Annotated in this window: 46 protein-coding genes; 32 read left to right on the top strand and 14 right to left on the bottom strand. The window is 72.1% G+C overall.

All coding sequences use genetic code 11. The annotated features are described in order from the left end of the window. Positions 1 to 42: 42 nt before the first annotated feature. Positions 43 to 1,515 (bottom strand): NAD-dependent succinate-semialdehyde dehydrogenase, encoded by a 1,473-nt coding sequence (locus tag ACFQE5_RS11155; protein WP_379584789.1) that lies wholly within the window; start codon positions 1,513 to 1,515, stop codon positions 43 to 45. A 98-nt stretch (positions 1,516 to 1,613) separates the two neighbouring features. Between ACFQE5_RS11155 and ACFQE5_RS11150 the strand changes: the two genes are divergently transcribed. The 6 genes from ACFQE5_RS11150 (at position 1,614) to ACFQE5_RS11125 (ending at position 9,813) form a co-directional block, all read left to right on the top strand. Then, on the top strand, positions 1,614 to 2,792 hold the full coding sequence (locus ACFQE5_RS11150) for an acyl-CoA dehydrogenase family protein (protein WP_379584788.1): 1,179 nt from the start codon (positions 1,614 to 1,616) through the stop codon (positions 2,790 to 2,792). Further along, positions 2,789 to 3,859 carry an acyl-CoA dehydrogenase family protein gene (locus ACFQE5_RS11145; RefSeq protein ID WP_379584787.1) on the top strand — a complete coding sequence of 357 codons (1,071 nt, stop codon included), beginning with the start codon at positions 2,789 to 2,791 and terminating at the stop codon, positions 3,857 to 3,859. Before ACFQE5_RS11150 ends, ACFQE5_RS11145 begins: the two co-directional genes overlap by 4 nt. A 70-nt stretch (positions 3,860 to 3,929) precedes the next feature. Then, the gene (locus ACFQE5_RS11140) at positions 3,930 to 5,081 is read left to right on the top strand and encodes a type III PLP-dependent enzyme (RefSeq protein ID WP_379584786.1); all 1,152 of its coding nucleotides are present in this window, start codon (positions 3,930 to 3,932) and stop codon (positions 5,079 to 5,081) included. Positions 5,082 to 5,153: 72 nt separating this feature from the next. Next, the gene (gene speD, locus ACFQE5_RS11135) at positions 5,154 to 6,401 is read left to right on the top strand and encodes an adenosylmethionine decarboxylase (protein WP_379585060.1); all 1,248 of its coding nucleotides are present in this window, start codon (positions 5,154 to 5,156) and stop codon (positions 6,399 to 6,401) included. A 67-nt stretch (positions 6,402 to 6,468) separates the two neighbouring features. After that, positions 6,469 to 8,862 (top strand): phosphotransferase, encoded by a 2,394-nt coding sequence (locus ACFQE5_RS11130; protein ID WP_379584785.1) that lies wholly within the window; start codon positions 6,469 to 6,471, stop codon positions 8,860 to 8,862. Between the two features lie 93 nt (positions 8,863 to 8,955). Next, positions 8,956 to 9,813 carry a DMT family transporter gene (locus tag ACFQE5_RS11125; RefSeq protein ID WP_379584784.1) on the top strand — a complete coding sequence of 286 codons (858 nt, stop codon included), beginning with the start codon at positions 8,956 to 8,958 and terminating at the stop codon, positions 9,811 to 9,813. Between the two features lie 27 nt (positions 9,814 to 9,840). On the opposite strand, the gene ACFQE5_RS11120 is transcribed toward ACFQE5_RS11125, so the two are convergent. The 4 genes from ACFQE5_RS11120 to ACFQE5_RS11105 all read right to left on the bottom strand — a co-directional run bounded on the left by ACFQE5_RS11120 (position 9,841) and on the right by ACFQE5_RS11105 (position 15,040). Further along, positions 9,841 to 10,935, bottom strand: a complete 1,095-nt coding sequence (locus tag ACFQE5_RS11120; protein ID WP_379584783.1) for a VIT1/CCC1 transporter family protein — start codon at positions 10,933 to 10,935, stop codon at positions 9,841 to 9,843. A gap of 4 nt (positions 10,936 to 10,939) precedes the next feature. After that, entirely contained in the window at positions 10,940 to 12,544 is a 1,605-nt protein-coding gene (locus tag ACFQE5_RS11115) for an FAD-dependent oxidoreductase (protein WP_379584782.1), read from the bottom strand. Between the two features lie 72 nt (positions 12,545 to 12,616). After that, positions 12,617 to 13,276 carry a zf-HC2 domain-containing protein gene (locus ACFQE5_RS11110; protein ID WP_379584781.1) on the bottom strand — a complete coding sequence of 220 codons (660 nt, stop codon included), beginning with the start codon at positions 13,274 to 13,276 and terminating at the stop codon, positions 12,617 to 12,619. 249 nt (positions 13,277 to 13,525) lie between these two features. Further along, positions 13,526 to 15,040, bottom strand: a complete 1,515-nt coding sequence (locus ACFQE5_RS11105) for an MFS transporter (RefSeq protein ID WP_379584780.1) — start codon at positions 15,038 to 15,040, stop codon at positions 13,526 to 13,528. A 150-nt stretch (positions 15,041 to 15,190) separates the two neighbouring features. On the opposite strand from ACFQE5_RS11105, the gene ACFQE5_RS11100 reads away from it, so the two are divergent. The 3 genes from ACFQE5_RS11100 to ACFQE5_RS11090 are packed head-to-tail and all read left to right on the top strand — an operon-like array spanning position 15,191 to position 17,135. After that, positions 15,191 to 15,817 (top strand): L,D-transpeptidase, encoded by a 627-nt coding sequence (locus ACFQE5_RS11100; protein ID WP_379584779.1) that lies wholly within the window; start codon positions 15,191 to 15,193, stop codon positions 15,815 to 15,817. 40 nt (positions 15,818 to 15,857) lie between these two features. After that, positions 15,858 to 16,199: a BlaI/MecI/CopY family transcriptional regulator gene (locus ACFQE5_RS11095; RefSeq protein ID WP_379584778.1), complete on the top strand. Its 342-nt coding sequence runs from the start codon at positions 15,858 to 15,860 to the stop codon at positions 16,197 to 16,199. A gap of 15 nt (positions 16,200 to 16,214) precedes the next feature. Beyond that, entirely contained in the window at positions 16,215 to 17,135 is a 921-nt protein-coding gene (locus ACFQE5_RS11090) for a M56 family metallopeptidase (protein WP_379584777.1), read from the top strand. 5 nt (positions 17,136 to 17,140) lie between these two features. Here the strand turns inward: ACFQE5_RS11090 and ACFQE5_RS11085 are convergent, their stop codons facing one another. Next, positions 17,141 to 18,154: a M28 family peptidase gene (locus ACFQE5_RS11085; RefSeq protein ID WP_379584776.1), complete on the bottom strand. Its 1,014-nt coding sequence runs from the start codon at positions 18,152 to 18,154 to the stop codon at positions 17,141 to 17,143. 835 nt (positions 18,155 to 18,989) lie between these two features. Here ACFQE5_RS11085 and ACFQE5_RS11080 point away from each other — a divergent pair. The 8 genes from ACFQE5_RS11080 to ACFQE5_RS11045 all read left to right on the top strand — a co-directional run bounded on the left by ACFQE5_RS11080 (position 18,990) and on the right by ACFQE5_RS11045 (position 32,749). Then, positions 18,990 to 21,581, top strand: a complete 2,592-nt coding sequence (locus ACFQE5_RS11080) for a Pls/PosA family non-ribosomal peptide synthetase (RefSeq protein ID WP_379584775.1) — start codon at positions 18,990 to 18,992, stop codon at positions 21,579 to 21,581. 11 nt (positions 21,582 to 21,592) lie between these two features. Next, positions 21,593 to 24,868, top strand: a complete 3,276-nt coding sequence (locus ACFQE5_RS11075; protein WP_379584774.1) for a non-ribosomal peptide synthetase — start codon at positions 21,593 to 21,595, stop codon at positions 24,866 to 24,868. 23 nt (positions 24,869 to 24,891) lie between these two features. Further along, a complete protein-coding gene (locus ACFQE5_RS11070) occupies positions 24,892 to 25,896 on the top strand; it encodes a TauD/TfdA family dioxygenase (RefSeq protein WP_379584773.1) in 1,005 nt (334 codons plus the stop codon). Beyond that, positions 25,893 to 26,963 (top strand): 2,3-diaminopropionate biosynthesis protein SbnB, encoded by a 1,071-nt coding sequence (gene sbnB / locus ACFQE5_RS11065; RefSeq protein ID WP_379584772.1) that lies wholly within the window; start codon positions 25,893 to 25,895, stop codon positions 26,961 to 26,963. The genes ACFQE5_RS11070 and sbnB overlap by 4 nt, the downstream gene beginning before the upstream one ends. Before the next feature lie 35 nt (positions 26,964 to 26,998). After that, positions 26,999 to 27,988 (top strand): 2,3-diaminopropionate biosynthesis protein SbnA, encoded by a 990-nt coding sequence (gene sbnA / locus ACFQE5_RS11060; protein ID WP_379584771.1) that lies wholly within the window; start codon positions 26,999 to 27,001, stop codon positions 27,986 to 27,988. A gap of 160 nt (positions 27,989 to 28,148) precedes the next feature. Further along, positions 28,149 to 29,546, top strand: coding sequence for an ATP-binding protein (locus ACFQE5_RS11055; RefSeq protein WP_379584770.1), 1,398 nt, complete (start codon positions 28,149 to 28,151; stop codon positions 29,544 to 29,546). 58 nt (positions 29,547 to 29,604) lie between these two features. Then, the gene (locus ACFQE5_RS11050; protein WP_379584769.1) at positions 29,605 to 30,756 is read left to right on the top strand and encodes an RCC1 domain-containing protein; all 1,152 of its coding nucleotides are present in this window, start codon (positions 29,605 to 29,607) and stop codon (positions 30,754 to 30,756) included. A 43-nt stretch (positions 30,757 to 30,799) separates the two neighbouring features. Further along, positions 30,800 to 32,749: a hypothetical protein gene (locus tag ACFQE5_RS11045; protein WP_379584768.1), complete on the top strand. Its 1,950-nt coding sequence runs from the start codon at positions 30,800 to 30,802 to the stop codon at positions 32,747 to 32,749. A gap of 10 nt (positions 32,750 to 32,759) precedes the next feature. On the opposite strand, the gene ACFQE5_RS11040 is transcribed toward ACFQE5_RS11045, so the two are convergent. Continuing rightward, entirely contained in the window at positions 32,760 to 33,638 is an 879-nt protein-coding gene (locus tag ACFQE5_RS11040) for a LysR family transcriptional regulator (RefSeq protein WP_379584767.1), read from the bottom strand. A gap of 63 nt (positions 33,639 to 33,701) precedes the next feature. On the opposite strand from ACFQE5_RS11040, the gene ACFQE5_RS11035 reads away from it, so the two are divergent. The 5 genes from ACFQE5_RS11035 to ACFQE5_RS11015 all read left to right on the top strand — a co-directional run bounded on the left by ACFQE5_RS11035 (position 33,702) and on the right by ACFQE5_RS11015 (position 37,866). After that, positions 33,702 to 34,685 (top strand): bile acid:sodium symporter family protein, encoded by a 984-nt coding sequence (locus ACFQE5_RS11035; protein WP_379585059.1) that lies wholly within the window; start codon positions 33,702 to 33,704, stop codon positions 34,683 to 34,685. Then, entirely contained in the window at positions 34,682 to 35,908 is a 1,227-nt protein-coding gene (locus tag ACFQE5_RS11030) for an MFS transporter (RefSeq protein WP_379584766.1), read from the top strand. The genes ACFQE5_RS11035 and ACFQE5_RS11030 overlap by 4 nt, the downstream gene beginning before the upstream one ends. 5 nt (positions 35,909 to 35,913) lie before the next feature. Then, positions 35,914 to 36,090 carry a hypothetical protein gene (locus tag ACFQE5_RS11025; protein ID WP_379584765.1) on the top strand — a complete coding sequence of 59 codons (177 nt, stop codon included), beginning with the start codon at positions 35,914 to 35,916 and terminating at the stop codon, positions 36,088 to 36,090. Between the two features lie 49 nt (positions 36,091 to 36,139). Beyond that, positions 36,140 to 37,378 carry a cysteine--1-D-myo-inosityl 2-amino-2-deoxy-alpha-D-glucopyranoside ligase gene (gene mshC / locus ACFQE5_RS11020; protein ID WP_379584764.1) on the top strand — a complete coding sequence of 413 codons (1,239 nt, stop codon included), beginning with the start codon at positions 36,140 to 36,142 and terminating at the stop codon, positions 37,376 to 37,378. Between the two features lie 122 nt (positions 37,379 to 37,500). After that, complete coding sequence (locus ACFQE5_RS11015) at positions 37,501 to 37,866, top strand: DUF2237 family protein (protein WP_379584763.1); 366 nt, start codon at positions 37,501 to 37,503, stop codon at positions 37,864 to 37,866. An 18-nt stretch (positions 37,867 to 37,884) separates the two neighbouring features. Here the strand turns inward: ACFQE5_RS11015 and ACFQE5_RS11010 are convergent, their stop codons facing one another. Together ACFQE5_RS11010 and ACFQE5_RS11005 are read right to left on the bottom strand one after the other, a co-directional pair. Beyond that, on the bottom strand, positions 37,885 to 38,919 hold the full coding sequence (locus ACFQE5_RS11010; protein WP_379584762.1) for an MFS transporter: 1,035 nt from the start codon (positions 38,917 to 38,919) through the stop codon (positions 37,885 to 37,887). Positions 38,920 to 39,041: 122 nt separating this feature from the next. Beyond that, positions 39,042 to 39,938, bottom strand: a complete 897-nt coding sequence (locus ACFQE5_RS11005; protein ID WP_379584761.1) for a PAC2 family protein — start codon at positions 39,936 to 39,938, stop codon at positions 39,042 to 39,044. Positions 39,939 to 40,026: 88 nt separating this feature from the next. Here ACFQE5_RS11005 and metH point away from each other — a divergent pair, with 88 nt between their 5' ends. From metH to hisG, 3 genes are all read left to right on the top strand, one after another. Further along, on the top strand, positions 40,027 to 43,602 hold the full coding sequence (metH, locus tag ACFQE5_RS11000; protein WP_379585058.1) for a methionine synthase: 3,576 nt from the start codon (positions 40,027 to 40,029) through the stop codon (positions 43,600 to 43,602). A 371-nt stretch (positions 43,603 to 43,973) separates the two neighbouring features. Further along, a complete protein-coding gene (locus ACFQE5_RS10995) occupies positions 43,974 to 44,237 on the top strand; it encodes a phosphoribosyl-ATP diphosphatase (protein ID WP_379584760.1) in 264 nt (87 codons plus the stop codon). A gap of 41 nt (positions 44,238 to 44,278) precedes the next feature. Beyond that, a complete protein-coding gene (gene hisG / locus ACFQE5_RS10990) occupies positions 44,279 to 45,169 on the top strand; it encodes an ATP phosphoribosyltransferase (RefSeq protein WP_379584759.1) in 891 nt (296 codons plus the stop codon). Between the two features lie 58 nt (positions 45,170 to 45,227). Here hisG and ACFQE5_RS10985 read toward each other — a convergent pair whose 3' ends face one another. Together ACFQE5_RS10985 and ACFQE5_RS10980 are read right to left on the bottom strand one after the other, a co-directional pair. Beyond that, the gene (locus tag ACFQE5_RS10985; protein WP_379584758.1) at positions 45,228 to 46,034 is read right to left on the bottom strand and encodes a thioesterase family protein; all 807 of its coding nucleotides are present in this window, start codon (positions 46,032 to 46,034) and stop codon (positions 45,228 to 45,230) included. Between the two features lie 21 nt (positions 46,035 to 46,055). Next, positions 46,056 to 46,961, bottom strand: a complete 906-nt coding sequence (locus ACFQE5_RS10980; protein WP_379584757.1) for a RecB family exonuclease — start codon at positions 46,959 to 46,961, stop codon at positions 46,056 to 46,058. Between the two features lie 116 nt (positions 46,962 to 47,077). On the opposite strand from ACFQE5_RS10980, the gene ACFQE5_RS10975 reads away from it, so the two are divergent. The 3 genes from ACFQE5_RS10975 (at position 47,078) to ACFQE5_RS10965 (ending at position 50,482) form a co-directional block, all read left to right on the top strand. Next, the gene (locus tag ACFQE5_RS10975; protein ID WP_379584756.1) at positions 47,078 to 47,932 is read left to right on the top strand and encodes a tRNA (adenine-N1)-methyltransferase; all 855 of its coding nucleotides are present in this window, start codon (positions 47,078 to 47,080) and stop codon (positions 47,930 to 47,932) included. Between the two features lie 216 nt (positions 47,933 to 48,148). After that, a complete protein-coding gene (arc, locus tag ACFQE5_RS10970; RefSeq protein WP_379585057.1) occupies positions 48,149 to 49,912 on the top strand; it encodes a proteasome ATPase in 1,764 nt (587 codons plus the stop codon). Positions 49,913 to 50,077: 165 nt separating this feature from the next. Continuing rightward, positions 50,078 to 50,482: a VOC family protein gene (locus tag ACFQE5_RS10965; RefSeq protein WP_379584755.1), complete on the top strand. Its 405-nt coding sequence runs from the start codon at positions 50,078 to 50,080 to the stop codon at positions 50,480 to 50,482. Here ACFQE5_RS10965 and ACFQE5_RS10960 read toward each other — a convergent pair. After that, complete coding sequence (locus ACFQE5_RS10960; RefSeq protein WP_379584754.1) at positions 50,413 to 50,889, bottom strand: helix-turn-helix domain-containing protein; 477 nt, start codon at positions 50,887 to 50,889, stop codon at positions 50,413 to 50,415. The genes ACFQE5_RS10965 and ACFQE5_RS10960 overlap by 70 nt on opposite strands. Positions 50,890 to 50,928: 39 nt before the next feature. Then, on the bottom strand, positions 50,929 to 51,492 hold the full coding sequence (locus ACFQE5_RS10955; RefSeq protein ID WP_379584753.1) for a YceI family protein: 564 nt from the start codon (positions 51,490 to 51,492) through the stop codon (positions 50,929 to 50,931). Positions 51,493 to 51,578: 86 nt separating this feature from the next. Between ACFQE5_RS10955 and ACFQE5_RS10950 the strand changes: the two genes are divergently transcribed. Both ACFQE5_RS10950 and lpdA read left to right on the top strand, forming a co-directional pair. After that, complete coding sequence (locus ACFQE5_RS10950) at positions 51,579 to 52,088, top strand: MarR family winged helix-turn-helix transcriptional regulator (RefSeq protein WP_379584752.1); 510 nt, start codon at positions 51,579 to 51,581, stop codon at positions 52,086 to 52,088. Positions 52,089 to 52,127: 39 nt separating this feature from the next. After that, on the top strand, positions 52,128 to 53,540 hold the full coding sequence (gene lpdA / locus ACFQE5_RS10945) for a dihydrolipoyl dehydrogenase (protein ID WP_379584751.1): 1,413 nt from the start codon (positions 52,128 to 52,130) through the stop codon (positions 53,538 to 53,540). A 12-nt stretch (positions 53,541 to 53,552) separates the two neighbouring features. Here the strand turns inward: lpdA and ACFQE5_RS10940 are convergent, their stop codons facing one another. Continuing rightward, complete coding sequence (locus tag ACFQE5_RS10940) at positions 53,553 to 53,942, bottom strand: hypothetical protein (RefSeq protein WP_379584750.1); 390 nt, start codon at positions 53,940 to 53,942, stop codon at positions 53,553 to 53,555. A 124-nt stretch (positions 53,943 to 54,066) separates the two neighbouring features. On the opposite strand from ACFQE5_RS10940, the gene dop reads away from it, so the two are divergent. Beyond that, entirely contained in the window at positions 54,067 to 55,566 is a 1,500-nt protein-coding gene (gene dop / locus ACFQE5_RS10935) for a depupylase/deamidase Dop (protein WP_379585056.1), read from the top strand. Between the two features lie 156 nt (positions 55,567 to 55,722). Next, a partial coding sequence (locus tag ACFQE5_RS10930; protein WP_379585055.1) for a ubiquitin-like protein Pup occupies positions 55,723 to 55,863 on the top strand: 141 nt, incomplete at its 3' end.

The raw sequence follows: 55,863 nt of genomic DNA, 5'->3' as shown, positions 1-55,863 counted from the left end.
CCCCGGGACCCGGCTGACCGCGCGCCCGGCGTCTGGAGCCGGTCAGCCCCGGAGGCCCACGGCCACGTACTTGAGCTCGAGGAACTCCTCGATCCCGACCGATCCGCCCTCACGCCCGAGGCCCGACTGTTTGACCCCGCCGAACGGTGCGGCGGGGTTGGACACCAGACCGGTGTTCAGTCCCACCATGCCGCTGTCCAGCCCCTCGCAGACCCGCAGCGCCCGGTTGACGTCGTCGGTGAACACGTAGTTGACCAGTCCGAACTCCGTGGCGTTGGCCGCCGCGAGCGCCTCGGCCTCGTCGTCGAACACACTGATCGGCGCAACCGGGCCGAAGATCTCCTCGGTGTTGAGCCGCGACTGCCGGGGCACGTCGGTGAGCACGGTGGGCCGGTAGAAGTGCCCCGGCCCGCCGAGCGGCTCCCCGCCGATCCGCACGCCGGCCCCATGCGCGACCGCGTCGGAGACCAGCTCGACGACCTTCGCCAGCCCCGCGGCGTCGATGAGCGGGCCGACCTGCACACCGTCCTCGGTGCCGCGCCCGACCTGCAGCGCGCCCATTCGCTCGGCGAGCTTCGTCGCGAACGCCTCGGCCACCGGGCGCTGCACCAGGAACCGGTTGGCCGCCGTGCAGGCCTCACCCATGTTGCGCATCTTGGCGAGCATCGCGCCGTCGACCGCCGCGTCGAGGTCGGCGTCGTCGAACACCAGGAACGACGCATTGCCACCGAGCTCCATCGAGGTCCGCAGCACCTTGTCCGCGGCCTGCTCGAGCAGCTTGCGGCCCACCGCGGTCGACCCGGTGAACGACAGCTTGCGGGCCCGGCCGTCGCGGATCAGCGGCTCCATCACCCCGCCCGCGTCGCTGGTGGTGATGATGTTGAGGACGCCGTCGGGCAGCCCGGCCTCGGCCAGGATGGCACCCAGCGCCAGCATCGACAGCGGGGTCTGGGTGGCCGGCTTGATCACCATCGCGCACCCGGCCGCGACCGCCGGCCCGATCTTGCGGGTGCCCATCGCCAGCGGAAAGTTCCACGGGGTGATCAACAGACACACGCCCACCGGCTGCTTCATGAGCAGGAACCGGTTCGCGCCGTTGGGCGAGACGGCGTAGCCCCCGTCGATCCGGACCGCCTCCTCGGCGAACCAGCGGAAGAACTCGGCGGCGTAGGTGATCTCGGCGCGGGACTCGGCGAGCGGCTTGCCCATCTCGCACGTCATCAGCAGCGCGAGGTCGTCGACCCGCTCGGTGATCATCTCGTAGGCCCGGCGGAGGATCTCGCCGCGCTCGCGCGGGGGCATCGCGGCGAAGCCGTCCTGGGCCGCGGCGGCGGCCGCGAGGGCGTCCATGCCGTCCTCGGGTCCGGCGTCGGCGACCTCGCAGAGCGCCTTGCCGGTCGCCGGATCCTCGACCGGCACGGTCCTGCCCGACGCCGCCGCCCGCCAGCGGCCACCGATCAGCAGGTCCTTCGGAACGTCGTCGAGGACGGCCTGCTCACGGTCGCAATCAGTCATGGTCGCGATGCTGCCACCGCAGCCGATCGCGTGCAGCCCCCGATCCGCGGGTGGGTCGCAGCCGACCGGCGGTGCGGGCGGGAGGCGAGAATGGGGCCGTGACCGACACGCTGCCGAGGCTGCCCACCCTGGTGCCCCCGCCGATCGAGCTGCCCGAACAGGCGGCCGCGCTGCGCGCGGAGGTTCGGGCGTTCCTGGCCGGGGAACGAGCGGCGGGTGCCTGGCACCCACGCGCGGACGTCTGGCTCTCCGGCTGGGACGAGCGTTTCTCCAAGGAGCTGGCCAAACGAGGCTGGCTGGGTATGACGATCCCCACCGAGTACGGAGGGCACGGCCGCACCGCGCTGGAGCGGTACGTGGTCACCGAGGAACTGCTCGCCGCCGGAGCCCCGGTGGCGGCGCATTGGGTGGCCGACCGGCAGATCGGGCCGTCGCTGCTGCGATTCGGTACCGAGCAGCAGCGGCAGCGGTTCCTGCCGGGTATCGCCCGCGGCGAGGTCTACTTCGGAATCGGCATGTCCGAGCCCGATGCGGGATCGGACCTCGCGTCGGTGCGGACCCGCGCCGACCGGGTCGACGGGGGCTGGTCGTTGACCGGCACGAAGGTGTGGACCTCCGGCGCGCATCGCGCGCATGCCTTCTTCGCGCTGGTCCGCACGTCGCCACGGGACGAGACGAACCGGCATGCCGGGCTGTCCCAGTTCATCGTCGAGCTCACCGCCCCCGGGGTGACGATCCGCCCCATCCCGCTGCTCACCGGGGCCCACCACTTCAACGAGGTGGTCTTCGACCAGGTCTTCGTGCCGGACGCGATGGTGTTGGGCGAGATCGGTGCGGGCTGGCATCAGGTGACCAGCGAGCTGGCGTTCGAGCGGTCCGGCCCGGAACGGTTCCTGTCGACGTTTCCGCTGCTCGTCGCCCTGGTGGGGGAGCTCGCGGGAACCGAGCCGGACGCGGGCCGCCGGCAGCTGCTGGGCGCGTTGGTGGCCCGGTTGTGGGCGCTGCGCCGGATGTCGCTGGCGGTGGCGGGGTCGCTGGAGTCCGGGCAGGCGCCGGAGCTGGCGGCCGCCCTGGTGAAGGACCTGGGCACCCGGTACGAGAACGAGGTGATCGACGCCGCACGGCTGCTGGTGTCGATCCCGCCGGATCCGGACGCCGAGCAGGGGTTCCCGCGGCTGCTGGCGGACGCGGTGCTGCATGCACCGGGTTTCACGCTGCGCGGCGGGACGAGCGAGGTGCTGCGGGGAATCGTGGCGCGGGGTCTGGGGCTGCGATGAGTAGCGAACCGAACGTGCGCAGCGATCATCAGCTCGAGCTGCGTGACCTCGCGGAGACGATCTTCGCGGACGCCCGGGCGGGCGCGTCCGGCGCGGCGACCGGGTTCGACGCCGAGCTGTGGCAGACCCTGGAGCAGGCGGGGTTGGCGCGGTTGACCCTGCCGCAGGCCGTGGGCGGCAGCGACGGCTCGCTGACCGACCTGGCGATCGTGCTCGAGTCGGCCGGTGCCCACGCGGCCCGGGTGCCGCTGGTCGAGACCGATCTGCTGGCCGGCTGGCTGGCGCACGCCGCCGGGCTGGAGGTTCCGGCCGGGCCGCTCGCCGCGGTCGCCGGCGATCTCACCGTCACCTCGGCCGGTGACCGAGTCACCGTGTCCGGGGCCCTGCCGCGGGTGCCGTGGGCTCGGGCCGCTGCCGCGATCGTGGTGCTGGCCGCGAACCACGTGCTGGTGCTGGCCCCCTCGGCGGTGGAGATCACCGAGGGGAGCAACGTCGCGGAGGAGCCCCGCGACACCGTGACCCTCGCCGAGGTGACGCTGGATGCGGGCACGGTCGCCACGACCCCGGCGGGGACGGCGGCCCGGTTCCGGCAGCGCGCCGCGCTCGGCCGGGCGCTGCTGCTGGCCGGGGCGGCCCGTGCGGCGCTGGCCGAGTCGGTGCGGTACGCGGGGCAGCGGGTCCAGTTCGGGCGGCCGATCGGCCGGTTCCAGGTGATCCAGCAGCAGCTCGCGCTGGCGGCCGCCGAGGTGGCCGCGGTCGGGGCGGCCACGGACGCCGCGGCCCGCACCGCGGCCACCGACGGGTTCGGGGCGGACAGCACCGCGTTCGCCGTCGCCGCGGCGAAGGTGCGGGCCGGCGAGGCGGCCGGGGTCGTCGCGCGGATCGCGCACCAGGTGCACGGGGCGATCGGGTTCACCCGCGAACATGCGCTGCGGCTGGCGACGACGCGGCTGTGGGCCTGGCGCGACGAGGATGGCAGCGAGGCGTGGTGGAGTGACGAGCTCGGGTCCCGGGCGCTCGCCGTCGGCGGGGACGGCTTGTGGCCCTTGGTGACCGGCGCGCCGTGACGCACCTCGCACCCGGCGGCCCACCGGTGCCGACGGACGGTGCCGGCAGGCGACCGCGACACTTGGCCGTATGGCCCTCGCCCCGGCTGCGGTCTCGACGGGACTCGCGGCGTTCCTCGCCGACCTCGACCGGCCGACCCCGTATCTGGTGCTCGATCCGGAGGTCATCGCGGCCCGGTACGTGACGCTCACCGCCGCGTTCCCGGGCGCGCGGGTGCTGTACGCGGTCAAGGCCTGCCCCGAACCCGAGGTGCTGCGGACGCTCGTCGCGCTCGGCGCCGGGTTCGACGTCGCGAGCCTGCCGGAGATCAGGCTGTGCCTCGACGCGGGCGCGGACCCGGCAACCCTCTGTCTGGGCAACCCGGTGCGCGCTCCGGCAACGACCGCGGCGGCGCACGCGGCCGGGATCCGCCGCTTCGTCACCGACAGCCGCGAGGATCTCGCCGATCTCGCGCGGCACGCGCCGGGTGCCTCGGTGCTGGTCCGGGTGCTGGTCTCGGACGCGGGCTCCGCCACCCGGTTCTTCGGCAAGTTCGGCGCGTTGCCGGGCGAGGCCGTGGCGCTGCTGCGCCGGGCCGGGTCCGCGGGCCTGCACGCCGCGGGGGTGACGTTCCACGCCGGGTCTCAGCAGGTCCGGCCCGCAGCCTACGTCCGTGCGGTGCGGACCGCGCTGCGGGTGGCAGCCGCGGCGGGGCTGCGCCGCCCGGTGCTCGATATCGGCGGTGGGCTGCCGGTGCCGTATCGCAGCACGGTCCGTGCGCCCGCGGAGTTCGGCCGTGCCGTGGCCGACGCGGTGGCCGAGGCGGTCGGCGCCGGCGTCGTCGAGGGGGTGGAGCTCGTGCTGGAGCCGGGGCGGGCGCTCGTCGCCGAGGCGGGGGTGTTGCGGACCCGGGTGCTGCGGGTGTCGCGTCGTCCGGGGGTGGACCACCGGCGCTGGGTCTATCTCGACGCGGGCCGCTATCAGGGTCTGGCCGAGACCGAGGGGGAGGCGATCGACTATCCGTTGCGAGTGCCGGGACGGTCCGGTCCGTGCGGTCCGGTGGTGCTGGCCGGCCCGACCTGCGACGGCGACGACGTGCTCTACCGGCGCACACCGTGTGCGCTGCCGCTGACGCTGGGTGCGGGGGACCACCTCGACCTGCTCTGCGCGGGCGCCTACACCGCCTCCTACGCCTCGGTGGGGTTCAACGGGTTCCCGCCCCTGTCGGTGCACGTCATCTGACCCTGTGAGTGCGTAACAGTGTTCTAACACTGTTACGCACTCACAGGGGTAGGGTGCCAGCACGTGTCCGGAATGCCCCCGCTCCCTGTTGGACGGCACGTGCTCGCCGAGCTGACCGGTGTCGACCCGGCCGTCCTCGACGACGTCGAGACGCTGCGCCGGGCCCTGACCGAGACGTTGGTCGCCGCCGGGGCCACGGTCCGCACGGTCGTCGCCGAGAAGTTCGCCCCGCAGGGCGCGACGCTGCTGGCGCTGCTGGCCGAGTCGCACGCCTCGGTGCACACCTGGCCCGAGCACGGCGCCGCCCACGTCGATGTGTTCACCTGCGGCGCGCACGCCGACCCCGCGCTCGCGGTTCGGCTGCTGGCCGAGGCGCTCGGCGCCACCGGTACCCGGCTCGAGGTCGTCGCCCGCGGCGGCGGGGCGCGCACGGTCACCGAACCGATCGGCCCCGGCCTCGTGCGGCGCTGGGACCTCGGGCGGGTGCGCTACCGCGCCACGACGCCCTACCAGCGGGTACTCATCGCCGACACCGCGCACGGCGTCACGCTGTTCTGTGACGACGAGCGGCAAAGCGCCGCGGCGACGCAGTTGGCCTATCACGAGGCGCTGTTCGTTCCCGCGGTCCTGCTCGCCGAGCGGTGCGCGCGGGTGCTCGTGATCGGGTCGAGCGAAGGCGTGGTGAGCGAGCTCGCGGTCGGGTCGGGCGCCCACCGCGTCGACCACGTCGACATCGATCCGGACTGTGTGCGGGCGTGCGCGCAGCACCTGCCCTACGGATACACCCCGGACGCGCTGGCGGCCGCGGAGCGGCACGAGGGCCCGGTGCACCTGCACTACGGCGATGGGCGGCAGTGGGTGGAACGCACGGGCGACCGTTACGACATCATCGTCGTGGATCTGCCCGACGAACGTCCCGGGGAGCCGGCGGCACAGCTCAACCGGCTCTATGCGGCCGATTTCCTGGGTCGCTGCAAGGACCGGCTGGCCCCCGGTGGTGTGCTGGTGTCCCAGGCGGGCAACCCGGCGCTGTGGCGATCGGAGACGCTTCGGGCGGCCTGGCGGCGCTTCCATGACGTCTTCGGTGCGAACGGCGTGGTGTATCTGGGCAGCGACGAGCACGAATGGTCGTTTCTGTTCGGCTGCGCGAGGCCGTGGCCGGACCCGGTGGCGGCGATGCGCACCAGGCTGGATGCGCTGCCGGTCCGGCCCGTCTATCTCGACGCGTTGACGCTGGAAAGCCGGACCGTGCCGCCGATTTCGATACGCGAGGACCGATTCCTCGCAATCGACCCATTTCGTCATGATCGACCTGAATAGGTCGCTGTCCCGCCGTACTTCGGACATCTCCGGCCGTTGGGCGACATGACATTGCTAGGGTCCGCTCGTGCAGGTGGGCGAGACGACTCCGGTCCCGGGACCACCGATCGCGGATTCCGGTCCGCGGAGCCGGTTCTCCTGGCTACGCGGCTGGCGGACCCCGGTGCATCGAGACGGGCTCGCTCTGGTGCTCAGTTCCGCGCTCAGTTCCGGTATCGGGCTGATCTATTGGGTCGTCGTCGCGCGGTTGTTCCCGCCGGATGTGGTCGGCGTCAACCAGGTCGCGCTGTCGACGATGATGATGCTCGGCGGTGTCGCGCACCTCAACCTGACCTACGCGTTGCTGCGGTTCGTCCCGGTCGCGGGCGCGGCCACGCGACGGCTCGTCATCGCCGGCTATCTCGTCACCGTGGTGGTCGCCTCACTGGTCGGTGGAGTGTTCGCCCTCGGCGCCCGCATCTGGGCGCCACAGCTCCTGGCCGCGGTCGGCCAGCTGGGCCTGCTCGCGTTCTTCATGCTCGCGACGCCGGTGTGGGCGATCTTCACGGTTCAGGACTACGTCCTGACCGGCATCCGGAAGGCGCGGCTCGTCCCGCTGGAGAACCTGGTGTTCGCCGTGCTGAAGGTCGGCCTGCTGGCGGTGGCCGCCTGGTTCACGGTGCAGGGCGGCATCGCGGTCTCCTGGGTCGCGGCCACGGCCATCGTCGTCCTCGGAGTGACCGTCTGGCTGCTGGCGCGGGCCTTGCCGGCGCACGGCCGCACGAACGCCGACAAGGCCGTCCCGATCACTCTCGGCTCCATCGCGACCTATCTGCGGGCCGACTACGCGGGGGCGGTGTTCTGGCAGGCCGCGATCATGGGGTTGCCGGTTCTCGTACTCGCCCGGCTCGGCGCCGAGGCGGCGGCGACATACGGGATCGTCTGGCAGATCGGGATGGCCCTGTACCTGGTCGCCTCGGGGATGGGGCAGTCGATGGTGGCGCACAGCGCCGCCGATCCCGGCGGGCTCGAGGCGGCCCGCAAAGCCATGATCACCAAGGCGTTGACGCTGATCGTCCCGGTCGTGGCGGTTCTGGTGCTCGCCAGCCCCCTGGTCTTGTCGATCTTCGGGTCGCACTATGTCGAGTCCGGCACGGGCGCGCTGGTGCTGATCGCGCTCTCGGCGGTCCCCAACGTCATCACCGCCGCCACGGTGAGCTCGGCGCGGGTGCGCCAGCGGATGGGCGTGTTGTTCGGGGTCCCGGCGACCATCTCGATGATCGTGATCGTGCTGTCGTGGGTGCTCATGCCCTACCTGGGCATCACCGGGGTCGCGCTCGCCTGGCTGCTCGGGCAGTCCGTGATGAGTGCGGTCATCCTCACCGTGACCGCCCCCTGGCTGCCGCCGCTGCTGGCCACCCGCGTCGACGCCCTGCGCAGTGCGGCGTTGCTGCGCCGGGTCGGCCCGGATGCGGTGCTCACCGCGGGGGTCGAGCACCCGGACCGCTGGGTGGTGCGCGAGCGCCTGTCCGGCGGCTCCGAGTCGGTCGTGGTCAGCGTGCGGCCGGAGGACGGGCCGGGCGCCCTGCTCAAGGCCTGCGACACGGTCCGGAGCACGACCGGGCTCCGCCGCCAGACCGAGGTGCTCAGCGCGCTGCACGGCGATGCGCGGATCGCGCACTGGACCGTCCTGATTCCCACGATTCTCGGCGCGGGCGATGTCGGGGGCAGCTACTGCGTCATGGAGTCGCGGATGCCGGGGGAGGCGGGCACGCTCGCGTTGCACGACCCCGCCCGGCGACGGCTGCTCACCGCCAGCGCGATCAGCACGATCAGCGAGCTGCACCGATGCACGTCGACCACGGTCGTGGCGGGTGACGACGAGCTTCGCCGCTGGGTGCACGACCCGATGGCCGTCGTGATCGACGCGGTGCCCCGGAACCTGCGCAGCCAGGCCCGCCGACTCGCCGACGGACTCGACCGGCGGATGCGTGGGCGTCGCCTGCCCGTCGGGTGGATGCACGGCGACTATGGCCCGGTCAACGTGCTGACCCGACCCGACGGGCGGGTCTGCGCCGTCGTGGACTGGTGTGAGGCGGACGAGCGCGGCTTCCCGGTCCTCGACGTGATGATCTTCCTTCAGCTGTCGCACGTGATCGCCGACGGGGAGGAGCTGGGCCCGATGGTGCTGCGCTGGCTGCAGGAGCCGCTGCCGCCGGGTGCCCATCTGCTCGCCCGCGCGCAGCGCACGCTCGGCGGTGAGCCGCTCGACCCGGCCACGATGGCCCTGCTGGGCTGGTTGCAGCACGTCAGCACGACGATCGCCAAGTCGCGGGAGTACGCGGCCAACCCGGTCTGGAACCGGCGCAATCTGCGTGCGGTGCTGCGGGGCGCCGCCACGACCTACGCCGTGGACGGCCGCGGCCGGGTACCGAACCAGCAGGCCACCCGGTCCGGCGCCGCGGCCGAGGCGACGGGGTAGGCCCAGCGGCACCCGGGTGGCGGACCCGGCACCCGCGGCGCAGCCGACGGGTGGGCCGTCGTCGTCGCCCCGGCACTGCGCGACGATGACCGGGTGTCCGGGCACAGCCACACTCTCGTCCTGGCGGTCCTCGTCGCGTTGACCTCGGTGCTCTGCTACGCGACCTCGGCGGTGCTGCAGCAGCGCACGGCCTCCCGGCAGACGGCGGGTGGGGTGCTGCTGGTGCTGCGGCTGGCCCGGGAGCCACGGTGGTTGCTCGCGGTCGCCGCGACGGTGGGCGGCGCGCTGCTGCACGTCGGGGCGTTGGCGCTCGGGCCGCTGACCATCGTGCAGCCGCTGGGGGTGTTGACCCTCGTGTTCGCGCTGCCGCTGGGAGCCCGGCTGGCCGGGCGGGTGGTGACGCCCGGGGAATGGCGGGCCGCGGCCGCGGTCGTGCTGGGGCTGGCGGCGGTCCTCTCGGTGACCCCACACCGCGCGCCGCTGCTTCGCCTGACACCGGCGACGCTCGTGGCCGCCGGAACCGTCGTCACCGCGCTCGTCGTCGTCCTGGTGGTCATCGGTGGCCGGCTGCGCGGGTCCGGGGGCTTGGTGGTGCGCGCCGCCGCGGCCGCGACCTGCTACGGGTTCGCCTCCGGGATGGCCCGAACCGCCATCACCGGCGCGGGATCGATGCTGGTCGCCGGGGTGATGGCGACCGTGGGGGCCGCAGCCGGGCTGGGACTGGCGCAGCTCGCCTACCGCGATGGTGGGCTCGGGGCGCCGCTGGCGACGGTGACCCTGGTCGATCCGCTCGTCGCGGTGCTCATCGGTGTCGTGCTGCTCGGGGAGCCGATCGGGCTCACCCCGCTACGGCTCACGCTGGGGGTGGGCGGGGTGCTGCTCACCTCGATCGGTATCTGGGCGTTGACCCGGGTTCCACCGCAGGCGCGCAGCGTGCCCGCCCGCCGGTGAGGGCGGCACCACCGGCCGCCCGGTCCGTCAGCCGACGCCCGCGCCGAGCCCCAGCCCCAACAGATAGGTGACCGCCGCTGCCGCGGTCCCGATCGCGAGCTGCCGCAGGGCCCGTCGCAGCGGTGGTCCCCCGGACAGCAGGGCGACCGTCCCGCCGGTGAGCATCAGCGCGGTCCCGGTCAGTCCCGCCGCCACGAGCACGGCGGCGCCACCGGTCATCCCGAGCAGGAACGGCAGCACCGGTACCACGGCACCCGCCGCGAAGAACAGGAAACTGGACGCCGCCGCGCGCAGCCCCGATCCGACGACCTCGCTGCCGTCGGTTCCGCTCTCCGCGGAGACCGAGGCGATCTGCGGGCGATGCAACACCGCATCCGCGTGCTGCGCGGCCTCCTCGGCGGCCATCCCGCGGGCCCGGTACACCAGTGCCAGCTCGTTGGCGTCGACGTCCAGGACCGGGACCAGCGCCTTCGCCGTCTCGTCCGGCTGCGACGCGGCAAGGAGCTCACGCTGCGAGGTGACCGAGACGTACTCCCCGGCCGCCATCGACAGCGCCCCGGCGAGCAGCCCGGCCAACCCGGTGAGCACCACGGTCCGGCCGCTGGCGCCGCCCCCGATCACGCCGAGGACCAACGCGACGTTGCTCACCAGCCCGTCGCTGGCCCCGAAGACGGCCGCCCGAAGCGTCCCGGACATCCGGGCCCGGCCACGTGCGGCCAGCCCGCGCACCACCTCACCGTGAATCCGCTCGTCGGCCGCCATCGCCGGCAGGGCATCGGCGTCGGGCTGATAGAGCCGGGTCTCGGCCAGCTGGACCAACGCCAGCACGAACACCCAGCCGAACCAGCGGGCCAGCCCGGCCAGCAGCCGCAGCCGCAGCGAGCCTCGCCGGGGCGGCCCCGCCCGCTCGCCGAGTAGCCGCTCCCAGTGCGCGGCGTGGCGTTCCTCGGCCTCGGCGAGCCCGAGCAGGATCTCCCGCTCCTCACCGCTGCGCCGGGAGGCCAGCTTGCGGTAGATCCGGGCCTCCTCGCGCTCGTCCGCCAGCAGGCGGCGCCATCTGCGGACCGTGGCGGGCGACGGCGCCGGCGCGGACCCGGCTTGCTGATCTTCCACGGTCGGCATCCTCTCAGGGGGCCGGGCGAGCCACGTGGGCGTCGGTCCGCGCGCGGCGACCACGCCTGCCCAGCGCGGCGACGACGCGGGGGGACAGCCCGGCCAGCAGACCGCGCTGCGGGACGCCACGCACCTCCTCGGGACGGGCCCCGACCTCGGCGAGCACGTCGTTGGCCGCCAGCACCCCGGACGCCGCCGCACGCTCCATCAACCCGCAGACGAACGGGAGCTCGACGAAGTCGCCGGCGACGCGGACCCCGCGGGCGTCGGTGCGCACGCCGGGTCGCGTTCCCGCCGAGCCCGGCGGGAACGCCGGTGCGACGGCCTCCAGCCGCTGCTGCAGGTGCACCAGCGGCGCCCGCGCGGTCTCCGGCCACAGCGCGGCGAGCTCGGCGCGCATCCGCGCCGTGGCCGTCTCGGCGTCGGGTGCATCGCAGGAGTACGAGTGCAACTCCACGATCGAGCCGCCGGTGCGGGCTGCCCACTGGGCCGAGGCTCGCTCCAGACGCGAGTACACGGTGATCGAGTCGAGGGTCGGCTCCCGGCTCACCGCGCTGAACGTCGCCCGTTGCGCCGCCACGTCGCGGCCCAGCCACAACCGGGTGACCGCGTAGGGCGGGGCCACCCGCAGCGCCGCGGCCTGCGCGGCCAGCCGGGGTGCCGTCCGGGCCGCCGCCGGGGAGGCGGCCAGCACCGCGCGCAGCGCGCCCGGATCGAGCGCGAGAACGACGTGCCGCGTCGTCAGGTACGAACCGTCGGTGAGCGCGAGCCGCCACCCCATGCCCTCGGGGATGAGCCGGACGAGGCCGGTGCCCACCCGTACCTGGGCTCCGCGTGCCTGCAGGTAGCGGCGCAGCGGCGACCAGATGCAGCTGAGGTGGTCGGTGCGGGGCGCGTCGAAGCCGAGACCCTCGGGATTGCCGAGGAAGTAGTAGTGGAACATCGTGATCAGTTCCGCGGCCGACAGACCGTCGGCGCCCGAGAAGAACGATCGGGCGAACGCCTCGAACAGCATGGCCCGGGCCCGGTCCGACACTCCGAGGCGAGCCAGGAAGTCCTCGGCGCTGAGGTGGTCGAACGCCGGTATGGTGCGGCGGCGCTCGACGGCGAGCAGCTCGGTGCCGAGCGCGACGTCGGCGTCCAGCAGATCACGTACCGTGAGGCTGGGGGAGCGCGCGAACAGTGCGAGCAGGTTGAACGGCGGCGCGACGGGCAAGCCGGTGAGATCCTCCGGCGGCCACCGCCGTGAGATCACCGGGTAGCCGCCGATCGGACGCAGGAAGCCGAGCGCGGGGTCGATTCGGCGCAGCACCGCGCGCCAGGTGTAGTAGTGCCGGAAGAAGGCGTGGAACCCGTGCTCGACGATCTGCTCGGTGCCATCGGGCAGGGTGTGCGGCCATGCGCCGAGCCGCCCGCCGAGGGTGGGTTTGGCCTCCAGGAGGGTGACGGCCACGCCCCGCTCGGCCAGTATCGTCGCGGCGCTCACCCCGGCCACGCCGGCCCCGACGATCACGGCGTGCGTGCCCTCCGGGGCGTCCCGCGGCAGGGTGGGATCGGCCGGCACGAGGATCCGCGGCCGCATCCGCAGGGGTGCTGCCCGGCTGATCAGCTGGCTCACGGCCCGAGCCTATGTGCGCCGCATCGGCGCTGTCGCCGCGGCCACGGCGGGGCGGCACCGTGCCGCGCGGGGCTAGGGGAAGTGGGCGTGGGCGACGGGGGTGCCGTCGGCCGCGGTCACCCGGATACCGGCCAGCATCGCCCGATCGACCGGGGCGGAGAAGCCCCACCACCCGTCGTCGCCGGTCAGGGAGAACTGGCCGATCTCGACGGCGGCTCCGTCCCGGCGTTCCAGCCAGCAGGTCACCAGCCCGGTCGTGTCGGCATCGAGGTAGAGCAGCACCCAGGAGGGCGGACCCGGCCGCACCGAGACCCGCCCGACGTACTCACCGTCCTGGGTCATCTCACCGACCAGCATGCCGGTCTCGTGGGGGGTGGCAGCGGGAGCCGCGGTGGTGCCCAGGACCCATCCACTCGCGACGAACACCGCCGCGGCCGCCACCGCCGCGGCCGCCACCGGTGGACGCGGCAGTGCTCGTCGGCGCGGTCGCGGCGCCACGGTGGCCGACGTGAGCCGCTGCAGGACCCGGTCCTCGAAGCCGAGCGGAGGTTCGGCGGCAGGTGGCAGCGCCGCGATCGCCTCGCCGATCCCGGTGAGGCGTTCGACGTGCTCGCGGCACGGCGGGCACGTCTCGAGATGGGCGAGCGCACCGGCCCGGTCGCGCCCGTCGACCACCCCGAGCGCCAGCTCCGCGGCGAGCGCCCGGCACCGCTGGCAGGCCGGTTCAGGCACGGTCGGCTCACGTGGGTCCGCGCGCGACGCGGAGCCTGAGCATCGCGGTCCAGGTCGTCGTCGCCGTCTCCGGCAGGGCGTGCATACCCATGGTTACGGGACGGGCGCCGCGATGGATGGCGTGGGCTCGGTGCGGTTCCATCGCTCCTGCGGCAACCGCCCAGGGGGCACCCGCGGCGGGCGCGCCGGGCGTCGTACCGTCCGCCCGCCGCCGGGCCGGTCATCGAGACCTCGGCGCTGGTGGAACCCTCACCGCGCGTCGCGGTCCTCAGGGTGCATCTGGGGAGCGCTGACCCCGCAGTGGGCGCAGCGTTCGATCGGCAGCCGCTGCGGCGGCGACGTCGACGGCGGCGGGACCGGGGCCTCGCCACCCAACGAGACCCCCAGCAGCGCGAAGGCGATCACGGCCGCACCGACGAGCAGGGCCGCCGCGATCGACATCGCGGTCTGGAACCCCGCGTCGAACGCGACGGGGTCGGTGTAGTCGACGCCCTCGATTCCGGCCAGCCCCGGGATCACGGCGACCGCGAGCAGCCCGGCCGCCCTGGCGACCGCGTTGTTGACCCCGGATGCGGCTCCCGCGTGCCGCTCGGCGGCCGCGTCGAGCACCGTCGCCGTGAGCGGGGCGACGATCAGCGCGAGCCCGGCCCCGAACACCACGACGGCGGGCAGCACATCGGCGACCCAGGTCGAGCCCGGTCCGATCCGGCGCATGAGCAGCAGCCCGACGGCGGCGACCAACGACCCCACGGTCAGTGGAAGCCGCGGCCCGAGCCGCTGGGCGAGCGCGCCCACCCGCGCCGAGAACAGCAGCATGATCACGGTGACCGGCAGCAGCGCCGTGCCCGCCTGCAGCGGGGTGAAGCCGGAGACGGTCTGCAGCTGGAGGACGAGCAGCACGAACACCACGCCCAGCGCCCCGTAGATCAGCAGGGTGACGAGGTTCGCCGCGGTGAACACCGGATTGGCGAACAGCGCGGTCGGGATCAGCGGATGTCGGGACCGCCGCTCGACCAGCCCCAACGCGACGAGAGCGAGCAGCCCGACGGCGAGGGCGGCGAGCAGCACGGGGGTCGGCCCGGTCCCGCCGATCCCGGTGAGCGACCAGGTGAGAGCGGCGAGCCCGAGCACCGCGAGCGCGGTACCGGACAGATCCAGGCCCGGGACCGCCTGCGGATCGCGGGTCTCGGGGACGTGCCGCAGCGCCACCGCGACGACCACCGCGGCCAACGGCAGGTTGATCAGGAACACCAGCCGCCAGCTCCACTCGACGAGCCACCCACCCAGGAACGGCCCGATCGCCGCACCGATCCCACCCAGCCCCGACCAGGCGCCGATGGCCGCGGCCCGGTCGTCGCGCCGAAAGGACGCGGAGATGATCGCGAGGCTGCCGGGGGTGAGCAGCGCGCCCCCGACACCCTGCAGCGCCCGTGCCGCCACCAGCGTCTCGATGCTCGGGGCGATGCCGCAGGCCAGCGACGCGAGCGCGAACCACAGCACCCCGATCACGAACACTCGGCGACGGCCGAAGCGGTCGCCGAGCGACCCCCCGAGCAGGATCAGCGCGGCAAGGGTGAGCGCATAGGCGTTCACCGTCCACTGCAGGCCGGTGAACCCCCCGCCGAGGTCGCGGCCGATGCGCTGCAGGGCGACCGTGACCACCGTCGAGTCGAGCATCGCGAGGCTCGACCCGAGCACGGTGGCCAGCAGCACCCAGCGCCCGGAGGAGGTTCCCAACCGCAGCCGCTCCGCGCTCGCCGCCACGACGGCCAGCGTAGGCCCGAGCGCCGCCGGTGCGTCGCGGCGTGGACGCCTCGCTCGGCCCGTTCGCCCGGAGGGCGCACAGAGCGTGATCGGTCGCTCACCATATTGTTTCGAGGTCGTGGGCAGGCCGAGGCGACGCGGAGGGTGTGGATGGGCGTGCACAGGTGGCGGCCGGGACGGCGGCGTCCGGTCGCGGCGCGGGTCGCGGTGGTGGCGGGCGCGGCCGCGGTGGGCGTCTCGGTGCTGGTCGGTGCCGGCGCCGCGCAGCCCGTCCCGCTGCTGCCGGAGCTCGGCGGGGCCGGGCTGCCGACGCTGGTGCCGGGCCCCCCGTCCGCCCGGCACGCCGCCGCCCCCGCCGCTGCCGGTCCGGCCGCTGCCGGTCCGGCCGCTGACCCGACACCACAGCCGGCCGGCCCCGATCTGGTGCCGGGGACCCCGTGCACGCCGACCGCGCGCTCCTGCGTCGACGTCGTCGGTCGCGTGGCCTGGTTGCTCGGCGACGGTCGGGTCGTACGCGGGCCGGTCCGGGTCCAGACCGGCGGCCACGAGGACCCGACGCCGACGGGCACGTATGCGGTGCAGTGGAAGGCCGAGCAGTACACCAGCCGCGAGTACCTGACCCAGATGCCGTACTCGGTGTTCTTCGCGCCGGGCGGTATCGCCTTCCACGAGGGCCGCCAGGACACGCCATCCGCGGGATGTGTCAAGCTGATGCATGGCGATGCGCAGGCTTGGTTCGACTACCTCCAGATCGGCGACGAAGTTCAGGTTAGGTGAACACAACCTCGGGCCTTCTACTCGGGGTAGAATGCCTACTGTGCCGAGCCTGGGTGAGTTGGAACGCGCTGTGATGGACGTTCTGTGGGCTGCCCCCACACCGTTGACCGCCCGCGAGGTGCAGGACGGGCTCGGGTCACGCGAGCTGGCCACGACGACCGTGCTGACCGTGCTGGGCCGGCTGGAGCGCAAGGCGCTCGTCGCCCGCACTCGGGACGGCAGGGCGCATCACTATCGGCCGGTGGCCAGCCGCGAGGACCATGTCGCCGAGCTGATGCGCGATGCCCTCGACGGCGCGCCGGACCGCGGTGCCGTGCTCGCCCGGTTCCTGGGCTCGATTCCGCCCGACGAACGCGCCGCGCTGCGAGACCTGCTGGATTGACAAGGTCTCGGCTTCGTGCCGTCATCGATGGAGCTGACCGCGCTGGCCTTGCTCGTTCTGGGAGTCGCCCTCGCCGAGCCGATCAGCCGCGCGCTGGCCGCTGCACGCTGGCCGGCCCGAGACCCGGTGGGGGCGCTCCTGGTGTGGCAGGCGATCGGCCTGGCCGGCGGGCTCTCGCTGCTCGGCGCCGGCCTGGTCTACGGACTCGCCCCGCTGGGTAACTCCCTGCCCTCCGGGCTCGCCCGGTTGACCGACGCCATCGTGGCCGGCCGGCTGCCCACCGAGCTGCACGCCGGCCGCCTGCTCGCCCTCGCCGCGACGATCCTGCTCGGCGCGCGCCTGTTCGTCGTGCTGGCCGCGGTCACGTTCCGCACCCTCAAGGCCCGCCGTCGCCACCGCGACCTGCTCGACGTGCTGGCCACCCCGTGGCCCGACGCCCCGGGGACCAGGGTGCTCGAGCATCCGCTGCCGGTCGCATACTGCCTGCCCGGGCGCAGCTCCCGGCTCGTCGTGTCCGCAGGCGTGCTGGAGGTGCTCGAACCCGACGGGGTACGGGCGGTACTCGCGCACGAGCAGGCGCATCTGCGAGAGCGCCACGATCTCGTGGTGCTGCCGTTCGTGGCGTGGGGGGCGACCGCCCCGTTCGTCCGCGGAATGGTGACCGCGCAGCTCGCGGTGGCCGCGTTGATCGAGATGCGGGCCGACGACGTCGCGACGGCTCGGGCGGAACCGCACGAGCTGGCGGGGGCGCTGCGAGCGGTCGGTGGATCGGCGCCGGCCGCCGCACTGAGCTCGTTCACCACCGCGCTCGACGCGCGGATCGGGCGGATCGCGGCGCCTCCGGCGCCACTGGCGACACCGCTTCGGTTGCTGGTGCGGGCCCTGGCCGTCGCGCTGGTCGCGGTGCCGACCGCGGTGCTGCTGCTACCGGGGTAGCGACCTCACCGGGCCGGTCCGTCGGTCGTCGTCGCGAAGTAGCCCAGCGTCCCGGCGAGCGCGTCGCTGAAGCGGTCCAGCGCGGTCCGGTTGACGCTGTCCAGCCGGTCGCACGCGGCGTGGTAGCACGGGTCGAACACCTCGCCGGCCTGCCCGCCCCAGCGCCGGGCCTGCTCCGCGCTCTTGGTGCCGGCGTCCCCGGCGAGGACTCCACCGGTGGGGATCTCGGCCTCGAGGAACGGCTCGTAGTCCGAGCTTCCGTCGAACCTGGTCAGCTCGGGCGTGACCCCGATCGAGGCGAGCTGGTCGGCCAGCACGCGCCCGACCTCCGCCGAACCGGGTGGGCCGGAGCCCGACGATCGGCCGCCCGCACCGCCGTGCACGAAGTAGCCACCATTGGGTGAGGCCACCATGTCCACGTTCACGTACAGCGCGATCGCGGTGCGTTCGGCGTCGGACAGACCCTCGACATAGGCTGTCGACCCGTCGAGGTTCTCCTCCTCGCCACCCCAGAACGCGAACCGGATCGCGTTGGTCACCGACGGTGATCCACCCAGCCGGGTCGCGATCTCCAGCAACGCCGCTACCCCGGAACCGTTGTCGTTGATGCCCGGGCCGCGACGCACCGAGTCCAGATGTGCGCCGATCATGACGACGTGCCCGGTGTTCCCGGTGCGGGTCTGCGCGATCACGTTCCGGACCGTGGCCTCGCCACCGCCGCGCCGCCCCATCTGGAAGGTCGGCGTGCTCACCTGCAAACCGGCATCCCGCAGCACGCCCGCGACGTAGTCGACACTCGCGGCGTAGCCGGGCCCCGGGGAGACCCGCGTCCCGCCGTTGTCGTCGGCGATGCGCTGCAGTGCCTGGAGGTGGGTGACGGCACCGCCACCCGTCACCTCGGCCTTCAGCCGCGATCCCAGGGCGTTGTCGGTCGGCCCGGGCATCGGTGTGCTCGGGGCGCAACCGACCAGCACCGCCACCGCGGCGGCCGCCACCGCCGCCCGTATCGCTCCTCGCATCTGCCCCCCAGCCGGCGATCAGGTCGGTGCTGCCACCACCACGAGCGGGTGGGGCCAAGGGCGGACCATCGTGCGCAGATTCAGATGGCATCGTCAAGGCAGACCGATGGGTGGCACACGATCATTGCCAACAAATGGGAACGTAAATTTCCAGCCATCCGTCGGTAAGTGCTGGCGACCGAGGCATTGATCGATATTCGGTATCCCTCGAATGGTCGCATCGACGGGACTGTCGGTGTGTCCTGAAATCGGAGGCATCAGCGGCCGAACGGGTGGTTGCGGGCCCTGGGTCGAAACAATGCCGAGGGGCTCGACGACGCCATACAAGGGTGGCGCCGAGATACGGATTGATCCGCTGACCGGACACCATCGTACTCAGGTCGGAAGGGGAGCCGTCCGGGGCCGAACCGGGAGCGACGAGGTCCGCATATGAGACGAGTGGGACAGCGCGGTGGATTCTCCTACCGCGACTGTCTCACGGGGGAAGGGCAATGGTGCAGCGTGTCGATGATGTTTCTCCTGGGCCTTTGTACCGATATCTGCGTTATGGGCGCGGACCCCACCCGGAGCAGGGGGCATCCCCGCCTGATCGGGGGTACGCCCTCTCGTTCGGAAAGGCACGAGGTGACCGCCTCACCGCACGTGAGCGCCGACGTGGTCGGCTGCGCTCGACGATCCGCGCGCAGGGGGAGATCACCGTGTCCGCCCGGCCTACCCGCAAACCCCGCGAACCACGGCGATGCCGACGTTTCGCGGCCGTTCCCGCGTACGACGTCCGTACCCGGTCCGGGACACCTCACGACACTTTCGACTCCTGGGGCGAGGAGAGTCCGTGATGGGAAAACCTGTCGAGGCCTTATCGGCCGTCCAGGCTGCGCCCTCAGCCGGCCCGGACGGATACGTCGGCCCGACGACCGATAGGGAACGAATCCTCGCCGAGGTCATCGCTGGTGTTGTGCACTCCGAGCGGGTGTCGATCGTCAGCAACTTCTTCGACGATCTGGGCGCCGATTCGATGATGATGACTCACTTCTGTGCCCGGGCGCGGAAACGGGGTGACCTGCCGTCGATCTCGATGAAGGACGTGTATCGAAACCCGACGATCAAAGGCCTGGCGGCGGCGCTCGAGGACACCGCGCCCGCTCCCGTCGAATCGCCGAACCCGGCGCCGGCCGAGGAAGTCAAGCCCGCCGGAACTGCGCAGTACATTCTGTGCGGGACGCTGCAGCTTCTGCTCATCCTCGGATACGTCTACGGCGGTGCGGTAGTCAGCGTCCTGGGTTACACGTGGGTCACCGCCGGGTCGAACCTGCTCGATCTGTACGCGCGAGCGGTCCTGTTCGGCGGCGCGGCATTCGCCGGAGCCTGCATTCTTCCGATTCTGGCGAAGTGGCTGCTCATCGGCCGATGGAAGCCCCAGCAGATCCGGATCTGGAGCCTGGCCTATGTCCGTTTCTGGGCGGTCAGGACGCTGGTCCGGGCGAACCCGCTGCTGCTGATCATCGGTGGCCGGTCGCGCACGAGCGCGACCTCGCCCCTCTACTCGCTCTACCTCAGGACGCTGGGCGCCAGGGTCGGGCGTGGTGTCGCGATCTACTCCCGAACCATGCCCGTCTGCACCGATCTACTCACCATCGGCGACGGCACAACCATCCGTAAGGATGCGTCCTTCACCTGCTTCCGCGCCCATGCCGGCCAGATCCAGACGGGCCCGGTCACGCTCGGCAAGGAGGTGTTCGTCGGTGAGGCGTCGGTGCTCGACATCGAGACCTCGATGGGCGACGGCGCCCAGCTCGGCCATGCCTCCACCCTGAACACCGGGCAGACCGTGCCCGACGGCGAGCGTTGGCACGGCGCACCGGCGCAGCGCGCCGACGTGGACTACTCCGTGGTCCCCGCCGCCCCGTGCGGCACCCTGCGGCGCCTCGGCTACGCCGCCGGCCAGCTGCTGGTCGCCGTGCTGATCGTCATGCCGGCGGCACTCGGTGTGCTGGCCATCCTTCTCGACGAGGCTCTGCGCAGCGGGTTCTTGGACACATCGGGGGTCGCCTTCACCTACTGGGATTTCTACCACAACGTCCTCATCGTCTCCTCGGTGCTCTATTTCGGCGCCATTCTCCTCGGCTTCCTCGTCGTGGTCACCGTTCCGCGAATACTCAACCTCGTGATCAAGCCGGACACGGTCTACCTCCTGTACGGGATTCATTACTCGATTCACCGGGCGATCGCATTCCTGACCAACCGGACGTTCTTCAGGTTGCTCTTCGGGGACAGCTCCTACATCGTCCACTACCTGCGCTGCATCGGTTACGACCTCTCCCGGGTCGACCAGACCGGGTCGAACTTCGGCACGGAGGTGATGCACGAAACCCCCTACCACGTCACCGTCGGCAGCGGGACGATGGTCGCCGACGGGTTGTCGATCATCAACGCCGACTTCTCGAGCACCTCCTTCCGCGTGTCCCGGGTGTCGATCGGACCACGCAACTTCCTCGGAAACCGCATCGCCTACCCCGCCCAGAGCACGACCGGCGAGAACTGTCTGCTCGCGACGAAGGTACTCGTCCCGATCGACGGAAACCTGCGGACGAACCAGGGACTTCTGGGGTCACCCAGCTTTGAGATTCCCCGGTCGGTCGAGCGGGACAGCCGGTTCGACCATCTGAAGAGCGGGGACAACCTGCGCCGCGGTCTTTCGGCCAAGAACCGGTACAACCTGCGCACCATGGCCCTTCTCCTGCTGGTCCGGTGGGTTCATTTCTTCGGCGTCATGCTGCTGGCCCTGGCGGTCGCGGACTACTACCGAATGTTCGGCGCGGAGGCGGTCGCTGCCGAACTTGTCATCAGCACGCTGTTCACCTTCACCTACTTCGTAGTGGTCGAACGCGCCGTTGCCCGGTTCCGGCCGCTGCGGCCACAGTTCTGCTCGATCTACAACTCCTACTTCTGGTGGCATGAGCGCTACTGGAAGCTCGTCCTTCCCGGCGCCTTGGAATTCGTCCTCAGCGGTACCCCGTTCAAGAACATCATCTCGCGGATGCTGGGCGTACGGCTCGGCCGCAAGGTCTTCGACGACGGCTGCGCCATGCCCGAGCGGACGCTGGTCAGCATCGGCGACGCCTGCACCCTCAACGCGGGAACCGCGATCCAGTGCCATTCCCAGGAGGACGGCACGTTCAAATCCGATCGCAGCACGCTCGGTTCCGGTTGCACGCTCGGGGTCGGCGCATTCGTCCACTACGGCGTGACGGTGAGCGACGGCGCGGTCCTTGCCGCGGGCTCCTTCCTCATGAAAGGCGAGGAGATGCCGCCGAATGCGCAGTGGGCGGGAAACCCGGCCAGGGAGATTCGCGACCGGCTCGGCACCGCCGCGCTGACCGGCGGGGCCGCGCTGACCGGGCCAGCAGCGCCCACCGGCGGCAGCTGAAGGGAATCCGGATGCCAACACCAGCCGATGCCGACCGAGAGTTCTGGCGCGCCGTGCTTCGGGCAGGCGGACCCACCGCGATCCCGCGCTGGAGCCGCACGCCGGTGCCGGGCCGCACCGAATACGAGACGACGATCCCCGACGAGCTCGCGACGGCGCTGCGCCGGGTGGCCGATGAGCTGGCCGTACCGCTCGGCTCGATCCTGCTGGCCGCGCACGCGAAGGTGCTGGCCGCCCTGTCCGGTGAATGCGAGATCGTGACCGGATACGTCGCCGCGGCGGGCGCTCGGACGCTGCCGTGGCGGCTCCGGACCGAGCCCGGCCCGTGGCGAGCGTTGCTCCGCGACACCCATCGCGCCGTGACGGAGTTGCTCAGGCACCAGGACTATCCGGTCGACGAGCTCCGAGGCGAACTGGGCTCGAGCGGGCCGATGTTCGAGACCACGTTCGATCCGGCCGGTGCCGGCGGCGAACCCGTGGCGGACGCCGTCCTGCACGTCGACGTCCGCGACCACGGCGATCGGCTCGCCCTTCGGCTGCGGTACCGGACCGACCTGCTCGACGCGGACTGCGCCGCCCGGATCGCCGGCTACCACCTCGCGGCGCTCGGCCTCCTCGCCACCGATCCGGATGCGCAGCACGGGCGGGCGAGCCTGCTGTCGGCGGCGGAACGCCGCTTTCAGCTCGACGGACTCGCCGGGCCGCGCCGCGAGCTGCCCGACCGTCGGTTCCACGAGCTGTTCGAGCAGCGGGTGCGCGCCCATCCGGACGCGGTCGCGGCCGTGCACGGCGACCGGCAGTGGACCTACGCCGAGCTCAACGCCCGCGCCAACCGGCTCGCGCGAGCCCTGCTGGCGCACGGACTGCGCCGCGAAGGCGTCGTCGCGGTGGTGACCGAGCGCAACCTCGACTGGATGGCCGCCGTCCTCGCCGTCTTCAAGGCCGGGGGCGTGTACCTGCCCATCGAGCCGCACTTCCCGGCGGACCGCATCGCGACCACGCTCGCCCGGGCACAGTGCGGGCTGGCGCTGATCGGGCCCGGCATGACCACGACGGCCGGCGCGGCCCGCGACCCGCTGTCCGGGGTCCGGGTGCTGGTCATCGACGCGGCCTACGACGACGCCCACGCCGACGGTGACCTCGGCATCGGCGTCGCGCCCGACCAGCTCGCCTACATCTACTTCACCTCCGGCTCCACCGGTGAGCCCAAGGGGGCGATGTGCGAGCACGCGGGCATGCTCAACCACCTCCTGGCCAAGATCGCGGACCTCGGGATCGGCGAGGGCCAGGTGGTCGCCCAGACCGCGCCCCAGTGCTTCGACATCTCGCTGTGGCAGCTGGTCTCGGCGCTTTTGGTCGGCGGGCGGACCCTGCTGGTCGGGCAGGAGATGATCCTGGACGTCCAGCGGTTCGTCGACACGATCGTCGAGGGCCGGGTCGGGGTGCTCCAGGTCGTGCCGTCCTACCTCGAGGTCGTGCTCACCTACCTGGAGGCGCACCCCCGCGCGCTGCCGGACCTGCGGTGCGTTTCGGTCACCGGGGAGGCGCTGAAACCGGAGCTGGCGCAGCGCTGGTTCGCGGCCCACCCCGGCATCACGCTGGTCAACGCCTACGGTCTGACCGAAACCTCCGACGACACCAACCACGAGGTCATGCACCGGGCGCCCGGCTCCGGCCGGGTCCCGCTCGGCCGCCCCGTCCACAACGTGCGCGTCTACGTCGTCGACGAGCACCTCGAGCCGGTGCCGCTCGGTGCCGCAGGCGAGATCGTCTTCTCCGGGATCTGTGTCGGCCGCGGGTACGTCAACGACCCCGAGCGCACCCGGCTGGCCTTCACGGCCGACCCGCACCGTCCGGGGAACCGGCTGTATCGAAGTGGCGATCAGGGCCGCTGGCGGCCCGACGGCAAGCTGGAGTTCCTCGGCCGTCGCGACACCCAGGTCAAGGTCCGCGGCTTCCGGATCGAGATCGGCGAGATCGAGAACACCCTGCTGCGGGTGCCCGGGATCCGCGACGGTGCGGTGGTCGCGGCCGAACGGGCCGATCACAGCACGCACCTGGTGGCCTTCTACGCGGCGCCCCGGCCGCTCCCGGTCGACGTCCTGCAGGACCGGCTGGGCCGGTCGCTGCCCGAGTACATGGTTCCGTCGGCCTTCCACTGGCGGGAGCGGCTGCCGCTGACGGCCAACGGCAAGATCGACAAGAAGTCGCTGGTGGCGCTCGCGGCCGGCGACGACGCCGAGGGAGGGCACGACGCGCCGCGGACGCCGACCGAGCACCGGCTGGCGGCTGCCTGGGCGGAGGTGCTCGGCATCGCGGCCGGCCAGATCGGCCGACGGGACAACTTCTTCGACCGGGGCGGCACGTCACTGTCGGCGGTGAAGTTGGCGATCGCGATGAACCGGGAGGTGTCGCTCAAGGACGTCACCCGGTGTCCCGTCCTCACCGACCTGGCCGGACTGGTCGACGGCAGGTCCGCGCGGCGTCCCGCGGCGACGCGGCCGGCGCTGCTGCAGGCGCTCGCGGACCCGCGCGACGCGCGGGCCGGCGCCCTGGTCTGCTTCCCCTACGCAGGGGGCAACGCGGTGAACTTCCAGCCGATGGCCGCCGCGTTGCGCCCCAGCGGGGCCGCGGTGTACGCCGTCGAGCTGCCGGGCCACGACCTGGCCGCCCAGCGTGAGCCGTTCGCGCCGATGGCACAGGTGGTCGAGCAGGTCTGCGCCGAGATCGCCGAGATCACCGGGCGCGGCCGCCGCGGGCTGTGGCTGTGGGGACACTCGTCGGGCGCCGCGTTCGCGGTGGCGACCGCCCGGGCGCTGGCCGAACGCGGGGTCGACGTCCGGCGGGTGTTCCTCGGCGCGCAGCTGCTCGGTGACGCCGCCGACAGGCGGGCCGCCATCACCGAGCTGACCCGGCGCAGCGACGCCGAACTGGCCGGGGAACTCAGCGCGGACGGCGGCTACACCGCACTCGGCGGGCTGGATGCGCAGCGTGCCGACCACGTCGGCGCCGCCTACCGGCACGACTGCGTGTCGGCCCACCGCTACCTCGCCGACCTGTTGGATGCCCCACCCACGCCACGGCTGTCCGCGCCGGTCACCGTCGTCGCCGCCGCCGATGACCCGATCACGGCCGAGTTCGCCCACCGCCACCGCGACTGGCAGCTCGTGTCCGAACACGTCGCCCTGCATGAGCTCGCCGACGGCGGCCACTACTTCCCGCGCACCCGCCCGGCGGAGGCCGCCCGGGCCGTGCTGCGCGGCGCTGACCTGCTGGCCTGTCTGTGAGCACGGACTGGAAGGAGATCCCGATGGCATCCTCGCCGACGTCGCTGCTCGAGGTGGACCTGCACCCCGCACGGCCACCGATGCTGCGGGCCGAAACCGGCGGCGACCCGCTGCGCTGGGCCGCCGAGCACCGCGACGCCCTGCGTGCCGTGGTCCTCGAGCACGGCGCCGTCCTGGTCCGGGGCCTCGGGTTACACGACGTGGCCGAAATCGATGCCGTGTTCCGACGGTTGGCCGGCACCGACCTGATGACCGAGCGGGAAGCCTTCGCGGCCCGCACGACGTACGCCGACGGGCTGTACTCCTCGTCGAGGTGGCCGCCGAAGCAACCGATGTGCATGCACCACGAACTGAGCTACGCGCTCGAGTTCCCCGGTCTGATGCTCTTCGCGTGCCGCACCGCGGCCACCGACGGCGGGGCGACCGGGGTGGCCGACTCGCCGACCGTGCTCGACGCGCTGCCCGCCGAGTTGGTCGAGCGGTTCGAGCGGGAGGGTTGGCTGCTCGCACGCAACTACAACGACGAGATCGGGGCGACGTTCGCCGAGGCCTTCGGCACCGAGGACCGCGGCGCCGTCGAGGCCTACTGCCGGGCCAACGCCATCGAGTTCGACTGGCGCCCCGACGGGGGACTGCGCACCAGGCAGCGTCGCAGCGCCGTGGTCCGCCACCCGGTCACCGGTCGCCGCTGCTGGTTCAACCAGATCGCCTTCCTGAACGAATGGACGCTGGATCCGGAGGTGCGCGAGTTCCTCGTGGAGGTCTACGGCTCCGACGGGCTGCCGTTCAACACCTGTTTCGGCAACGGCGACCCGATCGGCGAGGACATCGTGGCGCTGCTCAACGAGACCTACGATGCCCGGACCGCGCGCGAGCCCTGGCAGCCCGGTGACCTGATGCTCGTCGACAACATCCGCACCGCACACAGCCGCGAGCCCTACTCGGGGTCGCGCGAGGTGCTCGTCGCGATGGCCGACGCGGTCCATCTGGCCGACTGCGCGCCGACCGTCGAGGTGACGCCTCGATGACGGCCACCCGTTCCACCGCTGCGGAGTTCACCACGTCCGCGCCGCTTCGGGCGCCATCGTTCGCGGTGATCTCCGGGGCCCAGGTCCAGCGCGCCCTGCGGGGACGTGAGCAGCAGATCGTGGACCTGGTCGGGGCCACCTACCGGCTGCACGGCGCCGGGGAGACGGTGAACCCACCGTCCTATTTCCTGCGCTTCCCGGACCGCCCGGACTCTCGGATCATCGCGCTGCCCGCCTCGATCGGGGGACCGGCCCGGGTGGACGGCCTGAAATGGATCTCCAGCGTCCCGCGGAACGTTTCGGCGGGCCTTCCTCGGGCCTCCGCGGTGGTGATCCTCAACGACCCCGACACCGGCTACCCGTTCGCCTGCCTGGAAGCCTCGATCGTCAGCGCCACCCGGACGGCCGCATCGGCGGCGCTGGCGGCTGACTGGCTCAGCCGTGGCCGAGTCCGTCCCACCCGGGTCGGGTTCCTCGGGGTGGGCCTGATCGCCCGCTATCTCCACACGTTTCTGGCCGCCACCGGCTGGTCGTTCGACGAGATCGGGGTGCACGACCTGTCCGCCGATGCCGCCGCGGGCTTTTGTGGCTACCTGCGGGGGGCGGGCGGCGGCGGACGGATCACCGTGCACGACGGCGCCGAGCAACTGATCCGCGCCAGCGATCTGGTGATCTTCGCGACGGTCGCCACCACGCCGCACGTCCACGACCTCGCGTGGTTCGACCACGACCCGGTGGTGCTGCACGTGTCGCTTCGCGACCTGGCGCCGCAGATCCTGCTCGCCTGCACCAACATCGTCGACGACATCGAGCACTGCCTGAAGGCCGGCACGTCGCCGCATCTGGCCGAGCAGCTCGCGGGCAACCGGGACTTCCTGCTCGGCACGTTGGAGGACGTGATGGCCGAGCGGGTGACGGTGCCGGCGGATCGGCCGGTGGTCTTCTCGCCGTTCGGCCTCGGGGTGCTGGACCTCGCGGTGGGCAAGTACGTCCACGACGAGGTGGCCCGATCCGGGGAGCTGCACGTCATCGACGACTTCTTCCACGACCTGCGCCGCTACGGGTAGCGGCCGATGGCACTGCGACAGATGAGGGGGCAAATGTGCCGGTTATCTCCGTTCCTCAGGGCTTCAACGAGGACGAGCTCTTCATCGATCTCCAATCGATCTTCGGCCGCTCGCTGTTCCTGAAATGCGAGGGCTTCAACTTCGCCGGATCGATCAAGCTGAAGGCCGCGACCGAGATGGTGGAGGCGGCCGAGCGGGACGGACGCCTGCGGCCCGGGGCGATCCTGGTCGAGTCCTCCTCGGGGAACCTGGGTGTGGCGCTGAGCATGCTCGCGGCGAGCAAGGGCTACCACTTCCTGTGCGTCACCGACGCCCGCTGCAACCTGTCGACCCGGTGGATGATGGAGGCGCTGGGCAGCCAGGTGCACGTGATCGCCGAGCCCTCGGCCACCGGTGGGTTCCTCGGTGCCCGGCTGGACTATGTCCGCGCGCTGTGCTCCTCCGACGAGCGCTACGTGTGGCTGAACCAGTACACCAACCCCGGGAACTGGCGGGCGCACTTCCGCACGACGGCGCCGGCGATCGCCCGCCAGTTCCCGGGGTTGGACGTGCTGTTCGTCGGAGTGGGCACGGCCGGGACCCTGATGGGCTGCGCACGCTACTTCCGGTACTGGCACCGGCCGGTGCGCATCGTCGCGGTGGACAGCGTCGGCTCGGTGGCGTTCGGGGGGACACCGGGCCGCCGGATGATCCCTGGGCTGGGTGCCAGCGTCCCCCCGGCGCTGCTCGACGAGTCGTACGTGGATGACGTGGTGCGCGTCGATGAGGCTGACACGATCCGTGCCTGCCATCGGCTGGCCGGTAAGGGATTTTTGTTCGGCGGCTCCACCGGAACGGTGGTCAGCGGCGCGATGGACTGGCTGGACCGGCAGGACGCACCCGGGCTCACGGCGGTGGCCATCGCCCCGGATCTGGGCGAGCGTTATCTCGACACCATCTACCAGACCAACTGGTTGCACGGCCTCTACGGCGAGGACGTGCTCAGCTCCGACGAGGCGGCCGTCGGTTCCCGGTCGGTCGCCTGAGCAGCGTCGGCCGTGCCGCGGCCACGGCTCCGCGGCCCCACCGCACCGGCCCAGGCAGCGGCGACACCGCCGACGGGCCGAACGGAGCGGAGGCCGACCGCAGGTCGGACGCACGGTTGGCGAGCGTTCGGTCCCGGGGCGAGGGCGTAGCGTGGTCGGCGTGCTTGCCACACCGCCTGTTGATCTTCCCCGCACGCTCGGCGAGTTGCGCGCCTCCGGCCACGAACAACGGGGCGTCAAGACCGAGATCCGCGCGAACCTGCTCGCGGCGCTGCGCGCGGGCCGGGACCCGTGGACCGGGATCGTCGGGTTCTCCGCGACGGTCCTGCCGCAGCTGGAACGGGCTCTGCTCGCCGGCCACGACGTCGTGCTGCTCGGCGAGCGCGGCCAGGGCAAGACCCGGCTGTTGCGCTCCCTGATCGGCCTGCTCGACGAGTGGACCCCCGTCATCGACGGCTCCGAGCTGGGTGAGCACCCCTACGATCCGATCACCCCCGGCTCGCGTCGCCGGGCCGCCGAGCTCGGCGACGATCTCCCGGTGAGCTGGCGGCATCGCCTCGAGCGCTACACCGAGAAGCTCGCCACACCCGATACCGCGGTGGCCGACCTCATCGGCGACGTCGATCCGGTCAAGGTCGCCGAGGGGCGGACGCTGGGCGACCCGGAGACCATCCACTACGGTCTGGTGCCCCGCGCGCACCGCGGCGTCGTCGCCATCAACGAGCTGCCCGACCTCGCCGAACGGATCCAGGTCGCGCTGCTCAACGTGATGGAGGAACGCGACATCCAGGTCCGCGGGTACACGCTGCGGCTACCGCTGGACGTGCTGCTGGTGGCCAGCGCGAACCCGGAGGACTACACCAACCGCGGGCGGATCATCACCCCGCTCAAGGACCGGTTCGGCGCCGAGGTCCGTACCCACTACCCGCTGGAGGTGTCCGACGAGGTCGCACTCGTCGAACAGGAGGCCGACCTGGTCGCCGACGTGCCGCGGCAGCTCATCGAGGTGATCGCCCGGTTCGCCCGGCTGCTGCGCGAGTCCAGCGCGGTCGACCAGGGCTCGGGGGTGTCGGCCCGGTTCGCCGTCGCCGCCGCGGAGACCGCGGCCGCGGCGGCGCTGCGCCGGGCCGCGCTCACCGGTGAGCGCCACGCCTACGCCCGGCCGATCGACCTGGAGTCGGTGCCCGCCGTGCTGCGCGGCAAGCTGGAGTTCAGCTCCGGGGAGGAGGGCCGGGAGGACGACATCCTCGAGCATCTGCTGCGCCGGGCGACCGCCGAAACCGCGCGGTCGTGGCTGCGTGGGGTCGAGCTCACCGAGCTCGCCGACGCCGTCGCCGCGCATCCGGTGTGTACCGGGGAACGCGTGCCCGCCGCGCAGGTCGTCGCCGCGCTGCCGGCCGTGCCCGCGCTGACGGCGGTCGCGACCCGGTTCGGCGTCGCGGGCACCGAGGACCCCGGTCCGATGGCCTCGGCCGCCGAGCTGACGCTGGAGTACCTGTTCCTCACCCGCAGGCTGGCCAAGGACGAGGAGCAGGACGACACCGTGACCTACCGGTAGTCCCCACCGAGGTGCACCACCGCGACCACCGGGCAGACTCCAGCCCATGATCCGTCGGATGACGCTGCGGGTATTCGCCGCAGCGGCGGCGCTGGGCGTGCTCTCCGGCTGCAGCGCGGCCGACCGGGCGGTGCTCGCCGCGCCGCGGTGCGCCGACGCCGACGCCGCCCCGCAGCCGGTCCGGCATGCGCCGGGGCGGGTCGTTGCTGTCGCCCCGGCGTTCTCCACGCCGGAGGTCACCGGCCTGATCCCCGGCTGGGACGACGTGGTCTCCGTCGCCAGCACCGGGCACACGGTCGCGGCCGTGCACGCCGACGGCACCGTCTCGGTCTACGGGCTGGGCCATCTCGGCTCGCTCGGCGACGGCGTGCGCGAGCGGCATGTCGTCACCGAGCCGCAGCCGGTGCCCGGGATCACCGACGCCGTCTCGGTCCATCCCGTCGGGTCGGCGTTCGTCGTCGTGCGGGCCGACGGGACCGTGCTGATGTGGGGCGATGCGTTTCTCGCGAACGGCGGGGTGCGCGGTGCGGCGCAGGCGCAGCCGTCCCCGGTGCCGGTGGCCGGTGCCTCCCGGATCGTCGACGTCGCGACCGGCGACCTGCAGGTGCTCGCGCTGCGGGCCGACGGGCAGGTCACCGGGTGGGGGATCAACCTCACCGACGTTCTCGGGGACCGGCAGGGAACGACGGTCCGGACCCTTCGGGACCGCCCCGGGCTGCTGGGCATCGCCAACGCCGGCGGCGCGGGGATCGGCGCGACCGGGGCGGGCGAGGTGTGCGCGTGGGGGAGCAACGTGCACGGCCTGCTCGGGGCGCAGCCGCGGGGCGGGCAGACGCCCGGCGCCGTCCGGGTCGGGGCGCTGAGCGGGATCGTGCAGGTCGCCGCGGGGACCGACGTGGCATTCGCCCTGGACGAGGCGGGCGCGGTCTGGGCGTGGGGGCGCGGGGCACAGGGTGTGCTGGGCGACGGCGACGCCTCCGACCATGTGTCGGCGGACCCGCGGCCGGTGCCGGGGCTGCCGCCGATCCGGTGGATCGGGGCGTACGGGCTGACGGCGTACGCGATCGACCGCGACGGCGGACTGTGGGCGTGGGGGTCCGGGCTGGTCGTGGGCGAGCTGGCCGCCGGGGCGGTGACGGCTCCGATCCGGATCGACCTGCCCGGTCCGGCGGCGATGGTGTCCGGCAACCACGTCCTGCTGGCGGACTGAGCACCGCGGGCGGCCCGGCCCGTCCCGGCGTAGCGTGAGCGGGATGCGACGGCGAGATCGACGGGTACGGTACGGGCCCTATCGCGACGGCCCCGATCCCCTCGCGCCCCCCGTGGACCTGCGGGCGGCCCTGAACGAGATCGGCCGCGACGTGATGGAGGGCGGCTCGCCCCGCCAGGCGCTGCAGGAGCTGCTTCGTCGCGGTCACGACGGGCGGCGCGGGTTGGACGAGCTCACCCGGCAGGTCTGGCAGCGCCGCCGCGACCTGCAGCGGGACAACCGGCTCGACGGCACGCTGGCGGAGGTCCGCGAACTCCTGCAGCGCGCGCTCGACGCCGAGCGCGCGGAGCTGGGGCGCCACGACACCGACGACGCTCGGTTCCGTGAGATGCAGCTCGACGCGCTTCCCCCCGACACCGGCGGGGCGGTCCGCGAGCTCGACTCCTACGACTGGCGGTCCGCGTCGGCCCGGCAGGCCTACCAGCAGATCCGCGACCTGCTCGGCCGGGAGCTGCTCGACCAGCGGTTCGCGGGGATGAAGGAGGCGCTGCAGAACGCCACCTCGGAGGACGTCGAGCGGATCCGCGAGATGCTCGAGGACCTGAACTCGTTGCTCGCCGACCATGCCCGGGGGCGCGACACCCCCGAGCAGTTCGCCGAGTTCATGCGTCGCCACGGCGAGTTCTTCCCGGAGAACCCGCGCACCGTCGACGAGCTGATCGACCTGCTCGCCGCGCGCGCCGCCGCCGCGCAGCGGATGCTCAACTCGATGTCGGCCCAGCAGCGCGCCGAGCTCGCCGAGCTGGCCCAGCAGGCGTTCGGCGACCCGCGGCTGATGCAGTCCCTCGCCCAGCTCGACGCCCAGCTGCAGGGGCTGCGTCCCGGCGAGGACTGGACCGGCTCGGCCCGCTTCCGCGGGGACAACCCGCTGGGCATGGGCGAGGCGACCCGGGCGCTGGAGGAGCTCGCCCAGCTCGACGCGCTGGCCGAGCAGCTCGCGCAGAGCTATCCCGGTGCCCGGCTCGAGGACATCGACCTGGAGGCGCTGGAGTCCCTGCTCGGTGAACAGGCGCGGGTGGACGCGCAGCGGCTGGCCGAGCTGGAGCGCGAGCTGACCCGCCAGGGCCTGTTCGAACGGGCGGCCGACGGCTCGCTGCAGCTGTCCCCGAAGGCGCTGCGCAGGCTGGGCGAGTCGGCGTTGCGCGAGGTCGTCGACCGGATCGGGGGACGCCGCGGGGAGCGGGAGACCCGGCGGGCCGGTGCGGCGGGTGAGCCGACCGGCGCCACCAGGCCCTGGGCGTTCGGCGACACCGAGTCCTGGAGCGTGTCCCGGACGCTGCTCAACGCGCAGCTGCGGCGGGCGAGCGGGGACGAGCGCGCGCTCGACGTCACCGACGTGGAGATCGTCGAGACCGAGCAGCGCAGCAAGGCCGCGGTGGCGCTGCTGGTCGACACGTCCTGGTCGATGGTCGCCGAGGGTCGCTGGGTGCCGATGAAGCGCACCGCGCTCGCGTTGCACCACCTCATCTCCACCCGCTTCCGCGGTGACGAGCTGGCGGTGATCGCTTTCGGCCGGCACGCCCGGACGGTCGAGCTCGGCGAGCTGGTCGGGCTCGACGGTGCCTACGTCCAGGGCACGAACCTGCACCATGCGCTGCTGCTGGCCGGGCGGCACCTGCGCCGGCATCCCGACGCGAGACCGGTGGTCCTCGCCGTCACCGACGGGGAGCCGACGGCCCACCTGGCCCCCGACGGCGAGGCGTTCTTCGACTACCCGCCCAGCCCCGCCACGATCAGTGCGACGATCGGTGAGGTCGACCGGCTCACCGGGCAGGACGCGTCGTTCACGTTCTTCCTGCTCGGCGACGACCCGCGGCTGGCCGCGTTCATGGACGGGGTGGCGCGCCGCTGCGGCGGGCGGGTGGTGGCTCCCACCGTGGACGGCCTCGGCGCCGAGGTCGTCGCCGACTATCTGCGGCGCAAGGGCCGGTGAGCGAGGCCCGTCAGCGCAGGCGGTCACCGGCGGCGAGGATGGTGGCGGCGAGCGCGCCCGCCGGGCTGTCGGCGACGGCCCGGCCGGTGAACAGCACGAAGTCGAACGACCCGAGCTCGGGCAGCTTGGCCCGCGCCGGGGCAGCCACCAGACCTGCGGGAACCAGCGACTCGGCGTGCGCCCAAACCCCCAGCCCGGCCAGGGCTGCCGCCCGCAGGCCGCTGAGACTGCCGCTGGTGCAGGTGCTCCGCCACGCCCTCCCGGCCCGCTCCAACGCGGTCACCGCGGCGGCCCGGGAGATGCTCGGCGGCGGATAGGTGACCAGCGGAACGGGCTCGTCCGGGCCCAGCCGGGGCAGATCCGGGCCGGCGACCCAGACGAACCGGTCCCGCCACACCGGGGTGCCGTGCGTCTCGCCCGGGGTCCGCTTGCCGAACACCAGGTCCAGATCGCGGTTCGCCAGCATCTGCTGAAGGGTGGCGCTGAGCCCGACCGTGAGCTCGACGTCGACGAGTGGGTGACGCAGCCGGAACTCGCGCAGGATCGTCGGCAGGCGGGTCAGCACCAGGTCCTCCGACACCCCGAACCGCAGCCTGCCGTGGACCTGCGCTCCGATGAAGTGCGCGAGCGCGCGTTCGGTCGTGTCGAGGATGCTGCGCGCGAAGTCCAGCATCGCCTCGCCGTCGGGGGTGAGCGCGACGCTGTGGGTGTCGCGGACGAACAGCGGACGGCCGGTCACCGCCTCCAGCTTGCGGACGTGCTGGCTGACCGTCGACTGCCGGATCCCGAGCCGCTCGGCGGCACGGGTGAAGCTGAGCGTCTGCGCGACGGCCAGGAACGAGCGCAGCTGCACCGGGTCGAACACCCGGGCCAGCCTATCGGGATTCATGATGACTGTCAGTCCGCCGTGCATGTTTCCGAATTGACACGGTCGGGCGAACATGGGCGGGTGCTGCGTCACCTGCGCCCGGACCCGTACCTGCTGCTGTTGCTGGTCACCGTCGGCGTCGCTTCCCTGCTGCCCGCCCGCGGCGCCGCGGCCACCATCGCCGGGCACGCCGTCACCGTCGCGATCGGCCTGCTGTTCTTCCTCTACGGCGCTCGCCTCGCCCCGCGCGCGGCGCTGGCCGGGCTGCGGCACTGGCGCCTGCACGGGACCGTGCTGGCCGCGACATTCGTGCTGTTTCCGCTGCTCGGGCTGGCCGCGCAGCTGCTGTCGCCGTCGATCCTGTCGCCGAGCCTCGCGATCGGGGTGCTGTTCCTGTGCTGCCTGCCGTCGACGGTGCAGTCCTCGATCGCATTCACCTCGGTCGCCCGGGGCAACGTGGCGGCGGCCGTCTGCGCCGCGTCGTTCTCCAACCTCGTCGGTGTGGTCGGCACGCCGCTGCTCGCGGGCCTGCTGCTGGCCGCCCACGGCGGGTTCTCCGGACGCGCCGTGATCGATATCGGGCTACAGCTGCTCGCCCCGTTCCTGCTGGGCCAGCTGCTGCGGCCCTGGATCGGCGGCTGGACCGAGCGCCACCGCCGGCTGCTCGGCGCCGTCGACCGGGGCTCGATCCTGCTGATCGTCTACGTGGCGTTCAGCGCGAGCATGACAGCCGGGATCTGGAGCCGGCTCACCCTGCCCGACCTCGCCGTGCTGCTCGCGGTCGACGCCGCGCTGCTCGCCGTCGTGCTGCTCGCCACCGTCGTCGTGCCGAGGGCGCTGGGCCTGGACCATGCCGATCGGGCCACGATCATGTTCTGCGGGTCGACCAAGAGCCTGGCCGCCGGCCTGCCGATGGCCGGTGTGCTGTTCGCCGGGCAGCCCGTCGGTCTCGTGGTGCTCCCGCTGATGCTGTTCCACCAGCTCCAGCTGATGGTGTGTGCCGCCCTGGCACCGAGGATGGCCCCACGGTCGGCGGATGCGGAGGCCCGACCCGTGCCCGTCGGGTGAGCGCGGCAGGCCCGCGGACGACCGGGGCCGGGTCGCCGCCGCGGGCGTCCCGGCTCGCCGTCGCCGCCACCTTCGCCGCGAACGGCTCGCTGTTCGGCTCGTGGACGCCGCGGATCCCGGAGGTGAAGGCCGCGCTCGGGCTGTCCGACGGGGTGCTCGGGCTGACCCTGCTGGCGCCGGGGGTGGGATCGCTGGTCACGCTGCCGCTCACCGGCTGGGTCGCGGCCCGGTGGGGGAGCGGGCGCACGACCCGCGTCGCCGTCGTGCTGCTCGTCGCCTCGGCGCTGCCGATCGCGCTGGCGGGCGGCGCCGCGACACTGGGGGCGGCGCTGTTCGGGTTCGGGATGGCGATGGGCGGCCTCGACGCGCTGATGAACGCCCAGGGGGTCACGGTCGAGCGGGCCTACGGACGATCGCTGCTGGCGTCGTTCCACGCCCTGTTCAGCCTGGGTGCGCTCGCCGGCGCCGTGGTCGGCAGCCTTGCCGCCGCACGCGAGGTTCCGCTGCTGGGACAGTTCGTTGTGCTCGGCGCGGTGTCGCTGGCGGTGGTCCTGCCGCTGTCGAGCGCCTTCCTGCCCGACCCACCGGTCCCCGAGGACGCCCCGCCCGCCCCGGTGATCGCCCTGCCCCGCGGGCCCCTGGTCCCGCTGGCGGTCGCCGCGTTCGCGGTGCTGCTCGCGGAGGGGGCGACCGCGGACTGGTCGGCGGTGCTGCTGCGTGAGTCATTCGGCGCCGAGGCGGTCGCTGCGGGCGCGGCGTTCGCGGCGTTCTCCGCGACGATGACGCTGGGCCGGATCGTCGGGGACCGGGTGCTGACCCGGCTGGGGCGGCGGCGCGCCATCCGCTGGTTCGCGGGCTGCGGTGCGGCGGGGCTGGCGGCCGGGCTCGCGTTCGCCGGGGCCTCGGGGCCGGGGCCGGCCGCGACCGTCGGGGCCGTCAGCGGGTTCGCCCTGCTCGGTGCGGGGATCTCGGTCGTGTTCCCCGCGCTGATCGCCGAGGCCGGCCGCACCGGCGTCCGGGCCGCCCCGGCCGTGGCCGCGGTGTCCACCGGCGGGTACGTCGGGTTCCTGGTCGGCCCGAGCGCCATCGGCGGGCTGGCGCAGCTCACGGCGCTGCCGGTGGCCGTCTGGTTCATCGTGCTGATCGCTGCGGTGCCCTGCCTGTGCGTGCCGAGCCGCGCGGCGGCCGGCGGTGTCGCGCGCCGTCCACGTCCGGCACCATGAACGTCGTGGAGCCTCCGCAGGCGTGCCACCTGTGCGGTGAGCGTCGCGACCTGTCCGATCCCACGTCGTTGGCCTGGGGCAACGACCGCGACGACGAGGGCCGGGTGCGCTGGCTCTGTCCCGGCTGCACGCGCGGGCACCTGCGCGATATCGAGGCTCGGCTGCCCGACCGGTGGTGGTGACCCGTCCCGGACACCTGATTCCCGCGATCCACCGCGTAAGTTGGGACGCATGCAACCCTGGGCTTCGGTCGATGTTCCCCGGCTCGAGGGCAGTGGCCCGCCGCTGCGCCTGCACGACACCGCCACGGGGCGCGTCCGGCCCACCGCACCGGGGCCCGAGGCGTTGATGTACGTCTGCGGCATCACCCCCTACGACGCCACCCATCTCGGCCACGCTGCCACCTACCTGGCCTTCGACCTGGTCAATCGGGTGTGGCGCGACCTCGGCCACGACGTGCACTACGTGCAGAACGTCACCGACATCGACGACCCGTTGCTCGAACGCGCTGCCCGCGACCAGGACGACTGGGTGGTGCTGGGGCTGCGCGAGACGGCGCTGTTCCGCGAGGACATGGAGGCGCTGCGGGTGCTGCCGCCACGGCACTTCGTCGGCGCGGTCGAGGCGATGACGGAGATCGCCGAGCTGGTCGGCAAGCTGCTGGCGGCGGGCGCGGCCTACCGAATCGACGACGCCGAGTACCCCGATGTCTACTTCGACAGCGCGGTGACCGGGAGCTTCGGCTACGAGTCGGGCTACGACGAGCACACCATGGTCCGGCTGTCCCGGGAGCGCGGCGGGGACCCGGACCGGCCGGGCAAACGGCACCCCGTCGACGCCCTGCTGTGGCGGATGGCGCGTCCCGGCGAGCCGTCCTGGGAGTCCGACCTCGGCGCGGGACGCCCCGGGTGGCATGTCGAGTGCGCGGCGATCGCGCTGAACCGGCTCGGCACGCAGATCGACGTCAACGGCGGCGGTTCGGATCTGATCTTCCCGCACCATGAGTTCGGTGCCGCGCACGTCGAGGCGCACACCGGGGTCCACCCGTTCGCCCGGCACTACACCCACGCCGCGATGATCGGCCTGGACGGCGAGAAGATGTCGAAGTCGCGGGGCAACCTGGTCTTCGTCTCCAAGCTGCGCGCGGCGGAGGTCGACCCGAACGCGATCCGGCTCGCGTTGCTGTCCGGGCACTACCGCACCGACCGCGAGTGGAGCCCGGCGCTCCTGGATGCGGCACAGGCCCGGCTGGACCGCTGGCGCGCGGCCGTCACGCTCGACGCCGCCGAACCCGGCCACGATCTCGTGGCGCGGCTGCGCACCCACCTCGCCGACGACCTGGACAGCCCCCGCGCGCTGGCCGCGGTGGACGCCTGGGCGGCCGCGACCCTGGAGCGACGCGGTGGGGACCGCACGGCGCCGGGCCTGGTCCGCACGGCCCTCGACGCGCTGCTGGGCGTCGCGCTCTGAACGCCGGTGGCCCGCAGCGTCACCGGCCGGCCCGGGCCACCGGACCATCGGTGCAGCTCACCGCGGGCTGTGAGTGCGTAACAGTGTTAGAACACTGTGACGCACTCACGGGAGGGGATGACATGGCACGCAACGTGCTCGGCGGGGAGCTCGAGACCTGCGGGACCGACCCGCTGACCGGGTTCTACCGCACGGGCTGCTGTGACACGGGGTCGCAGGACAGCGGGGTGCACACCGTATGTGCCCAGGTGACAGCCGAGTTCCTGCAGTTCAGCGTCACGGCGGGCAACGACCTCAGCACTCCGCGCCCCGAGTACGGGTTCCCCGGTCTCCGGCCGGGCGACCGCTGGTGCCTGTGCGCGCAGCGGTGGGCCGAGGCGCACGCGGCGGGCGTCGCGCCGCCGGTGGTGCTGGAGGCGACGCACGCACGCACCCTGGAGTGGATCGATCTCGCCGACCTGCGCCAGCACGCCGTACCGCAGGCCTGATCGCAGGGCCGGCTGCCCTCAGGTACGGCGGAGCGCTACCGGCACCACGAGCGCGAGCAGCGCCGCGGGCAGCACGAAGGCGATCGCCGGATCGGCCACGTAGACCGGGGTGATCACCGCCGGGGCCAGTGCCCCACCGCCGAATCGGATGGCCTGCACCACCGACATCGCCCCGCCGCGGTTGTCCGCCGACGAGCTGAGTGTCAGTGCGTTCACCCCGACGAGCACGAGCTGGGTGGCGATGCCGCCGATCGCCCAGAGCACCGCGACCACTCCGACGAACGGCGCGAACCCCAGCCCGAGCAGCAGCCCCACCCCGAGCAGCGCCCCGAACAGGACGCACCGCCGCGGTCCCACCCGGTCCACCCCGCCGCCGACGAGCCGGGCGCTGAGCAGTCCGGCCACCCCGAGGCCGGTCAGCACGAGCCCGCGCGGCCCGGCACCGACCCCGAACGCGTCCTCGAGCTGCAGGGCCACGAGGAACCCGAGCCCGGCCAGACATCCCCAGCCGATGGCGGCCACGACCCCGAGTCGCAGCACGACGGGCCGGAACGCCGAACGCAGCGACGGCCGTTCCGCCCCGGCGGTCCCGGGGGAGGTCGGAATGCCCACGAGGGCCAGCAGCACCGCCACCGCCGCGACGCCGACGAAGGCGAGATGCCAGTCGAACTCGGCGGCGAGGCCACCGATCAGCGGCGCCGAGGTCTGGCCCGCGGCCTGCAGCGACCCGAACCAACCGAGCGCCCGCCCGAGCCGCTCCGGTGCCGCGGCGGTGCCCAGCGCGGCCAGCAGCAGCGGGGTGGTGAAGGCGTTCGCGACCCCCTGGGCGGCCCGGGCGGCGAGGAACACCGAGAACGTCGTCGCGAGCACGCAGGCCGCGGACGCCACCGCGTAGCCGAGGTAGGCGCCGACGACCGTGCGCCGCCTGCCCCACCGCTCACCGAGCGTGCCGGATACGAGCATCACGGCCGCGAACGGCAGCAGATACGCGGTCAGCGACGCGGTCGCCGCCTCTGCCGACACCTCGAACGAGGTCCCCAGCTCCGGCAACATCGCGACGGTGACCCCGCCGCCGAACGGGCCCAGGAACGCGCCCGCGTACAGGCCGGCCCTGGCCAGCCGAGTTCGGAGTCGACCGGCCGAGGACCCGGCGGGTTGCGGGGGCGGTGCCGGACTCAGGACCCCGCGCCTCCCGAACCCCGCCTGCGCAGGTACCGCTCGAAGTCGGCCGCGATCGCGTCGCCGCTGGCTCCGGGCAGGTCGGAGGCGTCGGTCCGCTCCTCCTCGGAGGCCTGCTGCTCGAGCTGGCGGACGTATTCGCGGACCTCGTCGTCCGCATCGGCCATCTCGGAGACCGTGCGCTCCCATTCCTCGGCTTGTTCGGGCAGGGCGCCGAGCGGCACCTCGACATCGAGGATCTCCTCGACCCGGTGCAGCAACGCCACCGCCGCCTTGGGCACCCGGGACTGTCCGACGTAGTGCGGCACCGCGGCCCAGAACGACACGGCGGGGAGCCCGGCTTCGATGCAGGCCTGCTGGAACACCCCGACGATGCCGGTCGGTCCCTGGTAGCTCGAGGGCTCGACCCGCAGCCTGCCCACCGAGGACTTGTCGTAGGAGCTGCCGCTGACGGGGGTGGGTCGGGTGTGCGGGGTGTCGGCGAGTAGCGCACCCAAGGTGATGACCTTCGTCACACCCAGCCGATCGGCGTAGTCGAGCAGCTCGGCACAGAAGGTCCGCCAGCGCAGGTTCGGCTCGATGCCGTTGACGAGCACGACGTGCTGCCCGGTGCCCGGAAGCGTGGCCACCGACAGCCGGGTGGTCTGCCATTCGATCTTGCGGGTCACCCCCCCGGCCAACCGGATATGCGGCCGGGTGACCTGGAAGTCGTAGTACTCCTCGGGATCGATGGCCGCCAGCGGGGTGGCATCCCAGCTCAGCTCGAGGTGCTCCAGCGCGGTGCTCGCCGCCTCCCCGGCGTCGTTCCAGCCCTCGAAAGCGGCGATCATCACCGGGTCGGTGAGGGTCGGCAGATCTGGTTCCGCCCCTGGTCGCGGCTCGCGGTCGGTCATCGGTCCAGCCTACGGCCGACGAACATATCGCGAGGGTCCTGGGCCCCGAGCGGCTAACCTCTTCATCGTGGCATCTCAGACACCCGCTGTGGCTTCCCGCGAGTTCGATACCACTTTGCTCGACACCTTGGCCGAGCGCGTCGTCGTCGCCGACGGCGCCATGGGCACGATGTTGCAGGCTGTCGAGCTGACCGTGGACGACTTCGGGGGACTCGACGGCTGTAACGAGATCCTCAACGACACCCGACCAGACGTCATACAACACATCCATCGCGCCTACCTGGAGGCCGGCGCGGACGCGGTCGAGACCAACACGTTCGGGGCGAACCTGCCCAACCTCGCCGAGTACCAGATCGCCGAGCGGATCCGGGAGCTCGCCGAGAAGGGCGCGCGGCTCGCCCGCGAGGTCGCCGACGAGCTGTCGACAGCGGACCGCCCACGCTACGTGCTCGGCTCCGTCGGCCCCGGCACCAAGCTCCCGACGCTGGGCCATGAGACCTTCGCCCGGCTGCGTGACGCCTACACCGAATGCGGGCGCGGCCTGCTTGCCGGTGGTACCGACGCCTGCGTCATCGAGACCTGCCAGGACCTGCTGCAGGTCAAGGCCGCGGTGCTGGGCCTGCGCCGGGCGATGGAGCTGGAGGGTCGGCGGATCCCGCTGATCACGCAGGTCACCGTCGAGACGACCGGCACGATGCTGCTGGGCAGCGAGATCGGTGCCGCGCTCACCGCGATCGAACCGCTGGGCGTTGATCTCATCGGGCTCAACTGCGCCACCGGTCCCGCCGAGATGAGCGAGCACCTGCGCACGCTGGCCAAGCACGCCCGAATCCCGCTGTCGGTGATGCCCAACGCGGGTCTGCCACGACTGGGTCCGCGCGGCGCCGAGTACCCGCTCACCCCCGACGAGTTGGCCGAGGCGCTCGCCACGTTCGTCCGCGACTACGGGCTGCGCCTGGTCGGCGGCTGCTGTGGGACGACCCCGGAGCACGTCGCCGCGGTCGCGCAGGCCATCCCGACGGTGACCCCCGCGGCGCGCAGCCCGCGCCCGGAGCCGGGGGTGAGCTCGCTGTACTCCGCGGTGCCGTTCCGCCAGGACACCTCGGTGCTCATGGTCGGGGAGCGCACCAACGCCAACGGCTCCAAGGCCTTCCGCGAGGCGATGATCGCGGAGGCCTGGGAGGACTGTGTCGCGATCGCCCGCGAGCAGACCCGCGACGGCGCCCACATGATCGATCTGAACGTCGACTACGTCGGCCGCGACGGCGCCGCCGACATGGCGGAGCTGGCCGGTCGGCTGGCCACCGCCTCGACCCTGCCCATCATGATCGACTCTACCGAGCCCGAGGTGCTCAAGGCGGGCCTCGAGCGGCTCGGCGGGCGCTGCATCGTCAACTCGGTCAACTACGAGGACGGCGACGGCCCGGGCTCGCGGTTCCAGCGGGCGATGGCGCTGGTCCGCGAGCACGGTGCCGCGGTCGTCGCGCTGTGCATCGACGAGCAGGGGCAGGCCCGTACCGCGGAGTGGAAGGTCCGGGTGGCCGACCGGCTGATCGGCGACCTGACCACCAACCACGGGATGCGGGTCTGCGACATCGTCGTCGACACCCTGACCTTCCCGATCACCACCGGGCAGGAGGAGGTTCGCCGCGACGCGCTGGAGACCATCGAGGCCATCCGCGAGATCAAGCGGCGCCATCCGGAGGTGCAGACCACGCTGGGCATCTCCAACGTGTCCTTCGGGCTCAACGCCGCCGCCCGGCAGGTGCTCAACTCGGTGTTCCTGCACGAGTGTGTGAACGCGGGACTCGACACCGCGATCGTGCACGCGTCGAAGATCCTGCCGATGTCGAAGATCCCCGACGAGCAGCGCGCCGTCGCGCTCGATCTGGTCTATGACCGGCGCCGGACGGGGCCCGACGGGGCCTACGACCCGCTGAGCCGGTTCATGGAGCTGTTCGCCGGGGTCACGGCGTCCTCGGCCAAGGCGGGCCGGGCCGAGGAGCTCGCGGCGCTGCCGCTGTTCGAGCGGCTGGAGCGGCGCATCGTCGACGGCGAACGCGGCGGGTTGGAGGAGGATCTCGACGCGGCGCTGCGGGAGCGGCCGGCGCTGGAGATCATCAACGACACGCTGCTGGCGGGCATGAAGACGGTCGGCGACCTGTTCGGCTCCGGACAGATGCAGCTGCCCTTCGTGTTGCAGAGCGCCGAGGTGATGAAGAGCGCCGTCGCGCACCTCGAACCCCATATGGAGAAGTCCGACGCGTCGGGCAAGGGGACCATCGTGCTGGCCACGGTGAAGGGCGACGTGCACGACATCGGCAAGAACCTCGTCGACATCATCCTCAGCAACAACGGTTACACGGTCGTCAACCTCGGCATCAAGCAGCCGATCTCGGCGATCCTGGGCGCCGCCGAGGAGCACCACGCCCACGCCGTGGGCATGTCCGGACTGCTGGTCAAGTCGACGGTGGTGATGAAGGAGAACCTCCAGGAGATGAACTCCCGGGGGGTCGCGCAGCGGTTGCCGGTGTTGCTCGGCGGAGCCGCGCTGACCCGCTCCTATGTCGAGAACGATCTCTCCGAGGTCTACGAGGGGCGGGTCTCGTACGCCCGCGACGCGTTCGAGGGCCTGCGGCTGATGGACGCCACGATGGCCCGGGCCCGCGGCGACGCGCCGCAGGTCGATGCGCAGGAGGAGGCGAAGGCCGCCGAGCGCAAGGCCCGCCACGAGCGCTCCAGGCGGATCGCGGCCAAACGCAAGGCCGCCGAGGCCGAGGCGGCCGGGCCGCTTCCGGAGCGGTCCGACGTGGCCTCGGACAATCCGCTGCCCACTCCGCCGTTCTGGGGCACGCGGGTGGCGCGCGGGATCGCGCTGGCCGAGTACTCCGGCATGATCGACGAGCGCGCGCTGTTCCTCGGCCAGTGGGGGCTGCGCGGCGCCAAGGGCGGGTCCGGCCCGTCCTACGCCGAGCTTGTCGAGACCGAGGGCAGGCCGCGGCTGCGCTACTGGTTGGAGCGGCTGGCGACCGAGGGGGTGCTCGCACACGCCGCGGTCGTCTACGGGTACTTCCCGGCCGTCGCCGAACTCGACGAGCTCGTGGTCCTGACCGAGCCACGGGCCGACGCGCCCGATCGCTTCCGGTTCCGCTTCCCGCGCCAGCGGCGTGACCGGCACCTGTGCCTCGCCGACTTCTGGCGCCCGCGGGAGCTCGCCGCGGCGAACGGTGAGGTGGACGTGCTTCCCCTGCACCTGGTGACCATGGGCAGCCCGATCGCCCAGTACGCGGCGGAGCTGTTCGCCAAGGACGCCTACCGGGACTACCTGGAGGTGCACGGCCTCGGCGTGCAGCTGACCGAGGCGTTGGCCGAGTACTGGCACCGGCGGATCCGCGAGGAGCTGACCTGGCCTGCGGGCGGTTCGGTGTCGGCCGAGGACCCCGACGACGTCGAGGAGTTCTTCCGGCTCGGCTACCGCGGTGCCCGCTACTCCCTGGGTTACGGGGCGTGCCCCAACCTCGAGGACCGGCACAAGATCATCGAGCTCCTCGAGCCGACCCGGATCGGCGTCGAGCTGTCCGAGGAGCTGCAGTTGCATCCCGAGCAGTCGACCGACGCGCTGGTGTCCCACCACCCGGAGGCGAAGTACTTCAACGCAGGCTGACCACCCCTGTGAGTGCGTAACAGTGTAAGAACACTGTTACGCACTCACAGGGCATGCTGACCGGCGGTAACGATGCGGCGCGAGGAATGTCACAGGACGTCGGGAGTCGGCTTCCCGGGGTCCTCCGCGCGCCGCCGAGGGCCCGCCGCTACCGTCCAGTGCGACCGTTGGACCCACCGCACGATCCGCTCACCGGCGTCCTGTTCGTGCCGACGGCGCCCTGAGCTGGGGATCCGTCGGATCCGCCCCGCCGCCCGGCGCACGGCGCGACCCGATAGCAGCACGACGGGCCGGCCGCGACGTGGCGGGGCGCGGGGGCAGAGAAGACTGACGGGCACCGAGCGGCGCCTGACACCAAGGGGATAATCGACGTGAAGACCTTCGACGAGCTGTTCGCCGAGCTCACCGAGAAGGCGGCCAGTGGCGCAGCCGGATCGGGAACGGTGGCCGCGCTCGCCGCCGGTGTCCACGCGCAGGGCAAGAAGCTGCTGGAGGAGGCCGGCGAGGTCTGGCTGGCGGCCGAACACGAGTCCGACGACGCACTTGCCGAGGAGATCTCGCAGCTCCTCTACCGCGTCCAGGTGCTGATGCTCGGTCGCGGGCTCACCCTCGACGACATCTACAAGTTCCTGTAGCCCGCACCACGACGATCGCTGTACCGGAAAGAGGAAGTCCCATGCTGCGCGTCGCCCTCCCGAACAAGGGCACCCTCGCCGAGCCCGCGGCCACGATGATGCGGGAGGCGGGCTACCGGCAGCGCTCCGACTCGCGCGATCTCAGCGTGATCGACGACGAGAACGGGATCGAGTTCTTCTACCTGCGGCCCAAGGACATCGCAACCTACGTCGGTTCCGGCGACCTGCAGCTCGGGGTGACCGGACACGATCTGATGGAGGAGTCGGGCAGCCAGGTCCACACGGTGCTGGCGCTCGGCTTCGGGGCGTCGAAGTTCCGGTTCGCGGCGCCCGCGAAGTTCGATTGGAAGCTCGAGGACCTGGACGGCAAGACCATCGCGACGTCGTACCCGCGGCTGGTCCGCTCGCATCTGAGTGGCAAGCGGATCGGCGCGAAGATCATCAAGCTGGACGGTGCGGTGGAGATCTCGGTGCAGCTCGGCCTCGCCGACGCCATCGCCGACGTGGTGTCCTCCGGCCGCACCCTGCGCCAGCACGGACTGAAGGTCATTGGCGAGCCGATCGCCGAGTCCGAGGCCACCCTCATCGAGCGCGAGCCGCGGCCGGATCGGGTCGAGAGCGACGAGATCAAGCGGGCCAAGGCCATCTTCACCGAACGGTTGCGTGGCGTCGTGTACGCCCGGCAGTACCTGATGCTCGACTACGACTGTCCGCTGCGGGTGCTGGAGGAGGCCAAGCGGATCACCCCGGGGTTGCAGGCCCCGACGATCTCCCCGCTCGCGGACCCGAACTGGGTCGCGGTCCGTTCGATGGTGCGCCGCAGATGCGCCAACGCCGTGATGGATCAGCTCGCCGACCTCGGTGCCCGCGCCATCCTCTCCTCCGAGATTCGCTCCTGCCGCGCCGTCGATAGCCGCGCATCGGACCGCTGACTCGACACCGTGAGTGCGGCGCAGTGTTCGCACACCGTGCCGCGCTCACGAGACGCGATCATCTGGGGCGGATCGTCAGGCTCTGGGCCACGCGCCCAACGTGCCCCGAGCCGTCGAACAGCGTCGCCGCCACCGTTCCACAGCCGCGTGGGCCGACCACCGTCGCGGCGTCCAGGCCGATCCATTCGCCGGTGGGCGGCCGATGCAGGTGAATTGTCAGTTCGGTGTTGACGAACAGCCACTGCCGCATGTCCAGCACGGCGGCGACGCCGTTGGCCGAGTCGGCCACGACCGCGAGCCGCTGCAGGGCGCTGGGCTCCTCGCCGTCGATGAGCGGCACTCGCTGGCGCATCCACGCGACTCCGGGGCCCGGCGTCCCCAGCGATCCCCGGAAGAACCGCCATTCCATCGCGTCCATGAAACCGGGCAACCAGCCGTCGGGCCGCTCCGAGCGGGTCGCCGCCTTCTCCGGCCCGGGCAGCGGCTCGGCGTGCCCGACGGCCACCGCGGCGGTGTCGCCGGCCGCGAGTCGCCACGCCCGCGCCCGCAGCACGGCCCGTCCGCCCGCGGTCATCTCCGCGGCGAGCAGCTCGATCGTGCGGCCGGGCCGCTCGAGCTGGGCGTGCACCGAGACCTCGGCGGCCGGGACCGGCCCCAGCACCTCGACGGTGATCCGGGACAGCTCCATCGGCGCTGTGTCCGGCCTGCTCTGTGGGCAGCGCTCGAGGGCGCGGATGAGCAACGCGGTGGGCGGGCCCAGATGCTGGGCATCGGCGAACCACGGACCGGTCGTGGAGAAGGTGGCGTAGAAGCGGGTACCGCCGGGGTCGTCCAGCGGCTTGTAGAAAGGTTCGAGCTCGCTCACCCGACCGATCCTGCCTCCGGCTCAGTCGGTGCGTTCGACGAGGGTCTCGACGTCGGCCCCGCCGGGGCCGTCGGACCGGTCCGGATCCGGCCAGCCCGGATACTCCGGGGGCGTGCCGTCCCAGGCCGGGCAGAGCGGGCGGTGGCTGCACCAGTCACACAGCCTGCTGGGGTTGGGCCGAAAGTCGCCGTCGCGACCGGCGCGCAGGATGGCCTCCCAGATCGCGTCGAGGGTGCGTTCGAACCGCCGCAGCTCCGTCTCGTCGGGCCGGTAGGTCAGCGCCTCCTCGTCGGCCAGGTAGATCAGCCGGAGCTGGGTGGGCACCACACCGCGCAGCTGGAGCAGCGCCAATGCGTAGAACTTCATCTGGAACAAGGCCCTCGCCTCGGCCACCTCCCGCGGGGCCGCGCCGGTCTTGTAGTCGACGACGCGGATCTGCCCGGTGGGTGCGACGTCGAGCCGGTCGATGTAGCCGCGCAGCAACAGCCCCGAGTCGAGCTCGGTCTCCACCAGCAGCTCCCGAGCCTCGGGCTCCAGCCGGCGCGGGTCCTCGAGCCGGAAGTAGGCCTCGAGCAGGTCGCCGGCCGAGTCCAACCAGGCCCGCAGTTCCGGATCCGCCGGCCCGGTGAACAGGTCCGTCAGCAGCCCGGGCATGTGCTCCAGCAGGTCGGTCCACACGGGTTCGACCATCGCCCGTGCCGCCGCGGGCAGCCGCTCGGCGGCGGGCAGCTCGAAGAGCCGCTCCAGAACGGCGTGCACCACAGTGCCGCGGATCTGCGCCCGGCTGGGCTTCTCGGGCAGCCGGTCGATCGCCCGGAAGCGGTAGAGCAGCGGGCATTGCTTGAAGTCACCGGCCCGCGACGGCGACAGCGCGGGGCGCCGCCGGGCGGGTGCCGGCTGGGCGGCGATCTCGATCACGGCGCTCACGGTAGGCGATTGCGCCGACACTTCCGGCCGGTGCGCGCTCGTCCCGTGAGCTCGAGACGGCGGCCGGATGGGGCGCAGCGGCGGGGCCGCACCCGCACCGGATAGCGTTCCCCCTCGTGTTCGAGCCCGCTCCCGCTCCGCGTGTCACGTCCCGCCGGGGCCCGTTCCGCCCCGGTGACCGGGTCCAGCTCACCGATCCGAAGGGGCGCAAGTACACCCTGGTGCTGGAGGAGGGCAAGCATTACCACACCCACCGCGGCGGGCTGGCCCACGACGATCTGATCGGCAAACCCGAGGGCAGTCTGATCGTCTCCCCGGTCGGCACGCCGTACCTCGCACTGCGCCCGCTGCTGCCTGACTATGTGCTGTCGATGCCGCGTGGGGCACAGGTCATCTACCCGAAGGACGCCGCGCAGATCCTCATGTGGGGCGACGTGTTCCCCGGCGCCCGGGTGTTGGAGGCGGGCGCGGGCTCCGGCGCGTTGACGTGTTCGCTGCTGCAGGCGGTCGGGCCCGAGGGCAGCGTCATCTCCTATGAGATCCGCGCCGACCACGCCGAGCATGCCGAACACAATGTGCGACGGTTCTTCGGGCAGATCCCACCCAACTGGACGCTGGAGGTCGCCGATCTGCGTACTCACGTCGGCGAGGTCGACCGTGTGATTCTCGACATGCTCGCCCCGTGGGAAGGCCTGCAGACCGTCCGGGAGGCGCTCGTTCCCGGTGGGGTGTTTGTCGGTTACGTCGCCACGACCACGCAACTGTCGAGGCTCATGGAAGCGCTGCGCGAACAGCAGTGCTGGACCGAGCCCCAGGCGTGGGAGTCGCTGGTCAGGCCCTGGCACGTGGTCGGGCTCGCCGTCCGGCCGGAGCATCGGATGATCGGTCACACAGCGTTTCTGGTAACGGCGCGACGCCTCGCTGAAGGGGTGGTACCGCCGCGCCCGCAACGCCGACCGACGAGCCGGTGAGGCGAACTAGGCCGTATCCTCACGCACCTGTGGTTACGGAAAGCAGACATGGATGCCGGGTCAAGGTGCCGTCCGGCTGAGTGATGGATCACCGATTCGCCGCACGGCCGCGGATCGGGTTCGCAGGTACCGTATGGAAACGGAACACGGAGGGAGGACGCCGTGAACCCCTACGACGACGGTCCCGGCAGGCACAGCTCAGGTGACCACGGGAATCTGACTCCTGCTGAGGCGAGCGCCCAGATCCGCTTCCTCGAGGAAGAGGTTGCGCTGCTGCGGCGCAAGCTCACGGAATCCCCCCGGCACACCCGGATCCTGGAACAGCGGCTCGCGGAGTCGGCGAGCAGGCTCTCTCAGCTCAGTGCCCGCAACGAGAAACTGACCGAGACGCTCAAGGAGGCGCGCAGCCAGCTCGTCGCCCTGCGCGAGGAGGTGGACCGGCTCGCCCAGCCACCCAGCGGCTACGGGGTCTTCCTGGCCCGCTATCCCGACGAGACGGTGGACGTGTTCACCTCGGGGCGGCGGATGCGTGTGGCGGTGTCTCCGGCCGTCTCGACCGAGGAGCTGCGCAGCGGGCAGACCGTGCGGCTCAACGAGGCGCTCACCGTCGTCGAGGCCGGCGAGTTCGAGCGCATCGGCGAGGTGTGCGCGTTGCGCGAGGTGCTGTCCGAGCCGACCGGGGACGGCATCGCCGGACGCGCCCTGGTGGTCGGGCATGCCGACGAGGAGCGGGTGGTCTGGCTCGCCGACCCGCTGTTCCCGAGCGCGGACGACCCGGACGCGGTGTCGCTCAAGCCCGGAGACTCGCTGCTGGTGGACACCAAGGCCGGCTACGCCTACGAGCGGGTGCCGAAGGCCGAGGTCGAGGACCTCGTGCTGGAGGAGGTGCCCGACGTCGCCTACGACGACATCGGCGGCCTGTTCCGGCAGATCGAGCAGATCCGCGATGCGGTCGAACTGCCGTTCCTGCACGGTGAGCTGTTCCGCGAGTACGAGCTGCGCCCGCCCAAGGGCGTGTTGCTCTACGGTCCGCCCGGCTGCGGCAAGACACTCATCGCGAAAGCGGTGGCGAACTCGCTCGCGAAGAAGGTGGCCTCGGTCCGCGGCGACGACCCGGACGAGGCCAAGTCCTTCTTCCTGAACATCAAGGGACCGGAGCTGCTCAACAAGTTCGTCGGGGAAACCGAGCGGCACATTCGGTTGATCTTCCAGCGGGCCCGCGAGAAGGCGTCGGAGGGCACTCCGGTCATCGTCTTCTTCGACGAGATGGACTCGATCTTCCGCACCCGCGGTTCGGGGGTGTCCTCCGACGTCGAGACGACGATCGTGCCCCAGCTGCTGAGCGAGATCGACGGCGTCGAGGGCCTGGAGAACGTCATCGTCATCGGCGCCTCGAACCGCGAGGACATGATCGACCCCGCGATCCTGCGCCCGGGCAGGCTCGACGTGAAGATCAAGATCGAGCGGCCGGACGCCGAGGCGGCGCGAGACATCTTCTCCAAGTACCTGACCGAGACACTGCCGATCCACGACGACGACCTCGCCGAGTTCGGCGGCAACCGCAAGGCCTGCGTCGACGCGATGATTCAGCGTGTGGTCGAGCGGATGTACGACGAGTCCGAGGAGAACCGGTTCCTTGAGGTCACCTACGCCAACGGGGACAAGGAGACCTTGTACTTCAAGGACTTCAACTCGGGCGCGATGATCCAGAACATCGTCGACCGGTCCAAGAAGTCGGCGATCAAGTCGGTGCTCGAGACGGGGCAGCCGGGCCTGCGCGTGCAGCATCTGCTCGATGCGATCGTCGACGAGTTCGCCGAGAACGAGGACCTGCCCAACACGACCAACCCGGACGACTGGGCGCGGATCTCGGGCAAGAAGGGCGAGCGGATCGTCTACATCCGCACCCTGGTCACCGGCAAGAGCGCCGAGACCGGGCGGGCGATCGACACCGCCTCGAACACCGGCCAGTACCTGTAGCGGTCCGTCGCGAGGGGCCCCGCCGTGGCACGGCGGGGCCCCTCGTCGTGGTCGGGCTGTTCGGGCCGAGCCGTCGCACCACACCGGAGCGGGTCATGGCTCCCGGGCGCGTCCGTGTCCGATCCGTTCATGACAGGACCGCCGCCACGCCATAGCGTCCCCTTCATGAGCAGCATCGAGGCGAGGCTGGACGTGATCGGCATCGTCACCGCGGACATGGGCAGGTCGCTGATGTTCTACCGCCTGCTGGGCCTGGCGGTGCCGGCCGACGCGGGCTCACAGCCGCATGTGGAGGTCGGGCTGCCCGGCGGGCTGCGCCTGATTTTCGACACCGAGGAGACGATCCGCTCGTTCCACTCCGACTGGCGGCCGGGTACCGGGCGGATGAGCCTGGCCTTCCGGCTCCCGGACGCCGCCGCGGTGGACGCTGCGTACGCGCAGGTCACGGCGGCCGGCCACCACGGCGAGCTGGCCCCGTTCGATGCGTTCTGGGGTCAGCGCTACGCCGTGGTGCACGATCCGGACGGCAACGGCGTGGATCTGTTCGCACCCCTGCCGGCCAGCAGCTGACCCAGCGGGACTCCGGCCAGCGCGCGGACCTCGCGGCTCAGATGCGGCTGGTCGGCGTACCCGCAGCGGGCGGCGACCTCGGCGGCGGGCACTCCGGCATCGGCGAGCCGCAGGGCGGCGCGGAAGTGCAGGATCCGGCGCAGCACGGCCGGGCCATAGCCGAACGCGGCCAGGCAGCGCCGGTGCAGTGAACGGACCGACCAGCCCAGCGGCACCCGCTGGTTGCGCAGCTCCTCGGCGGAGGTCGCCAGGAGGCAGGCGGCGATGCCGGGGCGCAGCCGCAGCCCGGTGATCGTGCTGCCCGGCGCCAGGCGAGCAAGGTGGGCGGTGGTGTCCGGTCCGGCGACCATGAGCGTGGAGTCGATCCACATCAGATCCATGCAGCCATCGGGCAGGACCCGCTGCATAAGGCCCGGACACCACCGCACGACTGCGCCGGAGTCGGTTCAGCCCGCTCGCAGCACGGCCTGGATCTCCAGGGTGATCTGCACCTTGTCGCTCACGACCACCCCGCCGCCGTCGAGCGGCATCGCGATGTCGACCCCGAAGTCGTTGCGGTTGATCGTGGTGGTGGCGGTGAACCCGGCCCGGGTGCCACCCCAGGCGTCCGCGCCGAAGCCGCCGATCTCGAGGTCGAGCGCGACCGGCCTGGTGACGCCCTTGATGGTCAGCTCGCCGTCCAGGACATACCCCGCCCGCTCGGCGCGCAGGCCGGTGGAGCGGAACGTCCACTGCGGGTGGTTGGCGACGTCGAAGAAGTCGGTTGAGCGAATGTGCTCGTCCCGCTGGTCGTTGTTGGTGTCGATCGACCTCGCGTCGATGGTGGCGGTCACGCTCGAGGACGTCAGGTCGTCCCGGGTGACGATCTCACCGCTGAAGACGTCGAAGTGGCCGCGTACCTTGCTCACCATCATGTGCCGGACGGTGAACGAGATGTCGGAGTGAGCCGGGTCGATGTCCCAGGTGCCCGTCACGTAGCCGGGGATCTGGGTGCTGGCTGCTGCGGTCATCGGTTCTCCCAAGATAGCTGAACGTTCATCTGTTGAGCGATACACTAATAGCACAAGGTTGAGCGTTCAATGATTTTGGAGGTGGCGTGGAGCACACCCGATGGCTCGATGCCGACGAACAGCGCACCTGGCGGGCGTTCCTGACCGCGAACCGCCTCGTTCTCGAGCGCGTCGAGCGCCAGCTGTCGCAGGAGTCGGGCATGCCGTTGGCGTACTACGAGATCCTGGTGCGGTTGAGCGAGGCGCCCGATCACACCCTGCGGATGAGCACGCTGGCGAGCACGGCGCTGTCCTCCCGCAGTCGGCTCTCCCACGCCGTCGCGCGCCTGGAGGAGGCGGGCTGGGTCCGGCGGCGGGCCTGCCCCAGCGACCGCAGGGGCGCGTTCGCCGAGCTCACCCCCGAGGGCATGGCGGTACTGGAGAATGCGGCGCCCGGTCACGTCGAGAGCGTGCGGGCCAGCCTGTTCGACCATCTGAGCCCCGAGCAGCAGGTCGCGTTGCGCGACATCGCCGAGACGCTGGTCGGTGCCCTGTCACAGGTACCGCGCTGGCCCCTCACCCCGGACGTCACCGACGCTGCGGAGCAGCCCCGATAACACCCGGAACGGCGCGGTCAGCGGCTCTAGGCTGAACCCATGCCGGCACATTTCGACGTCGTCGTTCTCGGGGCGGGCCCCGGTGGGTACGTCGCCGCGATCCGGGCGGCGCAACTCGGCCGCAGCGTCGCGATCGTCGAGGAGAAGTACTGGGGCGGGGTGTGCCTGAACGTCGGATGCATCCCGTCGAAGGCACTGCTGCGCAACGCCGAGCTCGCGCACCTGATCACCAACGAGGCGCGGACCTTCGGCATCTCCGGGGAGGTCTGCGTCAACTTCGGTGCCGCGTTCGACCGCAGCCGCACCGTCGCCGACGGCCGGGTCAAGGGCGTGCACTTCCTGATGAAGAAGAACAAGATCACCGAGTTCGACGGGCACGGGTCGTTCCTCGACGCCGGGACGCTCCAGGTCGCGCGCCCCGACGGCGGTACCGAGGTGATCACCTTCGAGGACGTCATCATCGCCACCGGTGCGCAGGCCCAACTGCTGCCGGGGACGTCGCTGTCCGAACGCGTCGTCACCTACGAGGAGCAGATCCTCACCCGCGAGCTCCCCCGCAGTGTGATCATCGCGGGTGCGGGCGCGATCGGGGTCGAGTTCGCCTATGTGCTGCACAACTACGGGGTGCACGTCACGATCGTCGAGTTCCTCGACCGCATGCTGCCGCTGGAGGACGCCGACGTGTCCAAGGAGCTGGCGCGCCGCTACACGCGGTCCGGGATCGACGTGTTCACCTCGACGAAGGTCGAGGCGATCGACGACGGCACGGCTGACCAGGTCAGCGTGACGGTGTCGGACAACAACGGCGCCACCCGGGAGCTTCGGGCGGACAAGGTGCTGCAGGCCATCGGGTTCACTCCCCGCACCACGGGGTACGGCCTGGAGAACACCGGTGTCGAGCTGACCGACCGCGGCGCGATCCAGATCGATGACCGCATGCGCACCACCGTCCCGCACCTGTACGCCATCGGCGATGTCACCGCCAAGCTCATGCTGGCCCACGTCGGCGAGGCGCAGGGCGTCGTCGCGGCCGAGACCATCGCCGGGGCCCAGACCCAGGAACTCGACTACCCGATGATGCCGCGCGCGACGTTCTGCCAGCCGCAGGTCGCGAGCTTCGGCTACACCGAGGAGCAGGCCAGGGCGCTGGCCGGGGAGAAGGGCTGGAAGGTCAAGGTCGCCCGGTTCCCGTTCACCGCCAACGGCAAGGCCCAGGGCCTGGGGGAGCCCGCCGGATTCGTCAAGCTGATCAGCGACGACACCTACGGCGAGCTGCTCGGCGGGCACCTCATCGGACCCGAGGTGACCGAGCTGCTGCCGGAGCTGACGCTGGCGCAGAAGTGGGACCTGACGGCGACCGAGCTGGCCCGCAACGTGCACGCCCACCCCACCCTGAGCGAGGCGTTGCAGGAGGCCATCCACGGCCTGACCGGCCACATGATCAACTTCTGAGGGCCTCGCGGCTCAGCTCGGGGTGGCGGGGCGCACGGGGAGCTCGATGCAGTCCGACGCGCAGCCGCCCGCCCCGCTCGCCGGGGCGGGCGCCGGGCGGTGCAGTACGGCCCGGCTCGGCGTGACGGCCAGCCGCCCGTCGCGCTGCTCGGCGGCCCCGTCGACGATCAGCGTGTAGCCGTCGGGCTCGGCGGGTGGCCACACCAACGTGGCCGACGGGCGCGTCCCGAGGTTCGCTCGCGTCGTACGCCCCGGTTCGGGCACCAGCAGGGTGTCGCCCTCCAGGACCGGGGTCACGGCGACGACGTGGGCCCGCTCGCGGTTCCCGACCGTCAACAGGTAGGCGAATCGGTAGTTCACCAGGGTCTCGGCCAGCTCGCCCAGCGCAACCTCGATGCTCACCGCTCCACCGTATCCGGTGGTGCCCGCGCGCCGCGCGCGACGAACATTCGGCACGGGCGGGAGATAGGCTCGACCCCATGGACTCGCACGTCGTCGGGGGCCGGTCTTGACCGCCCGCAGGATCATGGGCACCGAGGTCGAATACGGGATCTCGGTGCCGGGTGACCCCACCGCCAACCCGGTCATCACCTCGACCCAGATCGTCCTGGCCTACGCCGCCGCGGCCGACATCCCACGGTCGCGACGCGCCCGGTGGGACTACGAGGTCGAGTCGCCACTGCGCGACGCCCGCGGCTTCGACCTCTCCGCACCCACCCTCTCGGCTCAGGGCGACTCCGAACTCGACGACCTCGGTGCCGCCAACGTCATTCTCACCAACGGGGCCCGGCTGTACGTCGACCACGCCCATCCGGAGTTCTCCACACCCGAGGTGACCACCCCGCGCGACGTCGTGATCTGGGACAAGGCGGGGGAGCGGGTGATGGAGGAGGCCGCGGTCCGCGCGGCCACCGTGCCCGGGGCGCCACGGATCCAGCTCTACAAGAACAACGTCGACGGCAAGGGAGCCAGCTACGGCTCGCATGAGAACTACCTGATGTCGCGCCAGACCACCTTCCCCGCGATCGTCGGGGGACTGACCCCGTTCTTCGTGTCCCGGCAGGTGATCTGCGGGGCGGGCCGGGTGGGCATCGGGCCGTCCGGCGACGACGCGGGCTACCAGCTGTCCCAGCGCGCCGACTACATCGAGGTCGAGGTGGGGCTGGAGACCACGCTCAAACGGGGCATCATCAACACCCGCGACGAGCCGCACGCGGACGCCGACAAGTACCGTCGGCTGCACGTCATCATCGGTGACGCGAACATGAGCGAGTACGCCACGCTGATCAAGGTGGGCAGCGCGGCGCTGGTGCTCGACATGATCGAGGCGGGGATCCGGTTCGACGAGCTGCGGATGGCCGAGCCGGTGCGCGCGGTGCACCAGATCAGCCGCGACCCGTCGCTCGCGACCACGGTCGAGCTCTCCGACGGCCGGAAGGTCACCGCGCTGGACATCCAGCGCGTCTACTTCGAGAAGGCGTGCAAGCACGTCGAACAGACCCAGGGCGCCGACGTCGACGCCGACACCGCCGAGGTGCTGCACCTGTGGGGGGAGGCCCTCGACGACCTTGCGCGCGACCCGATGAGCACCGCCGACCGGCTCGACTGGCCGGCCAAGCTGCGCCTGCTGGAGGGATACCGGGAACGCGACGGGCTGGCATGGAGCTCCGGGCGGCTGGCGCTGGTCGATCTGCAGTACAGCGACGTGCGGATGGCCAAGGGCCTGTACAACCGCCTCGTCGCCCGTGGGTCGATGAAGCGCCTGGTCACCGAGGAGCAGGTCGTCGCCGCGATGCAGGCGCCGCCGGAGGACACCCGGGCCTACTTCCGCGGCCGCTGTCTTGAGCGCTATCCGACCGAGGTGGCCGCCGCCTCCTGGGACTCGGTGATCTTCGACCTCGGCCGGGAGTCGCTCGTGCGGATCCCGACCCTGGAGCCGCTGCGCGGCACCCGGCGTCACGTCGGGGCGCTGATCGACGGCTCCTCGACCGCCGAGGAACTGGTCGAGGCCCTGACCAGGGGTTGACCACCGCGCACGCGGCGGTCGTCCGGGACGCGGGCCGCGGCATCCGCTCTTGCTCACGCGCGTTGGGGTCATCCGCTAGTAGGGTTTGAGCTACCGGACCCGGTTCGGCACATCGTGCGGTGTGTCGGCCGGGCCAGGCGCGAGGAGGAAACGGCCATGTCGCAGGAGCAGACCAAGCGTCAGGGCGGTGGCGGTGGAGACGAGGAGGACGGCAGCGGCGCGGCCGCCGCCGGCCAGGAGCGACGGGAGAAGCTCGGCGAGGACGTCGACACGATTCTCGACGAGATCGACGACGTG

Origin of the sequence: Pseudonocardia hispaniensis (genome assembly GCF_042658695.1) — a bacterium.
Classification (GTDB): Bacteria; Actinomycetota; Actinomycetes; order Mycobacteriales; family Pseudonocardiaceae; genus Pseudonocardia; species Pseudonocardia hispaniensis.
This window is presented reverse-complemented; position numbering and strand designations above follow the sequence as displayed.

Excerpts from the sequence above, each read along its gene's own strand:
- ACFQE5_RS11155 (WP_379584789.1), bottom strand. The coding sequence starts at position 1,515 with ATGACTGATTGCGACCGTGAGCAGGCCGTCCTCGACGACGTTCCGAAG.
- ACFQE5_RS11145 (WP_379584787.1), top strand. The coding sequence starts at position 2,789 with ATGAGTAGCGAACCGAACGTGCGCAGCGATCATCAGCTCGAGCTGCGT.
- ACFQE5_RS11140 (WP_379584786.1), top strand. The coding sequence starts at position 3,930 with ATGGCCCTCGCCCCGGCTGCGGTCTCGACGGGACTCGCGGCGTTCCTC.
- speD (WP_379585060.1), top strand. The coding sequence starts at position 5,154 with ATGCCCCCGCTCCCTGTTGGACGGCACGTGCTCGCCGAGCTGACCGGT.
- ACFQE5_RS11120 (WP_379584783.1), bottom strand. The coding sequence starts at position 10,935 with ATGCCGACCGTGGAAGATCAGCAAGCCGGGTCCGCGCCGGCGCCGTCG.
- ACFQE5_RS11100 (WP_379584779.1), top strand. The coding sequence starts at position 15,191 with ATGGGCGTGCACAGGTGGCGGCCGGGACGGCGGCGTCCGGTCGCGGCG.
- ACFQE5_RS11085 (WP_379584776.1), bottom strand. The coding sequence starts at position 18,154 with ATGCGAGGAGCGATACGGGCGGCGGTGGCGGCCGCCGCGGTGGCGGTG.
- ACFQE5_RS11080 (WP_379584775.1), top strand. The coding sequence starts at position 18,990 with ATGGGAAAACCTGTCGAGGCCTTATCGGCCGTCCAGGCTGCGCCCTCA.
- ACFQE5_RS11075 (WP_379584774.1), top strand. The coding sequence starts at position 21,593 with ATGCCAACACCAGCCGATGCCGACCGAGAGTTCTGGCGCGCCGTGCTT.
- ACFQE5_RS11070 (WP_379584773.1), top strand. The coding sequence starts at position 24,892 with ATGGCATCCTCGCCGACGTCGCTGCTCGAGGTGGACCTGCACCCCGCA.
- sbnB (WP_379584772.1), top strand. The coding sequence starts at position 25,893 with ATGACGGCCACCCGTTCCACCGCTGCGGAGTTCACCACGTCCGCGCCG.
- ACFQE5_RS11050 (WP_379584769.1), top strand. The coding sequence starts at position 29,605 with ATGACGCTGCGGGTATTCGCCGCAGCGGCGGCGCTGGGCGTGCTCTCC.
- ACFQE5_RS11045 (WP_379584768.1), top strand. The coding sequence starts at position 30,800 with ATGCGACGGCGAGATCGACGGGTACGGTACGGGCCCTATCGCGACGGC.
- ACFQE5_RS11040 (WP_379584767.1), bottom strand. The coding sequence starts at position 33,638 with ATGAATCCCGATAGGCTGGCCCGGGTGTTCGACCCGGTGCAGCTGCGC.
- mshC (WP_379584764.1), top strand. The coding sequence starts at position 36,140 with ATGCAACCCTGGGCTTCGGTCGATGTTCCCCGGCTCGAGGGCAGTGGC.
- ACFQE5_RS11015 (WP_379584763.1), top strand. The coding sequence starts at position 37,501 with ATGGCACGCAACGTGCTCGGCGGGGAGCTCGAGACCTGCGGGACCGAC.
- ACFQE5_RS11010 (WP_379584762.1), bottom strand. The coding sequence starts at position 38,919 with ATGTTGCCGGAGCTGGGGACCTCGTTCGAGGTGTCGGCAGAGGCGGCG.
- ACFQE5_RS11005 (WP_379584761.1), bottom strand. The coding sequence starts at position 39,938 with ATGACCGACCGCGAGCCGCGACCAGGGGCGGAACCAGATCTGCCGACC.
- hisG (WP_379584759.1), top strand. The coding sequence starts at position 44,279 with ATGCTGCGCGTCGCCCTCCCGAACAAGGGCACCCTCGCCGAGCCCGCG.
- ACFQE5_RS10965 (WP_379584755.1), top strand. The coding sequence starts at position 50,078 with ATGAGCAGCATCGAGGCGAGGCTGGACGTGATCGGCATCGTCACCGCG.
- ACFQE5_RS10960 (WP_379584754.1), bottom strand. The coding sequence starts at position 50,889 with ATGCAGCGGGTCCTGCCCGATGGCTGCATGGATCTGATGTGGATCGAC.
- ACFQE5_RS10955 (WP_379584753.1), bottom strand. The coding sequence starts at position 51,492 with ATGACCGCAGCAGCCAGCACCCAGATCCCCGGCTACGTGACGGGCACC.
- lpdA (WP_379584751.1), top strand. The coding sequence starts at position 52,128 with ATGCCGGCACATTTCGACGTCGTCGTTCTCGGGGCGGGCCCCGGTGGG.
- dop (WP_379585056.1), top strand. The coding sequence starts at position 54,067 with ATGGGCACCGAGGTCGAATACGGGATCTCGGTGCCGGGTGACCCCACC.